The following is a 57,671-nucleotide window of genomic DNA, read 5'->3' as shown; positions in this document are numbered from 1 at the left end:
CCGCGGCAAGATCCACATCATCAACCTCGAGAAGACCGTTCCGCTCTTCAACGACGCGATGAACTTCCTCTCGGGCGTCGCGCAGCGTCGCGGCATGATCCTGTTCCTCGGCACCAAGCGCTCGGCGCGCGAGGCGATCAAGGAAGCGGCCGAGCTGTGCGGCATGCCGTACATGAACCAGCGTTGGCTGGGCGGCACGCTGACCAACTTCCGCACGGTCAAGCAGTCGGTGCAGCGCCTGAAGGAGCTCGAGGCCGCCGAGACCGACGGCACGTTCCAGAAGCTGGTCAAGCACGAAGTGCTGGGCCTGCGCCGCGAGCGCGACAAGCTGGAAGCCTCGCTGGGCGGCATCAAGGAGATGAACCGCCTGCCCGACGCGATCTTCGTGATCGACATCGGCCATGAGGACATCGCGATCAAGGAAGCCAAGAAGCTCGGCATCCCGGTCGTCGCCGTCGTCGACACCAACTACGACCCGGAGCTGGTCGACTACGCGATCCCGGGCAACGACGACGCCATCCGCGCCGTGCAGCTGTACGCCCGTGCCGCCGCCGAAGCCGTGCTGGAGGGCAAGGCTGCCGCGCCGCAGGCCGCGTCGGTCCGCGAAGAAGACTTCGCGAACGCCGAGGGCGGCGAAGGCGCCGAGGACCGCAAGGGTCCGCGCCGCGCGCCGGCCAAGAAGGGCGCCCCGCGCAAGGCCGACGCTCCGGCCCCGGCCGCCGAGTAAGCGGTTCCACCCGGCGGCCACGGAATCCGTGGCCGCCGCGGTCAAGAGTTTCGCGTGACAGCCGCCGTCGGCGCCTGCACGTCGTCCCGCCCAGCGGGACATCCTCCCCATACGAATGAGGCTACGCCCATGGCAGAGATCACTGCTTCCCAGGTGAAGGAACTGCGCGAGCGCACCGGCGCCGGCATGATGGAGTGCAAGAAGGCACTCACCGAGAACAACGGCGACATCGAGGCGGCGGCCGACTGGCTGCGCAAGACCGGTCTCGCCAAGGCCGACAAGAAGGCCAGCCGCATCGCCGCCGAGGGCCGCATCGTCGCCGCCCAGGGCGAAGGCTCCGCGGTGCTGGTCGAGGTGAACTCGGAGACCGACTTCGTCGCCAAGGACACCAACTTCCTGAACTTCGTCGAGACCGTCGGCCAGGCCGCGCTCGCCGCGCAGGACGTCGAGGCGCTCAAGGCGACCAAGCTCGCGTCCGGCGAGACCGTCGAGGAAGCCCGCGCCGCCGTCATCGCCAAGGTCGGCGAGAACGTGCAGGTCCGTCGCCTCGCCCGCATCGACAGCGCGAACACCCTCGCCGCCTACGTCCACGGCGGTCGCATCGGCGTGATCGTCGAGCTCAAGGGCGGCAACGCCGAGCTGGCCCGCGGCCTCGCGATGCACGTCGCCGCAATGAACCCGCCGTACATCTCGCCGGCGCACGTCCCGGCCGATTTCGTGGCGAAGGAAAAGGAAATCGCGCTGGCCCAGGTGAAGGACACCGGCAAGCCGCAGGAAATCCTCGAGAAGATGATCTCGGGCAAGGTCAACAAGACCGTCAACGAGATGTGCCTCACCGGCCAGGCCTACGTGCTCGACACCAACAGCACCGTCGAGCAGGCGCTGAAGTCCGCAGGCGCCGAAGTGGTCAACTTCGTCCGCCTCGCCGTCGGCGAAGGCATCGAGAAGCAGACCGACGACTTCGCGGCGGAAGTGATGAAGCAGGCCGGTCTGGCCTGATCCATCCGAAAGCGAAACGGAAAGGCCGCGAGAGATCGCGGCCTTTTTCGCTTCGGGGTCGCGCCTGCCGCGTCAGGACATGCGCAGCGCGTCGATCAACGGCTGCAGCTGCGCCGCGTACGGCGCCCATTTGGGCACGTCGCGTTTCTGGATCCCCTGCCTCACCTGCACCGCGCTCGCGGTCGCCACGCCACGTCGCGCCGCCCGCGTATCGAGCATCGCGGGATCGAAGTCGATGCCGCAGAACGCGGCGACCTCGCGAAGCACCGGTTCCGGATCGCCGGTGAGGCGTGCGTAGTCGACATCGAGGATCCGGCCCGGCAGCGTGGCATGCCAGTGCGTCATCAGCCGGCGGTACTGGCGGTGGTAATGCGCGAGCTCGCCGAGGTCGTAGGAGTAGGCGTTCGCGTCGGAGAACAGCTCGCGCAGATTGGAGAAGCAGGTCTCCACGGGGTCGCGCACCATGTGCAGGATCTTCGCCTGCGGCAGCGCGCGCGCGATGTAGCCGACGTTGAGGAAGTTCGAGGGCAGCTTGTCCGTGAAGAAGCGCTCGCTGCCAAGGCGCCAGCGCATGCGGTCGAGATAACGGCGGCCCACCTCGCCGAATTCGACGCCCGATGCGCGGTCGACGATGCCCGCGTCGATCACCCCACGGCAGTGGTGATCCGTCGCGTGGCGCATCGCGCTGGTGAAGTCGTAGAGCTCGCCGACGCCGTGAACCTCCGGATGCGCCGCCAGCAGTTGTTCCAGCAACGTCGTGCCCGAACGATGCATGCCGACGATGAAGACCGGTATCGGATCGACGTTCGCGTTGTCCGGTGCGTCGTACGCCGGCAGCAACCGGATCAGCCGGTCGACGACCACGTCGGTCTGCCGAGCGGCGTAATCGAGTGTCGACCGCTTGGCGCGGCAGCCGAGTTCCAGCGCCTGCCAGGCCTGCTCATGGCGCCCGAGCCGATCGAGCTCGGCATGCAGGGCGAACGCGAGCATCGCGACGTCGTCGGGCTTGAGGTTCGGACGCTGCAGCGACGCGATCATCGTGCGCGCGAAACGGTCGTCCACCGATTTGCGGCCGAGATTGGATCGCAGCCAGCAGAGCTTCGGAAGGCCCGGCGTACGCTTCTCGCAGCGGTCGAGGTCGGCATGCGCCTCGTCGAAGCGGCCGAGATACGTCAGTACCTGCGCGCGCGACAGCAGCGTCGGCGGAAAATCCGGATCGGCACGGCGGGCCTCGTCGAGGAAGACGACGGCTCGCTCGGGCAGGTTGAGGTAGCTCAGCTGCGCGGCGAAGGCCAACAGCAGCGGGATTTCGACATCGCGCAGCGGCGGCAGGCGCTCGACGCATTCCAGCAGCGCCTCGCCCTCGTTGAACGTGCGCAACCTGGCGATCAGCTCCTTGACCACCGCCGGCTGGCGCGGCTTCGTCGCATGCGCCTGCAACGCGAAGTCGCGCGCACGACGGTAATTGCCGGCCAGCGAATGCATGTAGGACAACTGCAGCAGCACGTCCGCGTCGCCGGGCGCGGACTCGCGCAAGCGCTCGAACGCCGCGATCGCACCGGGGAAGTCGCGCGCTTCAGCGCAGGCTTCGGCCTGTCGGCGGATTGCCGTGCGATCGATCGGCGCCGGCGCGCTCATGGGACCACCCCCAGCTCGACGAAGCGCTGCTGCAGCGGCTCGAGGAACGGCGCGTACGCTTCCCAGGCGCCGACGCCCCGGGTATGCACCGCCTCGCGGACCTGCGATGCGCTCGCGGTCGAAACCGGAGCGGCATTGCGCTCGATGCGCTCGCAGCCCTCCTCGTAACCGAGCCCGCAGAAGCCGAGCACGCGCTCGGCCATCGCACGCGGATCCGCCACGAGGCTCTCGTACTGCACCGTCATGAAACGGCCCGGCAGCGCCACCTCGAACGCCGAACGCATGTGGTCGAACCAGTCGTAGTGCTCGGCCAGCGTGTCGAGCGAATAACTGTAGGGATATGCGTCTCCTTCGAACAGCTCGCGCAGGTTCGAGAAGCACGCATCCATCGGGCCGCGACGCAGGCACAGGATGCGCGCCTCCGGCAATGCACGCGCGATCAGGCCGGCATAGAGGAAATTCGCGGGGTTCTTGTCGACGACGATGCGGCCGTCGACGGCGTGGCGTTGCGCGGCGCGGCGATACATCGTCGCGAGCTGCTCCAATGCGCGGGGCTCCGGCGGCGTTCGCGTGGTCGAAGGTAACGGCAGGAACGCATCCATCTGCTGGCAGAGCGCGGTATGGAACGAGTTCAACTCGCCTGCGGCGTACACGCGGCTGTGGTTCCCGACGATGCGTTCCAGTACCGTCGTGCCGCTGCGCGGCAGGCCCACGATGAACACGAGGCCCGCTTCGCGTTCCGTCGGAGGCTCGACCCGATCGACATGGAACGTCCCGGCACGGCCGCGTGGGCCCACACCACTGGCATGCATGCGTGAACGCGCCGCAGCGGCACCGCGCGCCAGCCACGTCCAGGCGATGCCGAAGCGGCCCGCATGTTCGTTCTCGCGGTACAGCGCGTAACAGAGATCGGCCATTGCCGAGGCATCGGTCCGCCGGTGACCGACCGCCGCCTCGATCCGCGGCACCCGGCCGAGGCCCGCGGGGCGGTGATACGCGAGCGACCAGTGCGCCGGCGAGAAATCAGGATCGATGCCGATGGCGCGCTCGAACGCGGCTTCCGCCGCATCGGCCTCGCCGAGGTTGCGCGACGCGAGCCCGGCGATGTAGGCCAGCCGCGGATCCGGCTGCAGGTGCGGCTGCGCGGCTTGGCACAGGCGCCGCGCCGCCGCATCGTCGCCCGCGAGCATCAGGTGCTGGGCGAGGACCGGCGACTGCCGCAACACATCCTTCGACGTCCAGTCCGCCGCGGTGATGAGTTCGCGCACGGCGAGCCACTCGTCGAAGTCGAGCAGTCTCATGGTGACGTGCGAGAGCCGGGCCAGTGCCCCGGTCCGCATGACCGCGGTCGCCGCCTGCGTGACCGCGAAGTGCGATGCGCGGTAATGGCCGAGCTGCGTCTCGATCTGCGCGAGGTACTCCCAGGCCGGGGCGTGGTCCGGCGCGGACTGGACGAGCGACAGACAGGCGATTCGCGCCGCTTCGGAATTTCCGGCGGCGTCGTACTCGCGTACGCGCCTCCATTGACGCTCGACGTGCATGTCGCCCTCCCCCGGCCATCCTAGCGCGAAAAAAAAGACGGCCACCTTTCGGTGGCCGCCAAGACTCACGTTTGGAGATATCAGAAGTCGTACTGGACCATGAAGCGGACCGAACGCGGCGCCTGGAACGAGGCCGGCATCAGGTAGGTCTCGAGGTCCGCACCGGTCGAGCCATCTTCAGCAATCTCGCTGACGCTCGTGACCTTCTGGCTGTTGAGCAGGTTGAACACGTCGACCTTGAATTGCAGGCCCTTCGCGAACGCGGGACGGTAAGCGATATTAAGATCGACGTTCGTCGTCCACGGCAGGCGGCCGGCGGTACCACGCGGCACCGGCTTGTTGTCGCAGCGCATGAAAGCCGCACCATACGGATGCAGAGCGCCACTGGGGAGCGTCAGCGTACCGAGGCAGTTCAGCGGACGGCCCGACTGCACCAGCAGGTTGGCACCCATCGACCACTCGTCCGAGAACTCGTAGTTGCCGAACACCTTGAGGCTGTGGCGACGGTCGTTCGGCAGGAAGCCGTACGTGTCGACGGTCAGCTCGTAGTAGTCGAAGTCCTGCGTGACGCTGGTATCGCGCTGGCCGATGTCCGACTTCACGCCGCCTTCGGTGTTGCCCTTGCTCTGCGCCCACGTGTACGAGGCCTGCAGGAAGAACTTGTCGTAGGTGACGTCGGTGAACAGCTCGAGCGCCTTGTAGGTGCGCTTGGCCTTCGGCGCAAGACGGCTACCCGGCACCGTCGTGCTCTCGAGCACGCCGTCGTCGAAGAAGTCGGTCAGGAAGATCGCGTCGGCACCCGGGTTGAACATGCGGCAGTACGGGAAGCCGCCACCCGGCAGCACGGCCGCGCGACCGTCACGTTCGAAGTTCTCGTCGAAGCCGGCGGCCTCGAGGATCGCCGCGTAATCACAGTTGTCGTCGATCGCCGTCTTCAGGTTGCGGTAGATACCGCGCGCACCGACGTTGAAGTGCTCGTTGAGCGCCTTCTGGAAGCCCAGGATGAACTCGTCCTGGTACATGGGCTCAAGGTTGCTGCTCGCGATCGTCGCCGGGTTCTTCGGTTCGCCGAATTCGCCGTTGACGTACTGGAGGCGGCCCGTCGAGCCCGTCCGGGGGACGATGCCCAGCGGGGCGCCCGTAACCGGGTCAACACCTGTGAACGTGAACTGCTGGCGCGTGAACAGCGAGGCGCTTGCGCCTCGGACCGCGACGCTCGGCGTCAGCGGCAGCGCGTAGCGACCCGCGTTGCCGTAAACCTTGAAAGTCGAGTCGCCGTTGACGTCCCACGAGAAGCCCAAGCGCGGGCCGAACTGGTTCTTGACCTTGACGTAGGTCTCGTCGAAACCGTTGAGGTTCTCGAACGTATCCCAGCGTAGGCCGATCTGGGCGATGAAATTGTCGGTGATCTTCCAGCTGTCCTGCACGTAGTAGGCGTGCTGCTTGACCTTGACGGTCGTGCCCTGGTTGACGATCTGCTCGCGAACGATATCGAACTCGTCGCCGCTGTTCGGGGTGCCGTTGGGATCGACTACCGCGTAGCGCCACACGCGACCACCTTCGTTAGAGGTGCCTGCGACAGACTCGTAGTTGTCGACGTCAAGACCGAAACGGATCTGATGGTCGCCCAGCTGCCAGTCGGCATCGACGCGGAACTGGTCACGCGTATCCTCCGCATCGCCGCGCTCGATCGCGCCGCCCGTGATGTTGCAGGTACTCACGTACTTGCCCGTCAGATCCTGGCGGTACTTGGGGCGCGCATCCGTGATGATCGGGCAGCCGGTCGCCGGTACTGCCAGATTGCCGCCGTAGCTAACGTCAGCGCCGGTCGCGGTACGCAGGTGCTGCGCACGTGAGAACGTGCCATGACCGTACAGAGCCGAGAGGGTGAAGTTGTCGGTGAAATAGCCGGTGTAACGAAGGATGTGGTTCTGACCGCCCTCCTCCAGGAAGTTCGTGCCGATATACGTGCCGGCTTCCGTGTAGGAGTCGATCTCGCGTTCACGCTTGTCGTTGAACGACGTGAACTCGAGCAGGTTGGAATCGTTGATGTTCCAGTCGAGCTTGACGAGGTAGGTCGGCCACTTCGCGGATTCGCTGGTGCCGCCGCCCACGATCTCGTTGTTGGAAACGTCTTCGGAGGTCTTGTTGTACTGAATCAGGCCGTAGGCGAAGAGCTTGTCCTGCACCAGCGCGCCGCTCGCCCAGACCGATGCGGTCGCCGAGGACTCTTCTTCCGTCGAGTTGTCCGAGCGCAGAACGCCGTTGGTCTGGTAGATGTCGCGCGGATGCGCGCTGAGGCTCGACGGCGTATAGAAAACGTTGCCGCCGGCGTGGAACTCGTTGGTACCGCGCTTGGTGACCTGGTTGATCACGCCACCCAGCGAACGGCCGAACTCGGCGCCGTAGCCACCGGTCTTGACCTGCTGCTCGGCGATCGCCTCGAACGGCACTTGCGAGAAGTTCAGGCCGCGGAACGAGTTGGTGATGTTGAAGCCGTTGACGTAGTACTGGTTCTCGGCGACGGACGAACCACCGAACGACGCCAGGTTGCCGAAGGCCGCGTCGCCGCGGACGGTACCCGGCGCCAGCAGGGCGACGGCGGTGGTGTCGCGCGGCACCGGGATGCGCGCGATCTGCTCGGAGGTGAGGATCGTGGTCGATTCGACGGACGAGACGTCGATCGGGTTGACGGCGCGGACGCCGCGGACGCGAACGGTATCGAGCGAGTTCGAATCGGCGGTGACGTCGCCGCCGCCCGCGGGCGCGGCGAAGTCGATCGACGTACCGACGCCGGCATTGACGACCACGTCGCGGACGCGCGTGCCGCCACTGGCGTCACGGACCGTCACACGATAGTTGCCGGGCTGCAGGGCGGGGATGCGGAACGCGCCGTCGGCCGGGACGGCAACCTCGCGGCGGAAGCCGGTGGCCGGGTTCTCGACGACCACGGTCGAGCCAGCGGCTGCCTGTCCGAAGACATTACCGGACGCGCTCTGCGCGAGGACCGGACCGGTGAAGCACATGCCGAGCGCGACGGTGAGTGCGCTGCGACGGAACACCTGCTGCATCTGCTGTCTCTTTGCCACGAATCGTCCCCTTTCCTTTGGATAACGCCGGACGGCGATCACACGGAACATGACTTTTGTCATCACGCAACGTCAACGATTAACGAACGATTTATGTATTTTTGTGATGCATATCACTATTTAACGACCCCTTACACTTGCGCTTTCAGAACCATTTTGCGCACCGCACAAAAGTCGCGGTCGGGGCGGGTCGCCGTTTTACAATCGTCCGAATCCCCCCTTGGAGCCGCCCATGTCCGACCTCGCCTACCGCCGTGTCCTGCTCAAGCTCTCCGGCGAGGCACTGATGGGTGACGAGGACTACGGCATTGATCCAAAGGTCATCAGCCGGCTGGCCGAGGAGGTCATCGAGGCGCAGCAGGCCGGTGCGCAGATCGCGCTGGTCATCGGCGGGGGCAACATCTTCCGCGGCGCGGGCCTCGCGGCCTCGGGCATGGACCGGGTGACGGGCGACCACATGGGCATGCTGGCCACAATCATCAACGCGCTGGCCATGCAGGACGCGCTTGAGAAACTGGGTGCGCGCTGCCGGGTGATGAGCGCGATCCGCATCAATCAGGTGTCCGAGGACTTCATCCGCCGCCGTGCGATCCGGCATCTCGAGAAGGGCCGCATCGTGATCTGCGCCGCCGGCACCGGTAATCCGTTCTTCACCACCGATTCCGGCGCCGCCCTGCGCGCGATCGAGATCGGCGCCGACCTGCTGCTCAAGGCGACCAAGGTCGATGGCGTCTACGACAAGGACCCGAAGAAGTATCCGGACGCCGTGCGCTTCGACAGCCTGAGCTATGACGACGTGCTGAGCCGCGACCTGCAGGTCATGGACACCGCCGCCTTCGCGCTATGCCGCGACGCCTCGCTGCCGATCCGCGTGTTCGACATGAGCCAGCCGGGCCAGCTGCTGCGCATCCTGCACGGCGAGCCTATCGGCACGCTGGTGCGCAGCGCCGCCTGACCGCCGTGGGCGCCGGCCACGACCATTCCGAGGTGCACGCGCACCCGACACGCGCTTTCGCCGTCGCCACGCTGGTCAACCTCGCGTACACGGCCGTCGAAGCCTGGTACGGCTTCGCGACGGACTCGCTGGCGCTTCTTTCCGACGCCCTGCACAACCTGGGCGACGTCGCCGGTCTCGCGCTGGCCTGGGGCGCGGCGGTTCTCGCGCGGCGCGCGCCGACGTCGACCCATACCTACGGCTGGCGACGCGCGACGCTGCTGTCGCCGCTGGCGAATGCCCTGCTGCTGGTCGGATTCGCGGGTGCCCTGGTATGGGAGGCGGTGCAGCGCTTCGGGGCGCCGCCGCAAGTCCCGGCGGTCCCGGTGATGGCCGTGGCCGCCGTAGGCATCGTGGTGAACCTGCTGGCCGCCAAGCTGATGCACGCGGGCCACGAGCACGATCTCAACCGGCGCGCGGCGTTCCTGCACCTGATGGCCGACGCGGCCGTGTCGCTGGCGGCCGTGCTGGCCGGCCTCGGCATGTGGGCGCTGGGCTGGCGCTGGCTCGACCCCGCCACCGCACTGCTGATCAGCGCCGTTGTCGCCGTCAGCGCCTTCGGCCTGCTTCGCGAGAGCTTCAATGCCGCGATGGATGCCGTGCCGGCCCGGATCGAGCGCACCGACGTTGCCGACTTCCTGGGTAGCCAGCCGGGCGTTCAGGCCGTGCACCATCTGCACATCTGGTCGCTGGGTGCGGGCGAGATCGCGATGACCGCACACCTGGTGCGCCCCGCCGTGGACGACCACGACGCCTTCCTCGACCGCATCTGCCACGAGCTGGACGAGCGCTTCGGCATCAACCACCCGACGCTGCAGGTCGAGCACGGCGCGGCCTGCGAGCACGATGCGCACGATCGCGCGCCGCACCACTGAGGCCGGCGGCGCGCCCTGCCCTATAATCCGCGGCCGACCGAAATCCGCTCACGGAGCCCCGCGATGCTCAACGACATCAAGAACGACGCCAAGGCACGCATGGCCAAGAGCGTCGAGGCGTTCCGCCACGACCTCGTCAAGATCCGCACCGGTCGCGCCACGACCAGCATCGTCGACCACATCAAGGTCAACTACTACGGCTCGGACGTGCCGCTATCGCAGGTGGCGAGCGTCGCCGTCAGCGATGCGCGCTCGCTCACGATCACGCCGTGGGAGAAGCCGATGGTGGGCGCGGTCGAGAAGGCGATCCTCGCGTCCGACCTCGGGCTGACGCCGAACACCGCCGGCATGGTGATCCGCCTCAACCTGCCGCCGCTCACCGAGGAGCGCCGCCGGGACCTTGCGAAGGTGGTGCATTCGGGTGGCGAGGACGCGAAGGTCGCGATCCGCAACATCCGCCGCGACGCGAACCACCAGGTGAAGGAGCTTCTCAAGGAGAAGCAGATCACCGAGGACGATGCCGCGCGCGCCGAGCAGGACATCCAGAAGCTCACCGACGAAGCGATCAAGAACGTCGACGAGGTCGTCAAGGCCAAGGAACAGGAGCTGATGGCCGTCTGACGGCCACGCTTCCGCAGGGGACCGGTCCGCGGTCCCGTCGCCCCTCGACGACCCGACCGTGACCGCCGCCGACCGCCCTGCCGCGCGCATCCCGCGCCACATCGCCATCATCATGGACGGTAACGGCCGCTGGGCGCAGAAGCGCCGGCGGCCGCGGCTGATCGGCCATCGGGCGGGCGCGCGTGCGGTCAACGTCTGCATCGATTTCTGCCTCGAGAAGGGCGTCGAAGCGCTGACGCTGTTCGCGTTCTCGAGCGAGAACTGGGACCGCCCGCAGGACGAGGTCGGCGGGCTTATGAAACTCTTCACCGGCGCGCTGGAGCGCGAGGTGGACGAGCTCGACCGCCGCGGCGTGCGCGTGCGCTTCATCGGCGACCGCGCCCGTTTTTCCGATGCGATCCGTCGCCGCATGACCGAAGCGGAAGCACGCACCGCGCGCAACGAACGCCTGCACCTGAGCATCGCGGTGAGTTACGGCGGGCGCTGGGATATCGCGCAGGCCGCGCGTTCGCTGGCGGAGGATGTGGCTGCGGGACGCATCGAGCCTGCACAGGTTGACGAAGCGCTGCTGTCTTCGCGCCTCGCACTCGCCGAGCTGCCCGCGCCCGACCTGTTCATCCGTACCGGCGGCGAGCTGCGCATCAGCAATTTCCTGCTCTGGCAGCTCGCCTACACCGAGCTCTGGTTCACCGATTTGTTGTGGCCGGACGTGGATGCGGCGACACTTCAGGCTGCGCTGGACGACTACGCGCGCCGTGAACGCCGATTCGGCCTGACCGGGGCACAGGTCGCCGGCAACCCCGAGACGTCCGAATGACCCGTACCCGCATTGCCGCCGCCCTGGTGATGGCTCCCGTCGCGATCGCGGCGATCTGGTTCCTCCCGACGCCCTGGATGATGGTCGCCGCCGCCGCGGTGTTCCTCGCCGGCCTATGGGAATGGTTCGACCTCGCCGAAGTCGACGACTCGCTCGCGAAGTGGGTACTGCTGATCGCCAACCTCGGTCTGATGGTCGCCATCGTCTGGGCATCGCGTTCGCGCGAGGGCGGCACGCTGGTGCTCTACCAGGTGGGCTCTCTGATCGGCGTCATCTGGTGGCTCGTCGCGCTGTTCTGGTTGGGGCGCTACAACTTCGGCAGCAACCACCAGTCGTGGGCGCGCGCGGTCAAGCTCGCCGCCGGTACGCTGGCGGTGGTGCCGGCCTGGTGCGCGCTCACCTGGCTGCATGCCGATGGCGATAACGGCCATCGCTGGCTGCTGACCTCGCTGGCCGCGGTGTGGGCTGCCGATACGGGCGCCTATTTCGCCGGTCGCCATCTCGGCCGCCACAAGCTCGCGCCGCGCGTGAGCCCGAACAAGACGCTGGAGGGACTGGCCGGGGGCGTGATCGTCGGCACCATCGTCGCGCTGCTGTTCTCGCTGCTCGCGGGCGCGACGACCGGCGACCTGCCGAAGGTCGCGCTGGTCGCCGCGGCGTCGATCCTCGTGTCGGTGATCGGCGACCTGTTCGAGAGCCTGCTCAAGCGACATGCCGGCAAGAAGGACTCGGGCACGCTGATCCCCGGCCATGGCGGCGTGCTCGATCGCATCGACGCCGTGCTCGCCGCCCTGCCCGTGTTCGCACTCGGCAAGGCGCTGCTGGGACTGTGATGCGCCGCGTCGCCGTCCTCGGCGCGACCGGCTCGATCGGCGCGTCCGCGCTCGATGTCATCGCGCGCCACCCCGACCGCCTGCAGGCCAGCGTGCTGGCCGCGGGCCGCAACGTCGACGCACTGCTGGAGCTGTGCGCACGGCATGCGCCCGCGCATGCGGTGATCGCCGACGAGGCGCGATTCGACGCGCTGAAGTCCGGCCTCGCCGCCGCGGGCCTGTCCACGCAGCCGCATGCCGGCATGGCCGCGATCGACGCGCTCGTCGCCGGCGATACCTGCGACACCGTGGTCGCCGCGATTGTCGGCGCCGCCGGTCTCGATTCCACGCTGGCCGCCGCGCGCGCCGGAAGGCGCATCGCGCTCGCCAACAAGGAGTCGCTCGTTCTCGCCGGCTCGCTGGTGATGGCCGCGGCACGCGAGTCCGGCGCGGCGATCGTGCCCGTCGACAGCGAACACAACGCGATCTTCCAGTGCCTGCCGCCGCAGGACGGCCGCGCCGCGCGCGACATCCGCGGGCTGCGCCGGCTCGTGCTCACGGCATCCGGCGGCCCGTTCCGCGGCCGCACGCGCGAATCGCTGCGTGACGTCACCCCGGCGCAGGCGGTCGCGCATCCCCGCTGGTCCATGGGTCCGAAGATCTCGGTCGACTCCGCCACGCTGATGAACAAGGGCCTCGAGGTCATCGAGGCGCACCACCTGTTCGGCGTCGCGCCGGGTGCGATCGACGTGGTGGTCCATCCGCAGAGCCTGGTGCATTCGCTGGTCGAGTTCGTCGACGGCTCCACGCTCGCGCAGCTCGGCCTGCCGGATATGCGAACCGCGCTCGCCGTGGGACTGGGCTGGCCGGAACGGCTGGAATCGGGTGTCGCCGGGCTGGACCTGGTGCGCCAGGGTGGCCGGCTCGATTTCGAGGCGCCGGACCTCGACGCCTTCCCCTGCCTGCGCCTCGCCTTCGACGCGCTGCGCGCCGGCGGCACCGCACCCGCCGTGCTGAACGCCGCCAACGAAGTCGCCGTGGATGCGTTCCTGTCGGGTCGGATCGGCTTTCTCGACATTCCGGCGCTGGTCGAGGACGCGCTCGCGGCGCTTCCCGCCGCCGAGGCCGGCCTGGACGCGCTGCGCGAGGCCGACGGCCGCGCCCGCGCGCATGTCACGTTCGCGATCGGGCGCCGGGCATGAGCGAGCGTCGCCTGCCGTTCACCGAAGCCGGACGCCGATCAGCGACGATCGCCGCGGAACTGAACCTTTGGCCTCTGCCGGGGTCAGCATCAGCGGCCCTATCGCCGCCCCGGAGTCCCCTTTGAACGAGTTGCTCGGATCGATCTGGTGGCTGATCGTCAGCCTCGGCATCCTCGTGACCTTCCACGAGTTCGGGCATTACTGGGTGGCGCGGCGCTGCGGCGTGCGGGTGCTCCGTTTCTCGATCGGTTTCGGCAAGCCGCTATGGAAGCGCACCGCGGCCGACGGCACCGAATACGTGGTCGCGGCGCTTCCGCTCGGCGGCTACGTGAAGATGCTTGATGAGCGCGAGGGCGACGTCGCCCCCGCCGAGCTGCATCTCGCCTTCAACCGCAAGCCGATCTGGCAGCGCATGGCGATCGTCGCCGCGGGCCCGGTGGCGAACCTGATTCTGTGCGTGGCGCTGCTCTGGGGCATGTTCGTGATCGGCCGCCCCGACTTCGTTCCGACCATCGGCCGCGCCGAAGGCCTCGCCGCCGCAGCGGGGCTGCATCCGGGCGACGTGATCCTCGCCATCGGCGATCGCGAAACCCCGACCTGGACCGAGGCCGAGCTCGCGCTCGTGCCCGCCGCGCTCGACCGCCGCGACGTCGACGTTAGAATTCGGACCGCGCAGGGCGCCGAGGCGACGCGCACGGTGCGCCTGTCGCGGCTGCCCGCCACGATCGACGAGCGCCGCGCCGCGCTCGCGGCCGGCATCCTGCCCGATCACCTGTTGCTGCCCGCGCGGGTCGGTGAGGTGAGCCCGGGTTCGCCCGCCGCCCAGGCGCTGCGCGCGGGCGACGTGATTACCGCCCTCGACGGCCGCCCCGTGCGCGCCTGGAGCGACCTGTCGCCGCTGGTGCAGGCCCTGGGCAAGACGGGCGAGGCCGCGATGATCGAGGTGCAGCGCGACGGCGAGCGCCTCGCGTTCCCGCTCAAGCCGGCCTGGGTCGACCCCAGGGACGGCGGCGGCGCGCGTTGGACCCTCGGTACCGCGCCGGCGGCGGTCCAGGAACCGGTCCCCGATGCCGTGCTGCGCTACGGCCCGATCGACGCCATCCCCGCCGCCGCCAGCGAGGCCGCGCACCAGACCCGCGAGCTCGTGGCGATGCTGGGTCGCGCTTTCACCGGCCGGGTCGACGTGCGCAACACCGTGGCGGGTCCGATCACCATCGCGCGCGCGGCCAATGCCTTCGCTGCGCATGGCCCGGCCTGGTTCCTGTCGATGCTCGCCATGCTCTCGTTGAGCCTGGCCATCCTGAACCTGCTGCCGGTGCCGATATTGGATGGCGGTCACCTGCTGTATTACCTTATCGAGCTGATCAAAGGCAGCCCGGTCAGCGAACGCGCCATGGCCGCCGGCCAGTTCGTCGGGCTGGCGGTCATCGTCGGGCTGATGGGTCTGGCGTTCTACAACGACATCGTGAACAACCTGGTGCGCTGACGATTCCCGTCCGCACCGCGCCCGCCTGCGGCGCTCCCCCTCTTCGGATCCAACCGGACGTGATGATGACGCGACCCCTGCCCCGCCGCCTGCTCGCCCTCGCCCTCGCGTCCGCGATGGCGGCAGCCCCGGTGACCTCCGCACTGGCCGAGGCCTTCGCGCCGTTCACCGTCAGCGACATCCGTGTCGACGGCCTGCAGCGCATCTCGGCCGGCACGGTGTTCACCTACCTCCCGGTCGAGCGCGGCGACACCGTCGACTCGGCCAAGGTCGCCGACGCGATCCGCGCGCTCTACAAGACCGGTTTCTTCGAAGACGTGCGCGTCGAGCGCCAGGGCGACATCCTCGTCGTGGCGGTCACCGAGCGCCCGGCGATCAACAAGCTCACGCTGACCGGCAACAAGGACATCAAGACCGACGACCTTACCAAGGGTCTGAACGACATCGGCCTCTCCGAGGGCGGCACCTTCGACCGCCTCGCGCTCGACCGCGTGACGCAGGAGCTGACGCGCCAGTACAACAACCGCGGCAAGTACAACGTCGAGATCACGCCGACGGTCGCGCGCCTCGACCGCAACCGCGTCGACGTCACCATCGCGATCAAGGAAGGCGCCGCCGCGCGCATCCGCCACATCAACCTAGTCGGCAACGAGAAGTTCGAGGAAGACGACCTGCGCGACAGCTGGGAGTCGCGCGAGACGAACTGGAAGAGCTGGTACAAGCGCGACGACCAGTACTCGCGCGAGAAGCTCTCCGGCGACCTCGAGAAGCTCAACTCGTTCTACCTCGACCGCGGCTACGTCGACTTCAGCGTCGACAGCACGCAGGTCGAGATCAGCCCGAACCGGCAGGACATGTTCATCACCGCGGGTCTGACCGAGGGTGAGCAGTACAAGGTCTCGAAGGTCGACGTCAGCGGCGATACCGTGCTGCCGAAGGAAGAGATCCAGCGCCGCGTATTCGTGCGCGAGGGCCAGATCTTCTCGCGCCGCCTGCTCGAGGCGACGTCAGACTCGATCACCGCGACGCTCGGCAACATCGGCTACGCGTTCGCGCAGGTCAACGCCATTCCGGACGTCGATCGCGAGAACAAGACCGTCGGCATCAACTTCCAGGTGGTGCCGGGCCCGCGCGTCAACGTGCGCCGCATCGTGTTCAAGGGCAACGCGCGCACCTCCGACGAGGTGCTGCGCCGCGAGATGCGCCAGTTCGAAAGCAGCTGGTACTCGCAGGCCGCGCTCGACCGCTCGAAGATCCGCCTGCAGGGCCTGGGCTTCTTCGAGAGCGTCGACGTCGACACGCAGCCGGTGCCGGGCACGTCCGACCAGGTCGACGTGGTCGTCAACGTCAAGGAGACGACGTCGGGCAGCTTCGTCTTCGGCCTGGGCTATTCGCAGCTCAGCGGCGTGACCACGCAGATCCAGCTGTCGCAGAACAACTTCCTCGGCACGGGTAACCGCGTGTCGGTGCAGGCGAACCGCAACTCCTACCTGCAGCGCTACGATTTCTCGTTCGTCAATCCGTATTTCACCGACAGCGGCATCTCGCTCGGCTACAACCTGTGGTGGCGCGAGTACGACTACTCCGACTTCGGCACCGCGCAGTACAGCTCGACCAGCGGCGCCGGCCAGGTCGTGGTCGGCATCCCGATCACCGAGACGGATACCGTCACCGCGCTGCTGGGCGTCGACTCGAACGAGATCTTCGCCACGCGCGGCAGCACGCCGGATCCGCTGGTCGACTACATCGACGCCGTCGGCAACCGCACGTTCCACACGCTGCGCGGCCAGATCGGTTGGGCGCGCAACACGCTCGACAACCTGCTGACGCCGAACACCGGCATGCTGCAGCGCTTCACCGCGGAGGTCGCGCTGCCGGGCTCGACGGTCGAGTACTACAAGCTCAACTACGAGATCTCCAAGTTCTGGCGCCTGAACCGCCACCTCGTGCTGAACACGCGTGGCGAGCTGGGCTATGGCGACAGCTACGGCGACGATTTCGTGCGCAACGTCTGCTTCACCCCGGGCACGATCTCCGACGCGAATGGCGACGGCGTGCCGGATACCTACACGCCGGGCCCGGATCCGACCGAGCCCTGCCTCACCACGTCGCCGGACTACCGCAAGACGCTCACGGCCCGCGGCCTGCCGTTCTTCGAGAACTTCTACGCCGGTGGCGTGCGCTCGGTGCGCGGCTTCGCCGACAACACGCTGGGCCCGCGCGCCGCGGCTACCGGCTCGAGCTACCTGCAGCCGATCGGCGGCTCGGTGAAGACGGTGGGCTCGGTGGAGATGTTCTTCCCGACGCTGATCAACAGCCCGGCCGCGCGCGTCTCGGCGTTCGTCGACGTGGGCAACGTGTTCGGCAGCCGCGACGATTTCGACGCCAACGAGCTGCGCGCGTCCACTGGCCTCGCCGTCATGTGGCGTTCGCCGATGGGCCCGATCTCGATCAGCTACTCGTACCCGCTCCGCAAGAAGGAGGGCGACGAGCTCGAGCGCCTGCAGTTCACCTTCGGCGGCGTGTTCTGACGCGGCGATGAGCGCTGCGGAATGCAGGACCTACACGGCCGGCGACCTCGCCGGCCGTTTCGGCTTGGAACTCCGCGGCGACGCGGGCACGAGCGTGCGCGGCGTGGCGACGATCGCCGAGGCGACGCCCGACCGGCTGACGTTCCTCTCCAATTCCAAGTACCGTGGCCAGCTCGCGACCACGCGTGCGGGCATCGTGGTGCTGGGTGCCGCCGACGCGGACGCCGCGCCCGGCACGGCGCTGGTTGCGCGCGATCCCTACTCGGCCTATGCGCGCATCGCCGCATTGTTCGAGTCGCAGCCGGAGGCGCCGGCGGGTGCCCATCCCAGCGCGGTCGTGGATGCAAGCGCGACGGTCGACCCGAGCGCACACATCGGCCCGCACGTCAGCATCGGTACGCGCTCGGTGATCGGCGCGGGCGCCTACGTCGGCCCCGGCTGCGTGATCGGCGAGGACTGCCTCGTGGGCGCCGGCGCTCGGCTCGTCGCGCGTGTCACCCTGGTGACGCGCGTGCGCCTCGGCGAGCGCGTGCTCGTCCATCCCGGCGCGGTGCTGGGCGCCGACGGCTTCGGCATCGCGATGGAGCACGGCGCCTGGCTCAAGGTGCCGCAGCTGGGCGGCGTGGTGGTCGGTGACGACTGCGAGATCGGCGCCAACACCACCATCGACCGCGGCGCGATCGACGACACCGTGCTCGAGGAGGACGTACGCCTCGACAACCAGATCCAGATCGGCCACAACGTCCGCATCGGCGCGCATACGGCGATCGCCGGCTGCGTGGCGGTAGCGGGCAGCGCGCGGATCGGGCGCTACTGCCTGATCGGTGGCGCGGCGGGCATCGTCGGCCACATCGAAATCTGCGACAAGGTGGTGATCACGGCGATGAGCCTGGTGACCCATTCGATCCGCGAGCCGGGCGAATACTCCTCGGGCACCCCGCTGATGGACAATCGCAGCTGGCGCCGGAATGCCGCCCGCTTCCGCCAGCTGGATCGGCTGTTCCGCGCGCGCCGGGACTGATCGCGCGGTGCGCCGTATCATTGCCGGCTTCCGCAACGGCCCTTCCGGCCGCTACGCAGGTCCCGAATGAACCAGACCGTGCAGCTCCCCGTCGACGTCCGCGGCATCGAGAAGCTCCTGCCGCATCGCTATCCGTTCCTGCTGGTCGACCGCGTCGTCGAGTTCGAGCCGCGCAAGCGCATCCTCGCGTTCAAGAACATCACCGCCAACGAGCCGTGCTTCACCGGGCATTTCCCGGGCAATCCGGTGATGCCGGGCGTGCTGATCGTGGAAGCGATGGCGCAGGCCGGCGGCCTGCTGACCACGCTCACGGCGCAGTCGGAAGGGAACGAGCGCGCGGGCGAGAAGCTGTTCTACCTGGTCAAGGTGGACGGCGCGAAGTTCATGAAGCAGGTGGTGCCGGGCGATCGCCTCGAGCTCGAGGTCGAGCTCAAGCGCGTGATCCGCAACATGGCGATGTACGGCGCGGTCGCGCGCGTGGATGGCGAAGTCGTCGCTTGCGCTGAGATCCTCTGCGCCGAGGCGCAGGGCTGACATGACGACGCGCGTGCACCCCAGCGCGGTCGTCGAGGCCGGCGCGCGGCTGGGCGACGACGTCGTCGTCGGGCCGTTCTGCTACATCGGCGACGACGTCGAGGTCGGCGACGGCACCACGTTCGGCGCGCACTGCAGCGTCACCGGGCCGACGCGCATCGGCCGCCGCAACCGCTTCGTCGGGCATTGCGCGGTGGGCGGCGAGCCGCAGGACAAGAAGTTCGCCGGCGAGCGTGTCGAGCTGGTGATCGGCGACGACAACACGTTCCGCGAATTCGTGACGCTCAACCGCGGCACCGGCAGCGGTGGCGGCGTGACCCGCCTCGGCGATCGCAACTGGCTGCTCGCCTACGTGCACGTCGCGCACGACTGCGTCGTCGGCAACGACTGCGTGTTCTCGAACAACGCCACGCTCGCCGGGCACGTGACCGTGGGCGACCACGTCATCCTCAGCGGGTTCGCGGGCGTCCACCAGTTCTGCCGCATCGGCGCGCACGCGTTCGTGGGAATGGGCGCGTTCGTCAACGGCGACGTACCGCCTTTCGTGATGGTCGCGCAGGAAGACTACGGCCGGCCGCGCGGCATCAATGCGGAGGGCCTCAAGCGCCGCGGCTTCGACGCGACGCGCATCGCCGCGATCAAGCGTGCCTACCGCGCGCTCTACGTCGCCGGCGGCTCGCTGGAGGACGCACGCAGCAAGCTCGCCGAAATTGCAGGCGACAGCGAGGACGTGCGCCTGCTGCTCGATTTCGTCGACAGCGGCGAGCGGCCGCTGCTGCGCTGAGCGGCGCACGTCGTGGGTGAGGACACGCCGGTTACGAACACTCGCGGCGAACGCGCCGTGTCCGGGCTGCCGCTGACGGGAATCGCCGAGGGTGCGTCCGCGATGGCCGCCCATCGCCCCGTCCGTATCGCGATCGTTGCCGGCGAAGCTTCCGGCGATCTCTTGGGCGCAGGCTTGGTGGACGCGCTGCGTGCGCGTTTCCCCGACGCGCAGTTCGCCGGCATCGGCGGCGACCGCATGCGCGCCGCCGGCCTCGATGCGTGGTGGGATGCGGGCGAACTCGCGGTGATGGGCCTCGCCGAGGTGCTACGCCACCTCCCGCGCCTGCTACGTCTGCGCCGCGAACTGCGCAGGCGCCTGCTCGACTGGCGGCCGGACGTGTTCGTCGGCATCGACGCACCCGATTTCAACCTTCCGGTCGAGCGCTGGCTCAAGCGACGCGGCATCCCGACGGTGCACTACGTCAGCCCGTCGGTCTGGGCCTGGCGCGAGGGGCGCGCGGCGAAGATCGGGCGCTCGGCCGACCGCGTGCTCTGCCTGTTCCCGATGGAGCCGGCGATCTACGCCAAGCACGGCGTGGATGCGCGCTTCGTCGGGCATCCGCTGGCCGACGAAATGCCCCTGGAGCCCGATCGCGCCGCGGCCCGCACCGCGCTGGGCCTGCCTGACGACACGCCGGTGCTCGCACTGCTACCGGGCTCGCGAACCGGCGAGATCGAACGTCTCGGCGCCGATTTCCTCGAAGCCGCCGCCCGCGTACGCCAGGCGATGCCCGACCTCCGCGTTGTCGCGCCGATGGCGGACCGTCGCGCCCGCGAAACCTTCGAGCGCGTGCTCGCGGCATCGCCGGCACGCGACGCGCTAGCCGATGCGCTGACCGTCATCGACGGCCGCGCACGCACCCTGATGATCGCGAGCGACGTCGTACTGCTGGCCTCCGGCACCGCCACTCTCGAAGGCATGCTCGCCAAGCGGCCGATGGTGGTGGCCTACAAGGTCGCGGCGTCGACCTATCGACTGGTGAAGGGCCTCGGCATGCTCAAGGTCAGCCGCTACGCGTTGCCGAACATCCTCGCGGGCGACGAGGTGGTGCCGGAGCTCATGCAGGCCGACTGTACGCCCGCGAAGCTTGCCGATGCGGTCCTGCACTGGTTCCGCGATCCCTTGGCCGCGGCCGAGCTCGCGCCCCGGTTCATGAACCTGCATCGCGAACTGCGTCGCGATGCGTCAGCGCGCGCGGCCGAGGCCATCGCCGAGGTCGTATCCTCGCGGCATGGCTGATTCCGCGCCGCAGCTCGTCCTCGACATCGCCGTGCCCCCCGCGCCGCAGCGCATTGCCGGCGTGGACGAGGCCGGCCGCGGCCCGCTCGCCGGGCCCGTGGTGGTCGCGGCCGTCGTGTTCGCGCCCGGCCGCACGCCGATCAACGGCCTCAACGATTCCAAGCAGCTCGACGCGGACCGCCGCGACGTGCTCGCGATCCGCATCCGCGAGCGCGCGCTGGCCTGGCACGTGGCGGTGATCGACGTCGACACGATCGACCGCCTGAACATCTTCCACGCCACCATGCTCGGCATGCGCCAGTGCGTGGAGGCGGTGCGCCACGCCGCGGACCTCGCCCGCATCGACGGCAACGTGGTGCCCAAGGGCCTGTGCTGCCCGGGCGAGGCCTGGGTGGGCGGCGACGCGCGCTGTCGGTCGATCATGGCCGCGTCCATCCTCGCCAAGACCCATCGCGACGCGCTGATGGTCGAGATGCACGCGCGCTTCCCGCAGTACGGCTTCGACCAGCACAAGGGCTACTCGACGCCGCAGCACCTGGCCGCGCTGGCCGAACACGGCCCCTGCCCGGAGCACCGCCGCAGCTTCGCGCCGGTGCGCGGCGCGATGCGCGAACCCGTCCTGAACCTGCTGGACGCGATCGCGACCGATCCCATGTCAAGTCCTGACCCTGAGACGGCCGGCTGCTAGGCTGCCAAGCCGCAACACTGCCGCCTCGCGACCGGCCCGTCAGGACCGCATGGCTTCCCGCTTCGTTCATCTCCACCTGCACAGCGAGTACTCGCTCGCCGACTCGACGATCCGCATCGGCGAGCTGGTGAAGCGTTCGGTCGACCTCGGCCAGCCGGCCGTCGCGCTGACCGACATCAACAACCTCTTTGCCGCGGTGAAGTTCTACAAGAAGGCCGAGGGCGCGGGCATCAAGCCGATCCTCGGCGCGGACGTGACGCTGGCCGACGGCAACGAGGCGGCGACGCGCATGACGCTGCTCTGCCGTGATCGCCAGGGCTACCTGACGCTCTCGCGCCTGCTCACGCGCATGTGGATGGAAGGCCATCGCAACGACGGCGTCGCACTGCGCCCGGAATGGCTGCGCGAGGACAACCGCGGCCTGTTCGCACTCGCCGGTTGTGGCAGCCTGGCTGCGCAGCTCGCGGGCGGCGGTCGGCACGACCTCGCCGAGGCCTGGCTGGTCGACTGGAAGGACGTCTTCGGCGAGCGCCTGCATCTCGAACTGACGCGCACCGGGCGCAAGGGCGAGGAAGCATTCAACTCGTTCGCGCTCCATGCGTCTTCGCTGCGCGAAATCCCGGTGGTCGCGACGAACGACGTGCGCTTCCTCGACGAGTCCGGCTTCGAAGCGCACGAGGCGCGCGTCTGCATCGCGACCGGCCGCGTGCTGGACGACCCCAAGCGCCCGCGCGAGTACAGCCCGCAGCAGTTCCTCAAGTCCTGCGACGACATGGACGAGCTGTTTTGCGACGTGCCCGACGCGATCGAGAACGCGCATTCGCTCGCCATGCGCTGCAACGTCGAGATGAAGCTCGGCGAGTACGCACTGCCGGCGTTCCCGGTGCCGAGCGAGCACACCATCGAATCGTGGCTGCGCAACAGCGCGCGCGAGGGCCTCGCCAAGCGTCTCGAGAAGGCGCCGCCGTCCGACGGCCGCACGCGCGAGGACTACGACGCGCGCCTGGAGCGCGAGCTCGACGTCATCATCAAGATGGGGTTCCCGGGCTACTTCCTGATCGTCGCGGACTTCATCAACTGGGGTAAGCAGCAGGGCATCCCGGTCGGGCCCGGTCGTGGTTCCGGTGCGGGTTCGCTGGTGGCATGGGCGCTCGGCATCACCGACCTCGATCCCCTGCCCTACGACCTGCTGTTCGAGCGCTTCCTCAACCCCGAACGCGTGTCGATGCCCGACTTCGACATCGACTTCTGCATGGATCGCCGCGACGAGGTGATCGACTACGTCGCGCGCAAGTACGGGCGCGACCGCGTCAGCCAGATCATCACCTACGGCACGATGTCGGCGAAGGCGGTGGTGCGCGACTGCGGCCGCGTGCTGGGCCATGGCTATGGCTTCGTCGATTCGATCTCCAAGCTCATCCCGCTGATCCCGGCCGACCCGCTCTCGCTGGAAGACGTGCTGGGCCGCAGCGAGCGCGCGAAGAAGGACCCCGAGCGCTCCATCGGCGAGTTCATCACGCGCTACAACGCCGAGGACGACGTGCGCGACCTCGTCGACCTCGCGCTGCAGCTCGAAGACCTGACCCGCAACGCGGGCAAGCACGCGGGCGGCGTCGTGATCGCGCCGTCGCCCCTGAGCGACTTCTGCCCGCTGTTCGCCGAACACGACGAGGGCGGCCGCGGCCGCAACCCGGTCACGCAGTTCGACAAGGACGACGTCGAGGCCGTGGGCCTCGTGAAGTTCGACTTCCTCGGCCTGCGCACGCTCACGATCATCGACTGGGCGGTGAAGGCGATCAACGCGCGCCGCGCGAAGGAAGGCGCCGCGCCGCTCGACATCACCACGCTGCCGCTGGACGATGCGAAGGCCTACGAGGTGTTCGCGCGCGGCGACACCGTCGCCGTCTTCCAGTTCGAATCGCGCGGCATGCGCGAACTGCTCAAGCGCGCGCAGCCCGACCGCTTCGACGACCTCATCGCGCTCGTGTCGCTGTATCGCCCGGGCCCGATGGACCTGATCCCGGACTTCATCGAGCGAAAGCACGGCCGCCAGGAGGTGCAGTACCCGCATCCGTTGCTGGAGCCCGTGCTGGCGCCGACCTACGGCGTGGTGGTCTACCAGGAGCAGGTCATGCAGACCGCGCAGATCCTGGGCGGCTACTCGCTCGGCGGCGCCGACCTGCTGCGCCGCGCGATGGGCAAGAAGAAGCCCGAGGAGATGGCCAAGGAGCGCGTGAAGTTCGAGGCCGGTGCGATGGAGCACCACGGCATCGAGCCAAGGGTTTCAGGCCCGATCTTCGACCTGCTGGAGAAGTTCGCGGGCTACGGCTTCAACAAGTCGCACGCGGCCGCGTATGCGCTGGTCTCGTACCAGACCGCGTGGCTGAAGGCGCATTACCCCGCCGAGTTCATGGCGGCCGTGCTGTCGTCGGACATGGACAACACCGACAAGGTGACGGGCTTCCTCGACGAAGCGCGCGCGATGGGCCTCACGGTGCTGCCGCCGGACGCGAACGAGTCGGCCTACATGTTCTGCGCGACGACGCCGGACACGATCCGCTACGGCCTCGGCGCGGTGAAGGGCGTCGGCCGCGGCGTCTGCGAGTCGATCGTCGAGGCGCGCCGCGCGGGCCCGTTCAAGGATCTGCTCGACCTCTGCCAGCGCGTGGACGACGGCAAGCTCAACCGCCGCGCGCTGGAAGCGCTGGTGCAGGCCGGTGCGCTCGACGCGCTCGGTCGCAACCGCGCCAGCCTTTTCCTGCAGGTGCCCGAGGTGCTGCGCGCGACCGACCAGCTGTCGAAGGAGATCGCGGCCGGCCAGGCCTCGCTGTTCGGCGGTGTGGACACCGCTGCGCCGGCGCTGCACCTGGATCTGCCGGAAAGCGACGAATGGCCGATCGGAAAGCTGCTGGAGCACGAGCGCGACACGCTCGGCCATTACCTCAGCGGCCATCCGTTCGACCCCTACCGCGAGGACGTGCACGGCCTGATCGGCTTCCACCTCGGCGACCTCGAGCGCATCTGGGCCTCACGCCCGGACACCGGCGGCCGTGGCGGATGGCGCCCGGAAATGGAAACGACCGTCGCCGGCTTGGTGGTCGGCTTCCGCAAGAAGGGCGACTCGCAGGTCTTCGTGCAGATCGAGGACGGCCGGGGGCGGCTGGAATGCGCCTTCTTCGCCGAGACCTACGCCGAGCACGCATCGCTGATCGGCCGCGACAGGCTGCTGATCGTGCAGGGCGGCCTGCGCGAGGACGCCTTCTCCGGCGGTTTCGCCCTCAAGGCGCAGCGCTGCTGGGAGTACTCGCAGGTCTGCGGGCGCAATGCCCAGCGCCTGTCGGTGCGGCTGGACCTGCGCGAGGCCGGCGTGCTGGCGCGCGTGGAGGCCCTACTGCAGGCACGCCGTCCGGGCCCGACGCCGACCCGCCTGCACCTGCTGGTGGACGGCGCCTCCGGCATGGTCGACCTCGACGGCCAGAACGGCGTGCGCATCGACAACGAGCTGGTCGAAACCCTGCGGGCCACCCCGGGCGTGCTAACCGTGAAACTGGCCCTTTCCAAGCCCTGGGCGCACTGAGCCGGCCCATACGCTGCGGACGGATGCGTATGCGGACCCGGCGCGGCTACACTGCCCGCCTTTCACCCGTCCGGTAGCGCATGAACCCGAACTACCTCGATTTCGAGCAGCCCATCGCCGATCTTGAAGCGAAGATCGCCGAACTGCGGCAGGCCAGCGACGGCAGTTCGCTCGGGGCCGACCCCGAGATCCGCGCCCTGCAGGACAAGGTCCGCCGGCGCACCGCGCAGATCTTCCGCGACCTCACCCCGTGGCAGGTCTCGCAGCTGGCGCGCCATCCGCAGCGCCCGTACACGCTCGACTACATCGAGACCATGTGCGAGGAGTTCCACGAACTGCACGGCGACCGCGCCTATTCCGACGACGCCGCCATCGTCGGCGGCATCGGCCGCATCGACGGCCGCAGCGTGATGATCATCGGCCACCAGAAGGGCCGCGACACCAAGACCAAGGTGCGCCGCAACTTCGGCATGCCGCGCCCGGAGGGTTACCGCAAGGCGCTGCGCCTGATGAAGATGGCCGAGCGCTTCGGCATCCCGCTGCTGACCTTCATCGACACGCCCGGCGCCTACCCCGGCATCGGCGCGGAGGAGCGCGGCCAGTCCGAGGCCATCGCGCGCAACCTGATGGAGATGGCGGAGCTGAAGATCCCGGTGGTCTGCACCGTGGTCGGCGAAGGCGGCTCCGGCGGCGCGCTGGCGATCGGCGTCGGCGACCGCACGCTGATGCTCGAATACAGCACCTACTCGGTGATCTCGCCGGAAGGCTGCGCGTCCATCCTCTGGAAGTCGGCCGACAAGGCCAAGGACGCCGCCGAGCAGCTCGGCCTCACCGCCCGCCGCCTGCACTCGCTGGGCCTGGTCGACAAGGTGGTGCGCGAGCCCACCGGCGGCGCGCACCGCAATCCGCGCCAGATGGCCCGCCGCCTGAAGACGGTGCTGCTGAACGAGCTGGACGCGCTGTCCGGCATGCAGCCGGCGGACCTTGTGAAGCGCCGCTACGAGCGCCTGCGCGGTTACGGGGCCTACGAAGCGGCCTGATTCCGTGTAACCGGCCGCTCGCTGAACGATTCCGCCGCGAGCGCCGTCAAACGTTAAAGATGTGTGAGCCCGGGTCGTTAATGGGACGCCGGACGCCGCCATGCGGGCGCCGTCCGTTCATTCGATTCCGGAGAACGCAGTGAAGAAGGTGCTTTACGTCGCGCTGGTCGCGGCGCTGGGCGCGGCCACGTCCGCGCAGGCCGAAGTCCGCTTCAGCGGGTTCGGCCAGTTCGTGGTCGGCCAGACCAACCACGAGGGCGAGCGCTTCGCGCAGGTCGCCGCCGACGACAACAACTACGACCACGACCTCAACGTCGAGCGCGACTCGCTGGTGGCCGTGCAGATGGACGCCGACCTGGGCGAGCGCGTGAGCGCCACCGCGCAGGTGCTGGCCTCGGGCAGGAAGGATTTCCACCCCGAGCTGGCCTGGGCCTACCTCAACGCCAAGCTGGGCAACGGCTTCTCGGCGAAGGTCGGCCGGCAGCGCATTCCGTTCTACCGCTATTCCGACTACCTCGACGTCGGCCAGGCGTATCCGTGGGTGCGCCCGCCGGTGGCGATGTACAACCAGCCCTGGTCGAACGCCGACATGGTCAACCTGTCGCACAACGCCTACTTGGGCAAGTGGTACTCGCAGGCGCAGGCCTTCGTGGGCCGCTTCGATGGCGAGATCTACGGCCACGACAGCGGCGTCGACGCCAAGCTGCAGAAGGTGCGCGGCGCGAGCTGGGAGATGGAGTACGACGAGTGGCTGTCGCTGCGCGCGGCCTACGTCGTGGGCAACGTCACCGTGACGGGCACCGCGCTCGACCAGGTCACCACGGCGCTCAACGCCTACGGCCAGGGCGCGCGCGCCGAGCGCCTCGACTATTCCGCCGACAAGGGCAGCTTCAAGAGCCTCGGCTTCCGCATCGACCGCGCCGACTGGCTGGTGATCGGCGAGTACGCCGAGTTCGGCGTCGACGACAGCGTGCTCGACGGCGTCGACCGCCACGACTGGTACGCGACCGTCGGCCACCGCTTCGGCGCGGTGATGCCGCACGTGAGCTACGGCCGTCGCGATGCCCGCATCGCCGGCGAAGCGCTCGCCGGCCTGCCGGCAACCAGCCCGCTCTTCGGGCCGGTGTACGCCTCGCTCGCCAACCAGCAGCTCGACGAGTCGTTCAAGAGCGTCGGCGTGCGCTGGGACGTCACCGACAAGGTGGCGCTGAAGGCCGACTGGACGCGCTATCGCAGCGACATCGTGGGCACTGCTGACGGCGACCTGCTGTCGGCCGGCGTGTCGTTCACGTTCTGAGGGAGACCGACATGAAGATTCGTTTCCTGATCGGCGCGCTGGTCCTCGGCTGCGCGTTCCAGGCCTCGGCCGGCGTGGTCGTGGTGTCGGCGCAGAGCCGCGCGACGGCAATGAACGCCGAAGCCGTCAAGCGCGCCTTCCTCGGCCGCGACGACACCATCGGCGGCGCCGTCGCCGTGGTCGTCTACCAGAAGGGCGGCGCCACCCGCGCCGAGTTCGAGCGCGAAGTGCTCGGCAAGTCCGGCGCCGAGCTGGCCTCGTACTGGTCGCGCCTGGTGTTCACCGGCAAGGCCAAGGCGCCGAAGGAGCTCGACGGCGACGCGGCGGTGAAGGCGAAGGTCGCCTCCAACCCCGGCGCCATCGGCTACATCTCCGACGGTGCCGTCGACAGCTCGGTGAAGGTCGTCTACAAGTTCTGACGCCCTGCCCTGCAGTGCAGAACGCCGGAGCCCGCGGAAACGCGGGCTTCGTCGTTTTCGCCGCGCGTGTCAGCATCCACGCATGCCGACCGCCCCACCGTTCTCGCCGATCGCCGCCGCGCCCGTCTGCGTCGCGCTGAGCGGCGGCATGGATTCGATGGCGCTGTTGCATGCGCTCGCGAGGGACGACAGGGTTCGCACGCACGGCCTGCGTGCGCTGCACGTGCACCATGGCCTGCATCCGGCCGCGGACGACTGGGCGGCGCACTGCCTGCAGGCCTGCGATGCGCTAGGCGTCGGCTGCAGTGTCGAACCTGTGCACGTCGTTGGCGACGGCCTCGGCCGCGAGGGCGCGGCCCGTGCCGCGCGCCACGCGGCATTCGCGCGCCATCTGCGCCACGGGGAGTACCTCGCCCTCGCCCATCACCGCGACGACCAGGCCGAGACGTTCCTGTTGCGCGCATTGCGTGCCTCCGGCGTCGACGGACTCGGCGCGATGTCGCCGCTGCGTGCTTTCGCTGCAGGCTGGCTGTGGCGTCCGTGGCTGGACGCGTCGCGCTCGGGCATCGAGCGCTATGCACGCGCCCGCGGGCTGCGCTGGATCGACGATCCATCGAACGAGGACGCGTCGCTCGACCGCAACTTCCTGCGTCACCACGTGCTGCCGCTGCTGCGCGAGCGCTGGCCGCATGCCGATGCCGCATTCGCCGCCTCGGCGATGCACGCGCGCGATGCGGCGCGACTTCTTTCCGCCGACGATGAAACGGCGCTGTCCGCATGCACGCCCGATCGCGCCGACACCTTGTCGATCGAGGCGTTACTCGCCCTGCGGCCGGCTCGCCGCGCACGCGTGCTTCGAGCGTGGATGCACGCGCTCCGCCTGCCACCGCTGCCGGCCGAAGGCCTGCGCCGCATCGAGTCCGACCTGCTCGCGCCCCGCGACGATGCGACCGCCCGCTTCCAATGGCATGGCGCCGTCGTACGCAGCTGGCGCGGGTGGCTGCATGCCGCCTCCGCGAGCGCGCCGCTCGACCCGGCGCTTGATCTGGAATGGGACGGCGGCGCGCCGATCGGGCTGCCCGATGGCGGCGTGCTGACGCTGGAGCCCTCGCACCTGCTCCCGGCCCCGGTTCGCATCCGGGCCCGCCGGGGCGGCGAGCGCATCCGCCTTGCAGGTCGCTCGCATGGCCACGCACTGAAGCACGTGCTGCAGGACCTCCGCGTGCCGCCGTGGACCCGCGAGCACCTGCCGCTGCTGGTGCGCGGCGACGACGTACTCGCGGCCGGCGATATCGTCGTCGCCGGCAGCTTCGGCGAGGAACTCGCTGCCGCAGGCAGCCGTCTCGCATGGATACGCCCGCCCGGCGCCTGAGCATCACCGTGGCGCGACCGTCCGCCCGCCACACTCCCGTCGCATTGACCCCCCCGGCGCCCGCCGCCACACTTCGCCCATGCCGCGAAAAGACACGCCCGAACCCTCGCCCGTCGCCGATTTCGAACGCTCGCTCGATGCGCTCGAGCAGCTGGTCGAGCGCATGGAACAGGGCGACATGTCGCTCGACGAATCGCTCGCCGCCTACGAGCAGGGCGTCGGTCTCTACCGCCGCTGCCAGACCGCGCTCGAGGAAGCCGAGATGCGCGTGCGCCTGCTGACCGATCCGCAGGATCCCGCTGGCGCCCAGCCGTACCCGCACGCCGCCGTACCCGATGCCTGACACGCGCCTGGAGGCCTGGCGCGGCCTCATCGACGCCGAGCTGGAACGGGCGCTCGACCTCGACGACAGCCCGCCGCGCCTGCGCGCCGCGATGCGCCATGCGGTGCTGCTGGGCGGCAAGCGCATGCGCCCGCTGCTGGTGCTCGCCAGCGGCGCGCTTTTCGATGCCGACGACGAGGCGTTGCTGTCGGCCGCCGTCGCGGTCGAACTGATCCACGCCTACTCGCTGGTGCACGACGACCTGCCGTCGATGGACGACGACGCGCTGCGCCGCGGCCAGCCGACCGTGCATGTCGCCTTCGACGAGGCCACCGCCGTACTCGCCGGCGACGCGCTGCAGTCGCTCGCCTTCGACGTGCTTACGCGGGCGGCGGTCGATCCGGCGAGCGCCGTCGAGCTCGTGCGCACGCTCGCGCGCGCCTCGGGCGCCGCCGGTATGTGCGGCGGCCAGGCACTCGACGTCGATGCGACGGGCAGTCGCGAGTCGGTCGACCTGCGCGCGCTGGAGCGCCTGCATGCGATGAAGACCGGCGCGCTGATCCGCGCGTCGGTCCGCATGGGCGCACTGTGCGGTCGTGCGGATGCGGACGCGCTCGCACGGCTCGATCGCTTCGCCGACGCCCTCGGCCTCGCCTTCCAGGTGCGCGACGACATCCTCGACATAGAGGCCGATACCGCGCAGCTTGGCAAGACCGCCGGCAAGGATGCGGAGCAGGACAAGGCGACGTTCCCGTCGCTGATCGGCCTCGATGCCTCGAAGGCGCGGCTTTCGGCGCTCGTCGGGGAAATGGACGACGCGCTGGCCGGTTTCGGCGAACGCGCGGCGGCGCTGTCCGCGCTCGGAAGGCTGGCGGTGGAACGCAACCACTGACCCAACGAAAAAGCCCGGCGGGAGCCGGGCTTTTTCTTCGAGGTCGCCGCGCTTACTTCACGAGGCGCAGCGCGAACGGATAACGATAGGCGACGCCTTCGTTGGCCTTGATCGCCGCGATGATCGTGACCACCAGCCAGGCCAGGCCGACGATCAGCATCAGCGGGCCGGTCAGCAGGATGCCGATGCCGAGGGTCATGAACGTCAGCACCCAGAGCACCAGGAACACGATGCCGACGGTGATGTTGAAGTTCAGCGCTTCCTTGCCCTGGTCGTCGACGAAGGGCATGGTTTCCTTCTTCATCATCCAGATGACCAGCGGGCCGATGATGCAGCCGAGGCTCGCCGCCCAGCCCGCGGTCACCAGGCCGCCGACCAGTGCGGAGAGGTGCGCGAACATCGCCCACTGGCGCTCCTCGGCGGAGCGGCCGCTCGCATGGTTGTTAGGCGCCGTGTAGGGCGGCGGGGGCGTGGCGTCGCCGGGGGTTTCGGGGATGTCGCTCATGACGCTGCTCCTGCGGATGAAGTCGATTCAGCGTTCACTCTCGCTTCACCCGCATGCGCAGGTCAACCGCCATCCGTCACCTCGCCCGCCACCGTCATGCGGCCCACGAGGATCGAGCCGGTGCGGATGTGCGAGCGCCGGTCGACGTCGGCGCCGACCGCCTCGATGCGGCGGAACATCTCCCCGAGATGGCCGGCGACGGTCACGCCGTCGACCGGGTACTGGATGCGGCCGTCCTCGACCCAGAAACCGCCCGCGCCGCGCGAGTAGTCGCCGGTCGTCGTGTTGGCGCCGTGGCCCATCAGCTCGGTGACCAGCAGGCCGCTGCCCATCGCGGCGAGCACGGCATCGACGCCGTCGGCGTTGGGCGACACCTCGAGGTTATGCACGCCGCCCGCGTTCGCGGTCGTCTCCAGGCCGAGCTTGCGCGCCGAATAGCTGCCCAGCACGTAGCGCTGCAGCACGCCGTTCTCGACCAGCGCCGATTCGCGCGTCGCCACGCCCTCCGCGTCGAAGGACGACGAGCGCAGGCCGCGCGGCATGAAGGGCCGCTCGTGGATCGACAGCCACGACGGGAACAGCTGCGTGCCCATCGTGCCGACGAGGAAGCTCGCGCCGCGATACAGCGCGCCGCCCGACACCGCGCCCAGCAGATGCCCGACCAGCGAGCGCGCGACTTCCGCCGCGAACACCACCGGGTACTCGCCCGTGCGCAGCTGGCGCGGCGAGAGGCGACCCACGGCGCGCTCGGCGGCGCGGCGGCCGATCGCGGCCGGCGATTCGAGGTCGTTCGACGACAACCCGAAGCTGTACCAGCCGTCGCGCTGCATCGCGTCCCCGCGGCCGGCGATGAGCGCGCATCCAAGCGAATGCTGCGTGCCACGCTCGCGGCCGACGAAGCCGTGCGAGTTGGCGTAGACCGACAGGCTGCGGCCGCTGCTGAGCGACGCGCCGTCGGAATTCTCCACGCGCGCGTCCGCATCGCGCCCGGCCTGCTCGCAGGCGAGCGCGAGGTCGATCGCGCGATCCGCGTCGATGGACCACGGATGCCAGGCATCGAATTCGCGCACCTCGCGCGCCATCAGCTCGGCGTCGGCGAGGCCCGCGGCGGGGTCGTCCTCGGTGTATTTCGCGATCGCGCAGGCCTGCTCGACCGTCGCCACCAGGCTCTCCTCGCGCAGGTCCGCCGTACTCGCGCTGCCCTTGCGCTGGCCGAAATACACGGTGACGGCGATGCCGCGGTCACGGGTGGATTCGACCGTCTCCACCTCGCCCATACGCACCGAGACGCTTAGACCGGCCTCCTCCGAGCAGCTCACCTCCGCCTGCGTGGCACCGCGGTCGCGCGCGAGGTCGAGCAGGCGCTCCGAGAGTCCAGCGAGCGCGCCGAGGCGCTCGATGCTGTCGTCGTGGAGGACGGGCGAAGTGGTGGTGGCGTTCAATGACTTATCCTTCGTGCTCGTGTCCGCGATCGTGCGCGGGCGGTGCAAGGCGTCGCGACGCAGGTCGCGCGCGGGATTATGACGATGCGTGGTCGCGACGAAGAGAGCGGTGAATTCCTTGGCCCCAGCCGCAGCCAGAGGCGGCGGGACGCGCTCGACGTGCTGGAGCTGGCGAAGGCGCTGGTGGAACTGACGCCCGCGCAGATGTCGCGCGTGCCGGTGCCCGAGTCGACGATCCCGCACATCGAGGACACCCGTCGCATCACCTCCAACATCGCGCGCAAGCGCCAGCTGGCGTTCCTCGCCAAGCAGATGCGCAAGCTGGACGAGGCCGAGCTGCAGGCCATGCGCGACGCGCTGGACGAGAAGAGCGATGCCTCGCGCGCTGAAGCGGCGGCACTGCATCGCGTCGAGGCCTGGCGCACGAAGCTGCTGGAGGACGGCGACGCGGCGCTTGCCGAGCTGCTGGACCTGCATCCCGATGCCGACCGCCAGCGCCTGCGCCAGCTCGTGCGCAACGCACTCGACGAGCGCAAGCGCAACAAGCCGCCCCGCGCGTTCCGCGAGCTGTTCCGCGAGCTGCGCGCGGTGATGCTCGGCACGCCCGCGGACGAGGACTCGGACGGGTCCGACATCGAGTTCGACGACAGCGACGAGTGACGCACCACGCCGCGGCTCAGGCCTTCGTGCCGCCCACGGTGATCCCCTCGATCAGCAGCGACGGCTGCCCGACGCCGACGGGCACGCTCTGCCCGTCCTTGCCGCAGACGCCGACGCCCTCGTCGAGTGCGAGGTCGTTTCCGATCATCCGGACCTTCTGCATCGTTTCCGGGCCATTGCCGATCAGCATCGCGCCCTTGACCGGCGTGGTCACGCGTCCGTCCTCGATCATGTAGGCCTCAGTCGCGGAGAACACGTACTTGCCCGACGTGATGTCGACCTGCCCGCCGCCGAAGTTCACCGCGTACAGGCCGCGCTTGACCGAGCGGATCATTTCCTCGGGATCGTGCGGGCCGGCGAGCATGTAGGTATTGGTCATGCGCGGCATGACCAGGTGCGCGAACGATTCGCGGCGCCCGTTGCCCGTCGGCGCCATGCCCATCAGACGCGCGTTGAGCGAATCCTGCATGTAGCCCACCAGCACGCCGTCCTCGATCAGCGTCGTGCAGTTCGTCGGCGTGCCCTCGTCGTCGATGTTGAGCGAGCCGCGGCGCCCTTCCAGCGTGCCGTCGTCGACGATGGTGACGCCCGGCGAGGCCACGCGCTGGCCGATGCGGCCCGCGTACGTCGATGTGCCCTTGCGGTTGAAGTCGCCTTCGAGACCGTGGCCCACCGCCTCGTGCAGCAGCACCCCGGGCCAGCCGCTGCCGAGCACCACGGGCATTACGCCCGCGGGCGCATCGACGGCCTCGAGATTCACCAGCGCCTGGCGCAGCGCCTCGCGCGCAAGGTGCTCGGGGCGCTCGCCGCCGAGCAGCTCGGCATAGCCGTAACGCCCGCCGCCGCCCGCGTAACCCTGCTCGCGACGGCCGTTCTGCTCGACGATCACCTGCACGTTAAGGCGCACCAGCGGGCGCACGTCGGCCGACACGAGGCCGTCGCTGCGCGCGACCAGCACGGTGTCGACGCCGCCGGACAGGCTCACCGTCACCTGCCTCACGCGCGGATCCGCGGCGCGCAGCAGGCGGTCGATGCGGCGCAGCGCCTCCACCTTCTCCTCGTTGGCGAGCGCGTCGATGGGATCGAACGCGGCGTACAGCGCACGGCCCGAGCCGCGCACCAGCGGACGGTCCTTCGCCAGCTCGCCGCCGACGACGGTGCCCTTGGAAATCGCGCGTGCCGATGTCGAGGCCTCGAGCAGCGCACGCGAATCGATCTCGTCCGAATACGCGAAACCGGTCTTCTCGCCGCTGATCGCACGCACGCCGACGCCCTGCTCGATCGAGTGCGCACCGTCCTTGACGATGCCGTCTTCCACCGTCCAGCTCTCGCGCCGCGCATGCTGGAAATACAGGTCGCCGTAATCGACGCCGGGGCCGACGAGCGCGCCGAGCGCGCGGTCGAGCGAGGCCATGTCGAGCCCGGCAGGCACGAGCAGACGGGATTCGGCGGTCTGGAGCAAAGTCGTCATCGTGGTTCCATCTGGAAAGCGGCGGACGCGTGCATCCATCCGACTATATGCGGGCCGTCGTGAGCGGCCTCAACCGGCGCTGGGCGGCGCGGCGGCGACTCTGCGCGTCTGGTCGCGGCTCATCACCTCGACCTTCGGGTCGGCCCACGGGCCGGTCACGCGGTAGGTCTTGGCGCCGATCTGGCCGAGCGGCTTCGACATCACCGCGCTGGCCGCAGCACCGATCGCCGCGCCGACGGGCCCGGCGGTGAGTGCACCGACCGCGGTCAGCAGGTTGCCCGACTTCGGGCGTACCTCGATCGTCTGGTCGAAGGTCTGCTGTCGCAGGTTGGCTGCGCCATGGATGCGGATGTCGGCGGCGGGGCCCTTGATCGCGAAATCGTCGCTGCGCGCGAGGCCGGCGCCGAACTGCACGTGGCCGCCGAGCTGGTTGAAGCTGAAACCCTTGGCGAAGAAGTCACGGAAATCGAGCGTGAGGCGGCGCGGCAATTCGGCAAGGCTCAGCAGGCCGAGCACGCGGCCCGCACCGGGCTCGACCTCCAGCAGCCGCCCGTCGCGCGCATCGAGCACCAGCGAACCCTGCAGCCCGCCGAGGCTGAATTCCGACGGCGCGCCCGGCCACGCGGCGTCGAAGCGCACGTCGCCCTTGCCGCCGCCCACGCGGCCGCCGAAGCCGAAGCCGTCGAGCAGCAGCCCCAGGTTGTCGCTGGCCACGACCGCGGCCAGGCGCGTGCGCGACGCGCTACCGCGCCCGGTCCAGTCGCCATCGAGGTCGATGCGATGCGCGCGACCGCGTGCGCTGAACTGTTCGAGCCGCATGCCCGCCGTCGTGGGCCGCGTACGCAGGCGCGCGTTGCCGAGCTGCGCCGAGCCGATGCGCAGGTCGTCGATGTCGATCGACAGCGCGGGGATCTTGGACGGATCGACGCTCGCTGCCGTCGCGGCCGACGCGCGCGTCGCGGTCCCGCGTCGCGTGGCGGCCGGCGTTGCACGGGCCGACGTCGCTGAAGCCGCCACGAAACCTTCGGGCGCGCCCTTCCAGAACACGCGACCGAAACGCCCGGTGATCGCGCCGTTATCCGGAACGGTCACGCCGCCGGCGAGGGACGCACCTTCGGCCCGCACGGTCAGCGCACCGCCCGCGGACGGCGCGACCTGCAACCGCGTTTCGCCGAACTGCCCGCCCAGCATCGACAGCCGCGCAGCGGTCACGTCGACCTTCTGCAATGAAAGCCCCGCGCCGCCGCCACGCTCGCCGCCGCGCGCGAACGCGATCCAGTCGAGCGCATCGAACTGGGCGGCGCGGCCGGTCGCCACCAGGCCCGACGCGGGCGCGGGCTCGGCCACCTCGCCCTCGCCCAGCACCACGCGCACGCCGGTGCGTCCGCGATCGGTGCGCGCACGCACGCCGACGAGATCGCCCAGCGACACGCGCACCTCGCCGCTCCCCAGCGGTAATGGCGTATCGACCTGGGCGGCGAGTGCCTGCGGAGCCGGCTTACGCAGCGGCGCCGGCAGGTCGAGCGACGTGCCGACGAGATTGCTGCGCAACTGCAGACGCGCGGCGACGCTGCCCTTGCCCTGCGGCACGACGATGCCGACGGTCCAGCCCGAACGCCCCGCCACGTACGGCTCAAGCCAGTTCATTTCCGGTGCGCGCGCGAGCAGTTCGTCGATGTCGAAGCTCGCGCCCACGTCGCCTTCGAATGCATTGCCTGCGCTGCGCACATGGCCCTGCCCGGCACGCAGCGCGAGTTCGCCCGGCTGGCCGCCGTGGCGTACGGCGAGCTTCGCCGCGGTGAAGCCGTGCTGGTCGTAGCGTGCGCGGCCGCGCACGTCATCGAAGCGCAGGTTCCAGCGACGATCCGACAGCATCGCGCCGCGCAGGTCGACGCCGCCGCGGATCGCCGTAGGCGCATGCCGGCCCAGCGGCATCTCCAAGCCGAAATCCACGCGCGCGGGTCCGCTGGCCGCGAGGGCGTCGACGGTTTCCGGTTGCATCGCGCGCAGGCCGCTGGCGCGCACCACGTCGAGCAGCTTCGCCGCATCGGTATCGCCCTGCGCGCCCACCTTCAGCGCGCCGTGCCCGTAGTCGTCGATCGATGCGGTCAGCACCGGCAGGCGCACCTGGCCTACCCGACCGCTGCCGGCGACGTCGAAGCCGGTGCCGTCGAACATCACGTCGAGGTTCACGTCCTGCGCCGCGGGCCAGTCGGGCAGGAATTTGACGGTCGCATCGACCACGCGGCCGCGTGCCTCGAAACTGCCCTCGTGCTTGCGAAACGGCCAGTCGTCGAGATCGCCGACGACGACCGCGCGGCCGTTCTCCACGCGGCCGGCCACGAGCCCGTCGTCGAGCCACTTCACGACCGTCGGCGCCATCACGTGGCGCACCCAGAAACGCTTGGCGACCGGCACCCGGGTGCTGCCGATGTCGGCGGCGATGTCGATGAACGGACGCGTACCGTCGCCCTGCCACAGCAGGCCGCCGCGAACGTCGGCCGAATAGCCCACGCCGCCGATGTGCAGCGCGCGCGTGCCCACGCGCCAGCCCGCGCCTTCCCGCCAGACACCGGTGCGGCCGGTGAGATGCACGACATGGTCCGGCCCGAAGGCCTGCGGCCAACTGAAACGGATGGCGCTCTTCGGGTCGAAGTCGAGTTGCAGGCCGTCGACGTCGCCGCTGAGCTGGCCGGCGATGCCGGACAGCCCGGGCGCAGTGCCCAGGCGCTCGAAGCCGACCGACGCCAGCCGCGCATCGACGTCGACGCGGCCGCGGCGGCTGGCCACGCGCAGGTCGTCGACCAGGCCCGCCGGGCGGGCGCCGCGGATCCAGCGCCGCGTGCCCGCCGGCAACCGCTCGGTGAGCGCGGCGGCCTGCAGCAGCGGCGCGATGTCGACGTGCCGCGCGGCGAGTTCGAAGCCGCCGTCCCCCGCGAGTGACAGGCCGTCGAGCACGCGCTTGGACTCGCCCTGCTCCACGCGCAGCGTCGGCAGCGCGACCGTCCAACGCGTGCCACGCTTGCGCCAGTCGCCGAGCACGTCGACGCGGTCGAACACGACACGCGGCACGGCGCCGTCGAGATCCGCACCGTCGAGCGTGACGCCACCGATCGTGCCCTTCGCGGTGATGCGCGCGACGCGCTCACCCTTGAGCTCCGCCCAGACGCGCGCATTGCCGCGGCCGCCCACGGCGCGCACGCCGCCGGCATGCAACACCGATGTCCAGTCGCGGAGGTCGATGTCGGCGGCGCCGACATAGGCGCGGCCGTCGCCGCTGTCACGATTGAAGTCGAGCGCACCGTCGACGGGTGCCGCGCCCTTGCGCGGCCAGGCGCGCACGCCGGCGCGCACGCGCGGGCCGTCGACGCGCAGGCGCAGATCGACGCGGGGAATCTCGGTATCGATGCCGTAGGCCGGCGCGACCACGGCGAGGCGGCCGTCGATCACGTGCAGCTCGCCGAGGCTCTCCAGCGCGCCGAATGGGTCGGCGTCCGGATCCAGGTCGGTCTGGCCGGGCAGGCCACGCACGTCCCAGGTGCCGTCGTCGCTGCGCTCCAGCGTCAGGTCGAGGCCGCGCAGGCGCACCTCGGTGAACGCATGGCCGGGAAGCAGGCCCATGTAGACCGACGCCAGCAGCTCGGCGTCGCCGATCGCGATGCCCGCGTCGCCTTCGCCGATGCGCAGGTCCTTCAGCTCGATCAGCGGCCCGACGCGCGTCCAGTGCGTGGTCAGCCCGGAGAACGACACCGGCTGCTTCGTGCGGTGCTCGAGCCAGCCCTTGACCTGCGCGGGGTGCTGCGCCACCAGCGGCAGCGCGAGGCTCACCAGCCCGAGCAGCAGCGCGAAACCCAGCACGGCCGCGGCGATGACGTAGCCGAGGCCGACATGCGCGCGCCTGGCGTGGCGCAGGATCACGACGTCGGGCGGCCCGCGTCAGAGCAGCACGACATCGAACTGCTCCTGCGAGTACTGCTCGTCGGACTGGAAGCGGATCGACTTGCCGAGGAACTCCTCCAGCTCCGCCACCGCCGCCGACTCCTCGTCGGTGATGCGCGCCACCACCTTCGGCGACGCGATGACCAGCAGCCGCTGCGCCTCGAATTGCCTCACCTGCCGCACGACGTCGCGGAAGATCTCGTAGGTCACCGTTTCCGGCGTCTTCAGCGAGCCGCGACCGCTGCATTCGTGGCAGGGCTCGGACAGCTGTCGCTGCAGGCTCTCGGTGGTGCGCTTGCGGGTCATCTCGACGAGACCCAGCGGGGAGAAGTCGTACACGGTCGTCTTGGCGTGGTCGCGGGCAAGCGCCTTCTCGAGCTGACGGAGCACCTGCCGCTTGTGCTCGGCATCCGTCATGTCGATGAAGTCGATGATGATGATGCCGCCGAGGTTACGTAGCCTGAGCTGACGCGCGACCGACTGGGCCGCCTCCAGATTCGTGCGGTAGACCGTTTCCTCGAGATTGCGCTGACCGAGGAATGAACCGGTGTTGACGTCGATCGTCGTCATGGCCTCGGTCTGGTCGATCACGAGGTAGCCGCCGCTCTTGAGCGGCACCTGCTTCTCCAGCGCGCGCTGGATCTCGTCCTCGACGCCGTACAGGTCGAAGATCGGGCGCGCGCCGGCGTAATGCTCGATCTTCTCGTTGAGGCCCGGCATGTACTGCGCGGCGAAGGCCTTGAGTCGGTCGCAGGTCTCGCGCGAGTCGACCTTCACCTTCTCGACGTCGCGGCGCAGCAGGTCGCGCACGGCGCGCATCGGCAGGCTGAGGTCTTCATAGACGCGCTCGCCCACCTTCGCCGTCTTCGAGTTCTCCTCGATCAGCGTCCACACGCGGGACAGGTACGCGATGTCCTCCTCGATCGCCTCGTCGGGCTGGCCCTCGGCATTCGTGCGCACGATGTAGCCGTGCTGCGCGCCGGCCGGCGACAGCGACGACACGATGTGCTTGAGCCGCGCACGCTCGGCCTCGTCCTCGATGCGCGCCGACACGCCGACCACGCGCGTGCGCGGCAGCAGCACGAGGTAGCGCGAGGGAATCGACAGCTGCGTGGTCAGCCGCGCGCCCTTGCCGCCGATCGGGTCCTTCACCACCTGCACGATGATGTCCTGCCCATCCCGCAGCAGTTCGGTGATCGGGCGCGTGGGCTGGGGCGGCAGCGGCGCGTCCTCGCCGCTGGCGGCGTCGACCACTGTAGCGGGCTTCACGATGTCGCCCGCGTGCAGGAAGGCCGCGCGCTCCAGGCCGATGTCGATGAAGGCCGCCTGCATGCCGGGCATGACGCGCTGCACGCGGCCCTTGTAGATGTTGCCCACCACGCCGCGCCGCCAGCCGCGCTCGATGTGCAGCTCCTGCAGCATGCCGTTCTCGACCACCGCGACGCGCGTTTCGCGCGGGGTGACGTTGACCAGGATCTCCTCGGTCATGCGGCGGCGCCCGCGAACACGTCGAAGCCGAATTCGCCGAGCAGTTTCGCCGTCTCGTGCACCGGCAGCCCCATCACGCCGGAATAGCTGCCATCGAGCCGCGTCACGAGCGCTTCCGCGCGCCCCTGGATGGCATAGGCGCCGGCCTTGCCGGCCCATTCGCCGGTTGCGATGTAGCCGTCGAGCTGCGCCGGCGTTAGCGCGGCGAAGGTGACGTCGGACACGCTGATCGCCTGCGCTTCGCGGTCGGCCGTCATCGCCCAGACCACGCTGATGACCTGGTGGGTGCGGCCGGACAGGCGCATCAGCATGCGCGCGGCATCGTCCGCATCGACGGGCTTGCCGAACACCTCGTCGTCGAGCACCACTTCGGTGTCGGCTGCGAGCACCACCGCGCCCGGCACGCCGACCACGTCGAGCAGGCCGGCGCCGGCCTTCTCGCGCGAGACGCGGCGCACGTAGTCGAGCGCCGGCTCGCCGGGCTGGCGGAATTCGGGAATGTCGAGGTCGAGCAGGCGCGGCTCGAGGCCGAGGCGACCGAGCAGCTCGCGACGGCGCGGGGATTTGGAGGCTAGATAGAGCATCGTCCGAAGAATAACCCGCGCCCCGTCGCCGCGAGCCTGAACCATCGGCATATCGGCGCGACCCCGTAACGTCTCACCGACCGTTCACTGCTGCGTACCGACCCTTCCACGATCCGGAGCCTCCATGACCGCCATGCGCCCCCTTGCCCAGCTCGCACTCGCAACCGCCCTCGCCCTTGGAACCCTGTCGATGACCGCCGATGCCCAGCCCGTCGCGACGCCGATGACCGTGCCTTCGGACGGCACGCTGCTGTCCGTGGCCGCACAGGCCGAAGCGCGCCGCACGCCGGACATCGCGAACGTGTCCGCCGGCGTGGTCACGCAGGCCGCCGACGCCAATGCCGCGATGCGCGAGAACGCCGCGCAGATGGCCAAAGTGGTGGCCGCGATCCGCGCCGCCGGCGTCGCCGAGCGCGATGTGCAGACCGCGGGCGTCAACCTCAATCCGCAGTACCGCTACGCCGAGAACCAGCCGCCGGTGATCACGGGCTATCAGGCGTCGAACACGGTCAACGTCGTCGTGCGTGATATCGCCAAGCTCGGCCGCATCCTCGATGCCCTCGTGGCCACCGGCGCCAACCAGGTCAACGGGCCGACCTTCGACATCGACAAGAAGGACCCGGTCTACGACGAGGCGCGCCGCGCGGCGCTCGACAAGGCCCGCCAGCGCGCCGACATGTATGCGCAGGCGCTGGGCTTGCGCGTGCGGCGCATCGTCAGCATCGACGAGACCGGCGGCATGGGCATCCCGCGTCCGGTTCCGATGATGGCGATGGCCAAGATGGAGCGCGACGTCGCCACGCCGATTTCGCCCGGCGAGAACGTCCTGTCGGTCAACCTCGACGTGGTCTTCGAACTCGGGAAGTGACCCATGAACACTGCTAATACGCCGAAAGGCACCACACCGCAGCTCGATCCGCGCCCGGGGAAGAACCCGGGCTACGACGACGCCAACCCACGCTCTCGCGAGGACGTACCGCGCCGGCAGGAAGACGCGCGCGGCGAGAACTTCGGCCGCGTCGAGAACCCCGAAGCCGGCGGGCTTGACCGCGACCCGGGCGCGGGGCCGGACCCCGCGTCCGAGGAAAGCTGATCGGCGAGTACATCGACGAATCGATCCGAAGGCCCGCGAATGCGGGCCTTCCTTCGTCGGAAGCAGGCGTTCTCGTGACATCCGTCGCGGAACGACATCGATGCACGATCGGCTAACCCCAACGCATCGCCCGGCCCGTTGGTAGCAGCACAGTCCAACGAGGAGCCGGTCATGCACACGCTCTCCGCACCCCGCATTGCTTCGCCCGACCCGAACCGCATCGTCGCCATCAGCGGCGCGATCCTCTTCAACGGGCTGATCCTCGCCCTGATCGCCACGCCGATGGCACCGCTGGTGATGCCGGCGTCCTCCGACCAGGAGGTCGTCTTCATGCCGATGCGACACGACCCGCCGCCGCTGCCCCCGCAGCCGCCTATCAACACCGAGATCCGCAACACGCCCACACCTCCGGCCCCGCATCCCGCGGTCCCTCGGCAGCCTGAGAGTCCGCCGCAGCCGATCACCGACAGCGCCGGCCCGCAGGACTATGCGGTTGTGGAGGTCGCCGACAGCAACGCCGACGCAGGCAATACCGTCGTCGAGCCCGCGGAACCGGGCCCGCCGCTGACGGGCGCGCACCTCGCGTACGAGTCCAATCCCGCGCCGCCGTATCCGCCGGAGTCGCTGCGCAACCAGGAGAGCGGCACCGTCCTGCTTGAAGTGCTCGTGGACGTCGACGGACGCCCGCTCGACGTCAAGGTCTCGCGCAGCAGCGGGCATCGCGCGCTGGATGCAGCGGCCAAGCGACAGGTGCTGGCGAAGTGGCGCTTCCGGCCGGCGATGCAGAACGGTCGCGCGGTGCAGGCGATCGGCCTGGTGCCGGTGGATTTCAGCCTGAACTGACGCAAGGCGGGCGCCGCGAGGCGCCCACCTTCAGGCGCGGTGGTACGGGTGGTTGGCCAGCAGCGCGGCGGCGCGGTAGAGCTGCTCGGCCACCACCAGCCGCACCAGCATGTGCGGCAGCGTCAGCGGGCCCAGCGCCCAGCTCTCGTCCGCGCGCTGCAGGACTTCGGGCGGATGCCCTTCCGGCCCGCCGACCAGGAAGGCGAGATCGCGCCCCTGCCCGCGCCAGTGTTCCAGGCGCTGCGCGAGCTGCTCGGACGTGTAGCCGCGGCCGCGGCCATCGAGCGTCACCACCCAGGCATTGCGCGGGATCGCGGCGATCACGCGTGCGCCTTCGTCCGACTGCGCGCGCGCCGCGTCGCGCCCCTTGCCGCGCAGGCCCGGCTCGACTTCGACCAGCTCGAACGGCAGCCAGTGCGAAAGCCGCTTGCGGTATTCGGCGAAACCTTCGGCCACCCAGCCCGGCGCGCGCTCGCCGACGGCGACCAGGCGCGCCTTCATCGCGACGTACTCAGAGCGAGGGGCGCGGGCGACGCTCGACGTCGAACTCGTCCGCGTCGTCCTCGAAGCTCAGCGGTTCCTCGTCGCCCTCCTCGCCGAACGCATCGTCGTCGGTGCCCAGATGCCCCGAGGCGAGTTCGTCGACGCGCTCCGGCGGCTCGTCGCCCACCGTCCACAGGCGTTCGAGCGCGTAGAACTCGCGCACGCGCGGCAGCATGACGTGCACGATCACGTCGGCGAGGTCGACCAGCACCCATTCGGCCTCGCGCTCGCCTTCCACGCCCAGCGGCATGACGTCGAGCTTCTTGGCGAACTTCACCACCTCGTCGGCGATCGACTTGACGTGGCGCGTTGACGTGCCCGACGCGATCACCATGTAGTCGGTGACGCTGCTCTTGCCGCGCACGTCGATCTCGACCACGTCGCGCGCCTTCAGCTCCTCGACCGCCTCGCGCACGGTTCGCAGCAGTTCGTCCACCGACGGCGGCGGGCTCGGCAGGCGGGTCTTGATGACGTGGGCTTCGGTACTCAAGGGGCGTTGGCTCCGGTCGGTGAGCGTGAAGTATAGGGACTAGGCTGGATCCGTCCGTGCATACAGCCGGTGACGGTTGATGTAGGCGGCCACCGGCGGCGGCACCTGCGGGGCCCACGCGCCGCCGTCGGCGATCGCCGCGCGGATCTCGGTGGACGACTCGCTGCGCGGCGGGTCCATCGGAAGCAGCGCGAGGCCGCCGGCGGGCGTTTCCAGCAAGCGGTCCGGCGGCAGCAGCCGTGGCGCGACTTCGGCGGCGAGGCCTGCATCGATCGCGGCAAGGCCGTCGGGATCGAGCGGAAACCCCGGCCGCCCGACGGCCAGCAGGTGCGCCACGTCGAACAGCTCGCGCCAGCGGTGCCAACGATGCAGCTGCGCGAGCGAATCGGCGCCGATCACCCAAACCAGCGGTGTGCGCGGGCCGACTTCGCCGCGGACCTCGCGCAGCGTGTCGATGCTGTACGACGGCGTGCCGCGCGCGAGTTCGCGCCGATCGACCTTCAGTCGCCGTTCGCCCGCGACGGCCAGTTCGACCATGCGCAGGCGATGGCGTGCGTCCGCATGCGTCGCCGACTTGTGCGGCGGATCGGACGCGGGCACGAGGTGCACGTCGACATCCAGACGGTCGCGCACCGCGAGCGCGACGGCGAGGTGGCCGTTGTGGATCGGATCGAACGTCCCGCCGTAGCCGACCCAGGCACGCATCTTCAGCCGGCGGCAAGCAGCCGCGTGGCGCCGCGCTCGGCGAGCGCCACCATCAGGCGTTCCAGCGCCACCCAGGCATCACCCGGCGCACGACCCTTGGCGATGCGGTCAACGAGGCCGGCCTGCACCAGCATCGCCTCCCAGGCGGCCGGCGCGTGGCGCTGCAGCGCACGGCGGTACATGGGCTGCTTGGCGTCCCAGACGCGCTGCGCCTTGAACGCGGCGACGAGGTTGCCGCCCTTGGCCTGCACCTGCGCGAGTGCGCCGCCGCGGTGCAGCTCCATCACGATCATGCCCAGCAGCGCCGGCACGGCATCGCCCTCCGCGCGCAGGCCGGCGAGGATGCGCACCACCTGCGCCGGCTGGCCGTTCATGGCCGCGTCGATCAGGCGGAAGACGTCGTAGCGCGAGGCATCGGCCACCAGCGACTGCAGCGTGTCCAGCGTGAGCGGACGCCCGCCGCGCGGCGCATCCGGCGCGTCGCGGAACAGCAGCGCGAGCTTCTCGACTTCCTGCGCTGCGGCCAGAAGATTGCCCTCGACGCGTTCGGCGAGGTGCATCACCGCGTCGCGGTCCGGCGAGAAGCCGCGGCTGCGCAGGCGACGGTCGATCCAGCCCGGCAGTTCGTGCGGCTTGACCGGCCAGGCAACCGCGACGCGGCCGATGCGCCCGATCGCCTGGCTCCAGTCACCGCCATGGCTGCGGCTCCAGTCTTCGCAGGTAACCAGCAGCACCACGTCGGGCGACGGGTTCGCGCAGAACTCGGCGATGAGCTTGGCGCCCTCCTTGCCCGGCTTGCCGCTGGGCAGGCGCAGCTCGACGAGGCGACGCGTGGCGAACAGGCTGGGCGCATTGAACGAGGCCGACATCGCGTCCCAATCGGGCTCGCGCTGGCCGGCGCCGGCTTCGAACACCTCGCGCTCGCCGATACCGTCGCGGCGCGCGGCGGCGCGGACCGCGTCTGCGGCCTCCAGCACCAGCAGCGGCTCGGCGCCGGCGATCAGATAGGCCGGCTGCAGCGGCCCCGATTCGAGCTGGGCGACCAGCTGCTCGGGCGTGACGTCCACGTTCGCTCGATCAGCCGCCGGGATTGCCCGCGGCCTCGTCCGCCGGGTTCGGCGTGATGGCGGGCTGCGGGATCGGCGGGTTCTGCTGCTGCACGTCGCCCGACTTGAACACCGCGTCGACGCGACGCAGCACCGAGAACGCCATCTCGCGACGCAGCTCGCGCGACAGCGTCTCGCGCTCGCCCTCGGTGCCGATCGCGTTGGTCGGATTCTGCACGTAATCGCGCGCGAGCTCGATGGTCTGGCGCGGCACCAGCACCGTACCGGCCGCATCGCGCAGTTCGAAGATCACCGCGTAGCGCAGGCTGAATTCCTGCGAGCGGCCCAGGGCATCGACGCTGATCGGCGTATCGCCCCACTGCTCGGCCACGATGTCGAGCACCGCGCCCTCGCCGCCTTCGCGGATCACGGTGACGCCGCCGCGTTCCAGCGCCTGCGCGATGGTTTCGGCCAGCGGGCTGTAGCGGTCGGCCGACACCACGTGGAGCGGGCTCACCTGCATCGGCACGGTGATCTGGTCGCGCAGATGGAAGCCGCACCCGGTCAGGGCCACGGCGAGGACGGCGGGAAGCAGGCGTCGGATCATGCGCGGAGTCTGGACGAGGCGGGGGTGGGCGGCAATACCGACAGGCGGAGCGTCCACGCGATGTGCATGGACGCTCCTGATCAGCCGGCGACGATGTTGACGATCTTGCCGGGCACCACGATCACCTTGCGCACGGTCTGCCCCTCGAGGAACTTCGCGACGCCGGGCTCGGCGAGCGCGGCGGCCTCGACAGCCTCGCGCGGCGCATTGACCGGCGCCTCGATCGTGCCGCGCAGCTTGCCGTTGACCTGCACCGCGAGCGTCACCGCGTCGCGCACCAGCGCAGCGGGATCGGCCTGGGGGAACGGCACGTCCTCCAGCAGCGTCTCCGGATGTCCCAGCGCCTGCCAGAGCTGGTGGCAGACGTGCGGCGTCACCGGATTGAGCAGCAGCACCATCGTCTGCAGCGCCTCGTGTCGCACCGCGCGGCCCTGGTCGCTCATGTCGTCGAACTTCGACACCGCGTTGAGCAGCTCCATCAAGGATGCGATCGCCGTGTTGAAGCTGTGGCGACGACCGTAGTCGTCGCCGACCTTCTGGATCGTCTCGTGCAGCTGGCGGCGCAGCGTCTTCTGCACGGGCGTGAGCTGCGACGCGTCGACCTTCGGGTGATCCGGCTGCGACACGTGCGTGATCACCTCGCGCCAGAAGCGGCGCAGGAAGCGCGCCATGCCCTCGACGCCGGCCTCGTTCCACTCCAGCGACTGCTCCGGCGGCGCGGCGAACATCGAGAACAGGCGCACCGTGTCGGCGCCGAACTTGGCGACCATGATCTGCGGGTCGACGCCGTTGTTCTTCGACTTCGACATCTTCTCGGTGCCGCCGATCTGCACGCGGCCGCCGTCGACCTTGCTGTGCGCGCCGATGATCTTGCCGCGCTCGTCGCGGTCGATCTCGACGTCCGCCGGGTTGATCCAGTCCTTCGCGCCGTTGTCGAGCTCGCGGTAGAACGTGTCGGCGATGACCATGCCCTGCGTGAGCAGGTTGGTGGCGGGCTCGTCGCCGTTGACCAGGCCGGCATCGCGCAGCAGGCGGTGATAGAAGCGGAAATACAGCAGGTGCAGGATCGCGTGCTCGATGCCGCCGATGTACTGGTCGACCGGCAACCAGTACTTCGCGCGCGCGTCGACCTGCTCGGACGAGCCCGGCGAGGTGTAGCGCGCGTAGTACCAGCTCGACTCCATGAAGGTGTCGAAGGTGTCCGTCTCGCGCTCGGCGGCGGCGCCGCACGACGGGCACGTGGTCTTGCGCCACTCCGGATCGGACTTGATCGGCGACGACACGCCGCTGAACTCGACGTCCTCGGGCAGCACGACGGGCAGTTGGTCTTCCGGCACCGGGACCGCGCCGCAGGCGTCGCAGTAGATCACCGGGATCGGGCAACCCCAGTAGCGCTGGCGACTCACGCCCCAGTCGCGCAGGCGGTAGTTCACGCGACGGCGGCCGCGCCCCTCGGCCTCGAGCTTCCTCGCGAGGTACTCGAATGCCTCGGCGTAGTCCATGCCGTCGAGCTCGTCGGAATTGACGATCCAGCCCTTCTCGGTCCACGCACCGCTATCGAGGACATTGCGCTCGAACTCGTCGACCACTTCCACGGCCGCGCGCGTCTCGTACGGATCGACCGGCGCGTGCTCGCCGAGGGCCGTGCTCATGGGGTCGTCGAGATGGCCGAGGTGCTGCGCGGCCTCGACGATCGCATCGCGGATGTGCGGCGGCACCACCACCATGCGTATCGGCAGGTCGTACTTCCTGGCGAAGGCCCAGTCACGCTCGTCATGGCCCGGCACGCCCATCACCGCGCCGGTGCCGTAGTTCATCAGCACGAAATTGGCGACGAACACCGGCACTTCTTCGCCGCTGAGCGGATGGATGGCGCGCAGGCCGGTGTCCATGCCGCGCTTTTCCTGCGTCTCGAGTTCGGCCTCCGACACGCCACCCTGGCGCAACTCGGCGATGAACTCGGCGAGGCCGGGATTCGACTCGGCCGCCGCCAGCGCGAGCGGGTGCTCCGCCGCGATGGACACGAAGCTGACGCCCATCAGCGTGTCGGGGCGCGTGGTGAACACCGTGAGCGGCTCGAGCGCGCCGCCCGCGGGCGAGCGCACGTCGAACCGGATCTCGAGCCCTTCCGAGCGGCCGATCCAGTTGCGCTGCATGGTCTTGACCGCGTCGGGCCAGCCGGGGAGCGTGTCGAGGCCGTCGAGCAGCTCCTGCGCGTAGTCGGTGATCTTGAGGAACCACTGCGGGATCTCGCGCTTTTCCACCAGCGCGCCGGTGCGCCAGCCGCGGCCGTCGATCACTTGCTCGTTCGCGAGCACGGTCTGGTCGACCGGGTCCCAGTTCACGACCGAATTGCGGCGGTACGCGAGACCCTTCTTCATCAGCCGCACGAACATGCGCTGCTCGTGGACGTAGTAGTCCGGGCGGCAGGTGGCGAACTCGCGCGACCAGTCGATCGCATAGCCCATCTGCTGCAGCTGGGCGCGCATGTGGTCGATGTTGGCGTAGGTCCACTTCGCCGGCGCGGTGCGGTTCTTGATCGCGGCGTTCTCGGCCGGCAGGCCGAAGGCGTCCCAGCCCATCGGCTGCAGCACGTTGTGGCCGGTCATGCGCTTGTAGCGGCTGATGACGTCGCCGATCGTGTAATTGCGCACGTGGCCCATGTGCAGCGCGCCCGACGGGTACGGCAGCATCGACAGGCAGTAGTACTTGGGCTTGGCCGAAGACTCGTCGACCTCGAACGCCTGCGTACGGCTCCAGAAGGCCTGGGCGGCCGCCTCCACCGCGGACGGTTCGTAGGCGCGCGGCTCGGCACCGGAATCGGTGACGTCAGTCACATTCATGGAGGTCACGACGGCGGTCCAGAGACAAAGGCGGTCGGAAAGCCTATCGCAGCGCCCGAATCGGCGTCACGCTTGTGAACGGTTCATTGCCGTTCCGCCGTCGTTTCCCCGATCCCAGAGGCCGATGCCGTTGTTTTTTCCGCATTTCGACCGCCGCCGCCTGCCCCTGCTGCTGGCCCTGATCGCACTCCTGGTGGGCGTGACCGCCGCCATGCTCGCCGGCATCCGGTCGTTCGACGCCAGCACCCGCTGGGTCACCCACAGCTATGAGGTCCAAGGCCAGATCGAGGCCGTGCGCTCGGCGCTGGGTCATGCCGAGGCGACCGCTCGCGGCTTCCGCCTCAGCGACGACCCCGGCCTCGAAGCGCAGTACCGCGAAGTGCGCCAGTTGCCGCTGCAGCGCGCCGAAGCGCTCCTGCAGACCGTCCGCGACAACCCGGAGCAGCACGGTCGCGCCGAGGCCCTGCGCGACCGGGTGCGCGAGCGTGTGCAGCAGATCGACCATTCGGTAAGCCTGCAGACGGCCGGCCGCGGCGCCGAGGCCAATCGCGACATGCTGCTGCGGGGCGTTCCGCTGGACGCGGCGCTCGAGCGGGTCGCCACGGAGATGGAACGCCACGAGCAGCGTCTCCTCGATTCGCGGCGCACCGACAACGACCGCAGTTCCACCCGGCTGCGTGCCGTGGTGGTCGGCGGCATGGCCGTGTCGCTGGCGATGCTCGGCATGCTGCTGTCGATGGTCGGCCGCGAGGCCCGCCGCGCGCGCCGGCACGAGCAGCAAGCGCGCGACGCCGTCGAAACGCTCGAGGCCGCCGCCGTCCAGCGCGAGCGCCTGGGCGAGCAGCGCCGCACGCTCGCGGCCTTCGCCGGGCTCCTGCACAGCTGCCAGAGCGTCGACGAGGTGCTGGACGTAGCCGGCAACGCGCTCGCGCAGCTGGTGCCGCACGGCGCGGGCGCCTGCTACACGATGCGCGCTTCGCAGAACCTGCTTGAGCGCCACGTGCTGTTCGGCACGCGTGGCGAGGAATACGCCGAGTTCATCCGACCCGACCAGTGCTGGGCGCTGCGTCGCGGCGACGCGCATGCCTGGGACCCGCGGCGTCCGACGGCCTTCTGCGAGCACCTGCGCGGCATGACCGAGGAGCAGGCCTGCGGCATCTGCGTGCCGCTCACCTCGCAGGGCGTCGTGCTGGGCGTGCTGCACGTGAGCAGCCGGCTGGGCGAGCCGCTGAGCGAGTACGAGCGCGCCGCGGTGGAATCCGTCGGCGAGCACCTGGGCGTGGTGCTGCACAGCCTCGACCTGCGCGAAAGCCTGCGCATGCAGTCGCTACGCGACCCGCTCACCGGCCTGTACAACCGTCGCTACCTCGAGGAAAGCCTGCCGCGCGAGGCCGAGCGCTGCGAACGCCGCGGCCGGCCGCTATCGGTGCTGATGCTCGACGTCGACCACTTCAAGCGCTTCAACGACGAACACGGCCACGCCGCCGGCGACGCGCTGCTGGCGCGCATCGGCCAGGTGCTCGCCGCCACGACGCGCGGCGAGGACATCGCCTGCCGGTTCGGCGGCGAGGAGTTCACCGTCGTCATGCCGGAGGCCGACGTCGAACAGGCGACGGCGCGCGCCGAGCAGATCCGGGCCGCAATCGCGGAGGCGTCGATCCTCTACCTCGGCCGCGAGCTCGGACCGGTCACGGCGTCGATCGGCGTCGATGAACTGCGCGCAGGCATGGATACGCCGCAGACGATGATGGCCCGTGCCGACCGCGCCCTTTATGCCGCGAAGGCACAGGGGCGCAATCGCGTCCTGCGCGTGGGCGCTGCAACGACGGGCTGATTTCAGGTAGACGGCCTCGGCCGCTGGTGTTTCGAAGGGTCGCGCCTCAGCGGCCGCCATTCGCCCGCGCCGGCGCCATCAGCAGCACCGCCAGCAGCCAGGCCGCGAACGCGATGCGCTGCGACAGCCCGATCGGCACGAGCCCGGGCAGCAGCAAGGCGAACGCCAGCGCCACCAGCGCGCATGCGGCCACGGCGCGCGAGCGCGGCGCATGCGGCGTGCCGCGCATGCCGACGCCCAGCAGCAGCCCGCCGGCGACGAACGCGATCCACCAGACGGTCCATGCCGCCGCGTGCGCGCGGCTGGCGGCCGACAGCAGGTCGCGCGAGTCCAACGGAAGGAGCCCGAGCGCCGCGAAGGCCATCGCGGCCAGCGTGAGCATCTGCACGCCGAGACGCGCGGCCATCGGCGCGGACGACATGCGCGCGCGCAGCGACTGCGCGACGAGGATCGCCAGCACCCCGGGCGTCACGAACGCCACCAGGTTGAACGCCATCGCCCGCGGCACGCCGCTGGCGCCCAGTGCGGCCACCGGATGCACCAGCTGCAGGAAGCGCGGGAACGCGGCGCCGAAGCCGGCGACGGCGCCGGCGAAGAGGACGGCCGCCGACACGGCGGCGATGCGGGGAAGGCTGACGGAGCGTTGCATCCGCGCATGCTAGCGTGCCGGCCTTGCGCAGCCTGGGCGCCGTCCCCATCTGCCGACGACATCAAGGAGCCGCCATGACCGCCGACGCGAACCCGCACGTCTTCGACGCCACCGCCGAACGCTTCCAGGACGAGGTCCTCCAGCGTTCGCTCGAAGTCCCCGTGCTGGTCGACTTCTGGGCCGAGTGGTGCGGACCCTGCAAGCAGCTCGGGCCGATCCTCGAGAAGCTCGCGGCCGAGTACAACGGCGCCTTCCTGCTGGCCAAGGTCGACGTCGACAAGGAGCAGCAGCTCGCCGCGGCCTTCCAGGTGCGTTCCATCCCTACCGTGTTTCTGGTCAAGGACGGCCAGCTGGCCGACGGGTTTCCCGGCGTGGTGCCGGAGGGCGCGCTGCGCGAACTGCTGCGCTCGCACGGCATCGAGCCGCGCGCAGCGGCGGAAGAGGCCGCCCCGGAGGCGCCGGCGGCGGTCGATCCGCACGTCGACGTGATGCGCCTGCGCGCCGAGTCCGCCGCCAAGCCCGAGGACGACACCATCAAGCTCGACCTCGCGCTCGCCCTGCTGCGCACCGGCGCCACCGCCGAGGCGGAGCAGCTGCTCGACGCACTGCCCGCGAACCTCGCCACCGACGACCGCACCGAGCGCGCGCGTGCGCACCTGCGCCTGCTCGCCGTGGGCCGCGACGCACCGCCCGCCGAGGTGCTGGAGGCCGCGCTCGCGGCGGACGAAGGCGACCTGCGCGCGCGCCACCTGCTGGCCGTGCAGCACTTGGTCGCCGGTCGCGAGGAATCGGGCCTGGAACACCTGATCGAGATGCTGCGCCGCGACCGCCAGTTCGAGGACGGCCTCGCGCGCCGCACGCTGATCGACGCCTTCCGCGTGGTGCAGGACGAGGACCTCGTCGGGCGTTACCGCCGCCGCATGTCCTCGCTGCTGTTCTGATCGTCGTCCAACGGCCCATTCGCGGGACGACCCGTTCGTCCCGCACGCCCGCATGAAAGCCTCCACGTTCCGACACGGTCTCAACCTGTGGCCGCCGTTCCTCGCGGCCGGCATCCACGTCACCCATCTCGCGGAGGACTGGCGCCACGCACGTGTCGAGCTGCGCATGCGCCCCTGGAACCGCAACGCGGTCGGCACGCATTTCGGCGGCAGCCTGTTCGCGATGACCGACCCGTTCTGGATGCTGCTGGTGATGCGAAGCATCGGCCGCGACTACTTCGTCTGGGACCGCGCGGGCGCGATCGACTTCCTGCGGCCGGGTCGCGGCGTCGTTCATGCCGACTTCCGCCTCGACGACGCCACCCTCGAGGACATCCGAGCGCAGACCGCCGACGGCGCCAAGCACCTGCGCTGGTTCGAAACTCCGGTGATAGACGCGAACGGCGAGACCGTCGCGAAGGTGCGCAAGCAGCTCTACGTGAAGCGCAAGCCGGGGCGCTGATCACGCTTCGCCACGCGCCTGTACCCGGCCGCGCGCGTGCGTCCTATATGCTCGCGCCGAATGGACGACACCTCGCCCGCGACCGCTCCGCTTCCCGAGATCAATGGCTACCGCGTATTGCGGCAGCTCGGTCGCGGCGGCATGTCCACCGTCTACCTCGCCGACCAGGTCGCGCTGGGCCGCGAGGTCGCCATCAAGGTGATGTCGCCGCAGGCGCTGGGCGACGAGATCAGCCGGCGTCGCTTCGAGAACGAGGTCCGCACCATCGCGCGGCTCGAGCATCCGCACATCGTGCGCATCCACGAGCTGGGGCGCACGAAGGATGGCCTGCCCTACTACTCCATGCCGCACCTGCCGCGCGGCCACCTCGGCGATCGCGACTACACGCGTGACGAAGCCGGCGCGGTCGACATCGCAGTGGCGCTGCTGGCGGCGCTCGAATACGCGCACTCGCGCGGCGTGGTGCATCGCGACGTCAAGCCGGAGAACGTGCTGTTCGACGACGCAGGCCGCCCGCTACTGGCCGACTTCGGCATCGCCCTGCGTCGCGGCTTCGGCCCGCGCGTCACCACCGCGGGCCTGGCCGTCGGCAGCACCGCCTACATGGCGCCCGAGCAGGCGCGCGGCGAGGACGTCGACGGACGCGCGGACCTCTACGCGCTCGGCGTCGTGCTGTGGGAAATGCTGGCGGGGCGCCTGCCCTACGAGGCCGCCGACGCGCTGTCGATGGCGATCGCGCACGCGCAGCAGCCGATTCCGAAGTTGCCCGCGCACCTGCGCCACTGGCAGCGCTTCATGTACCGCGCGCTGGCCAAGGCCGCCGACTCGCGCTTCCAGACCGCCGCCGAGATGCGCGAAGCCATGCTGGCGGTGCGTCCGCCGCGATGGCTGCCGGCGTGGGACGGCGTGCGACGCACGCTGGGCTCGCCGGTGCTGCGCTGGGGCGCCGGGCTCGCGGTACTGGCCGGCGTGGCCTGGGGCGCGGCAGCCCTTTGGCCGCGCGCGGATCGCGACTTCTTCCGCGCAGAGCCCGCGACGCGGAGTGCAGCGCCTGCGGCGACCGTCATCGACGATCCGACCGACCGCATGCTCGAGCCGCTGCCCGGCGCCGACATCGAAGTAGCCGTCGCCCGCGCACGCGCCCAGATCGCGCGCAACGCGCTCACCACGCCGCCCGGCGACAACGCGCTGGCGACGATCGCCGAGGCCTGGCAGCAGAATTCCGAAGACCCGCGCATCCGCGCGGTCGCGGGCGAACTCGCCGACGCACTGCGCACGCGCGTGGCGTCCGGCATCCGCAAGCAGGACGACGCGAAGGTGCGCGACCTGCTCGCGCGCCATGCCGACCTGATCCGCGCCACCGACGCGTCCATCCCGCAGAAGTCCGCGGTGCAGGCCGACGTGGAGAAGGCGCTGCGCACGCGGCTCGACGACGCCGTGGCGCGCAACGACCGCAAGCGCGCGAGGGCGGTCGTCGCACTCGCAGGCGATGCCGGCGTCGGCAAGGCCGACCTCGCGCGCTGGACCCGGCAGGCCGATGCCATCGCCGGCACGCCGCGCGCGCTGGTAGGGGACGAGGTGGCGGACCTCGCGCGTGGCGGCGTTTCGCGCGAGCCGGTCACTCGCGCCGAGTTCCAGCGCTTCGTCGACGCCACCAATCGTGCGCCAGCGCTATGCCGCGAGCGCGCGTCGGTGCTGCGCGTGCTGAAGCCGCGCACCTGGCGCGATCCGGGCTTCCCCCAGGGGCCGTCCGATCCGGTGGTCTGCGTCTCGCTGCAGGACGCCGAGGCCTACGCGCTCTGGCTGGGCACGCAAGCGGGCGGGCGATTCCGCCTGCCCACGGCGGTCGAGTCCTCGCGCACGCTGCCGCAGACCGGCAGCCGCGCGATCAGCCTGTGGCTGCGCGACTGCGGCAAGAACTGCCTCGAGCGCATGGTCACCGCCGGCTCGTGGCGCGGCCGGAAGGCGCAGGAAGCGCTCACCGCCAACCGCGGCTACGACGACGTCGGCTTCCGCCTGCTGCGCGAGCGCTGAGCCCGGCGCCACTTACAATCGCCGCATGGGCAAATCCAACCTGCAGCGGCTCTTCCTCACCGGCCTGCTCACGCTCCTGCCGATCTGGCTGACGTGGGTCGTGGTCAAGTTCGTGTTCGTGCTGCTGTCGGACATCAGCCGTCCGCTGATCGGCCCCGGCCTGCAGCGGCTCGCGACCGACAATCCGGGCCTGTCCTGGGTGGCCACGATCTGGGTGCAGAACGGCCTCGCGCTGCTGGCGACCATCGCGGTGATCCTGCTGTCGGGCATCATGGCGCGCCGCGTGGTCGGCCAGCGCCTGCTGCGTTGGTTCGAGGCGCTGATCAAGCGCATCCCGTTCGCCAACATCATCTACGGCAGCGCGCGTCAGCTGCTCGACATCCTGCAGACCAAGCCCGATGGCACCCAGCGCGTAGTGCTGGTCGACTTCCCGCATACCGAGATGAAGTCGATCGGCTTCGTCACCCGCGTGCTGCGCGAACAGGGCACCGGCCGCGAGCTCGCCGCCGTCTACGTGCCGACCACGCCGAACCCGACGTCGGGCTACCTGGAAATCGTGCCTGTCGAGAAGATCACGCCGACCGACTGGAGCGTCGACCAGGCGATGAGCTTCATCATTTCGGGCGGCGCGGTGTCGCCCGAATCCATTCCTTTTTCCGTCGACCCGCAGGCCGCGAAGTGAGTGCCACGCCGGCGCCGGCCGAGGCCGTCGCGTCGCCGGCGCACGTGCTCGACGATCGCGCGGTGCGGCTCTTCATCGGGTTGGCCGCGCTGTTCTGCGTCAACACGGTGCTCGCCGAGTTCATCGGGGTGAAGATATTCGCGCTCGAGGACACGCTCGGGTTGCGGCCGTTCGAATGGCGGCTGTTCGGCCAGAACGGCTCGTTGAGCTTCACCGCCGGCACGCTTCTATGGCCGATCGTGTTCCTGATGACCGACGTCATCAACGAGTTCTACGGGCGGCGCGGCGTGCGCATCGTGTCCACGCTCGCGGCGATGCTGATCGTCTACGGCTTCGCGTTCGCGTTCGCGGCCATCTCCCTCGCGCCGGCCGGCTGGTGGGTCGGCGCCGCCAGTGCGCAGGGCGTGGCGGACTACCAGGCCGCGTTCGCGGCGGTGTTCGGACAGGGCCTGTGGACCATCGCGGGCTCGCTGGTGGCCTTCGTCGTGGGGCAGGTGATCGACATGGCGGTGTTCCACCGCATCCGCCGCGCGACCGGCGAGAAGGCGATCTGGCTGCGGTCGACGGGCTCCACCGCGGTCTCGCAGCTGGTCGACAGCTTCGTGGTGCTCTACATCGCGTTCGTACTGGGCCCCCAGCACTGGCCGACCGGGCTGTTCCTCGCGGTCAGCACGGTGAACTACGCCTACAAGATGCTCGCCGCGGTCGCGATGATCCCGCTGATCTACGTCACGCGGTCGATGATGCTGCGCTACCTCGGCCGCGACCGGGCGGCGGCCATGCAGGCCCGCGCCGCGGCCTGAGGCCATGACTTCCGACCGGCGAAGCCGCGCCGGTCCGGCCTCATGCTCCGCCTGATTCCCTGGATGGAGCTCTCCGATGAACCTGCGTCCGCTCACCCTCGCCGTCGCGCTCGCGTTCGGTGCCGCCGCCCTGCCCGCCCTTGCTGCCCCGGCCACGACGCCTGCGACCGCAGTCGCCAAGTCGGCCAAGGCGCAGAAGCTCGATGCGCTCTACGAGCAGTACTGGGAGGAGCTGCTGCAGCTCAACCCACTACAGGCCACGTTCCAGGGCGACCCGCGCTACAACGACCGCATGCCGAACTTCCTGTCGGCCGATTTCCGCAAGAAGTCGCACGACTTCACGGTGAAGTGGCTCGACACCATCCAGAAGGTCGGCAGCGACGGCCTCACCGGGCAGGACCTGCTGAGCTACGAGATCTTCGTCGACGGCGCCAAGCGTTCGCTCGAGGGCGAGAAGTTTCCCGACTGGATGATGCCGGTCAACCAGATGGGCTCGATCGCCAGCTACGGCGCGATGTTCGGTTCGGGCACCGGCCCGCAGCCGTTCAAGACGGTCAAGGACTACGACAACTGGCTCAAGCGCAGCGCGGTGTTGCCGGCGATGTTCGACACCGCCATCGGCAACATGCGCGAAGGCATGAAGGCCGGCGTCGTGCAGCCGCGCGCGCTGATGGAGAAGGTGATTCCGCAGCTGGATGCGCTGATCAAGGACGACCCGACGCAGACGCTGTTCTGGGGCCCGATCCAGAACATGCCGAAGGATTTTCCGGCGGCCGACCGCGAGCGCCTGACCACCGCGTACCGCGCGATGATCGCCGACCAGGTGATGCCGGCGTACAAGCGCCTTCGCACCTTCATCAACGACGAATACCTGCCCGCCACCCGCAGCTCCGTCGGCCTCGACGCGCTGCCCGACGGCAAGGCTTGGTACGCCTACGCCGCGCGCAACAGCACCACGACGAATCGCACGCCGGAGCAGATCCATCAGATCGGCCTCGACGAGGTCGCACGCATCCACGGCGAGATCCGCAAGGTGATGCAGCAGGTCGGCTTCAAGGGCTCGCTGCAGGACTTCTTCCAGTACATGCGCACCGAGCCGAAGTTCTCGTTCAAGACCGAGGACGAACTGCTCGCGTATTACCGCGGCCTCGAGCAGAAGGTGAATGCCGGCATCCCGAAGCAGTTCTCGCTGGTGCCGAAGTCGCCGTTCGAGATCCGCGCGGTCGAGCCCTTCCGCGCCAAGTCGGCGGCGGGGGGCGAGTACATGAGTCCGAGCGAGGATGGCACGCGGCCGGGCATCTTCTACGTCAACACCTACGACCTGCCGTCGCGCAAGAGCTGGGACGCGGAGGATCTCTACCTGCACGAGGCGATTCCCGGCCACCACTTCCAGATCGCGCTGCAGCAG

General features: G+C 69.7%; 48 protein-coding genes and 1 pseudogene (2 of these 49 only partly in view). 33 read left to right on the top strand and 16 right to left on the bottom strand.

The genetic code is table 11. The features are described 5' to 3' along the window. Positions 1-727, top strand: partial view of a 30S ribosomal protein S2 gene (rpsB, locus tag IE066_RS02915; RefSeq protein WP_189446850.1) — the 3' portion only. 101 nt of this gene lie to the left of the window's left edge; the window shows 727 of its 828 coding nt (coding positions 102-828); the start codon falls outside the window, past its left edge; the stop codon is at positions 725-727. 129 nt (positions 728-856) lie between these two features. After that, the gene (gene tsf / locus IE066_RS02910) at positions 857-1,726 is read left to right on the top strand and encodes a translation elongation factor Ts (RefSeq protein ID WP_189446848.1); all 870 of its coding nucleotides are present in this window, start codon (positions 857-859) and stop codon (positions 1,724-1,726) included. 72 nt (positions 1,727-1,798) lie between these two features. Here the strand turns inward: tsf and IE066_RS02905 are convergent, their stop codons facing one another. The 3 genes from IE066_RS02905 to IE066_RS02895 form a co-directional block, all read right to left on the bottom strand. Then, positions 1,799-3,364, bottom strand: a complete 1,566-nt coding sequence (locus IE066_RS02905; protein WP_189446846.1) for a tetratricopeptide repeat-containing sulfotransferase family protein — start codon at positions 3,362-3,364, stop codon at positions 1,799-1,801. After that, complete coding sequence (locus IE066_RS02900) at positions 3,361-4,905, bottom strand: sulfotransferase family protein (protein WP_189446844.1); 1,545 nt, start codon at positions 4,903-4,905, stop codon at positions 3,361-3,363. The genes IE066_RS02905 and IE066_RS02900 overlap by 4 nt, the downstream gene beginning before the upstream one ends. Positions 4,906-4,985: 80 nt before the next feature. Continuing rightward, positions 4,986-7,994, bottom strand: coding sequence for a TonB-dependent receptor (locus IE066_RS02895; protein ID WP_189446842.1), 3,009 nt, complete (start codon positions 7,992-7,994; stop codon positions 4,986-4,988). A 232-nt stretch (positions 7,995-8,226) separates the two neighbouring features. Here IE066_RS02895 and pyrH point away from each other — a divergent pair, with 232 nt between their 5' ends. The 20 genes from pyrH (at position 8,227) to IE066_RS02795 (ending at position 30,559) form a co-directional block, all read left to right on the top strand. After that, positions 8,227-8,949, top strand: coding sequence for a UMP kinase (pyrH, locus tag IE066_RS02890; RefSeq protein ID WP_189446840.1), 723 nt, complete (start codon positions 8,227-8,229; stop codon positions 8,947-8,949). Positions 8,950-8,981: 32 nt separating this feature from the next. Next, positions 8,982-9,863, top strand: coding sequence for a cation diffusion facilitator family transporter (locus IE066_RS02885; protein WP_229790636.1), 882 nt, complete (start codon positions 8,982-8,984; stop codon positions 9,861-9,863). Positions 9,864-9,926: 63 nt separating this feature from the next. Next, a complete protein-coding gene (gene frr / locus IE066_RS02880) occupies positions 9,927-10,484 on the top strand; it encodes a ribosome recycling factor (RefSeq protein WP_189446836.1) in 558 nt (185 codons plus the stop codon). Positions 10,485-10,542: 58 nt separating this feature from the next. Continuing rightward, a complete protein-coding gene (gene uppS / locus IE066_RS02875; protein ID WP_268244846.1) occupies positions 10,543-11,301 on the top strand; it encodes a polyprenyl diphosphate synthase in 759 nt (252 codons plus the stop codon). After that, positions 11,298-12,134: a phosphatidate cytidylyltransferase gene (locus tag IE066_RS02870; protein ID WP_189446834.1), complete on the top strand. Its 837-nt coding sequence runs from the start codon at positions 11,298-11,300 to the stop codon at positions 12,132-12,134. The genes uppS and IE066_RS02870 overlap by 4 nt, the downstream gene beginning before the upstream one ends. After that, the gene (dxr, locus tag IE066_RS02865) at positions 12,134-13,315 is read left to right on the top strand and encodes a 1-deoxy-D-xylulose-5-phosphate reductoisomerase (RefSeq protein WP_189446831.1); all 1,182 of its coding nucleotides are present in this window, start codon (positions 12,134-12,136) and stop codon (positions 13,313-13,315) included. The genes IE066_RS02870 and dxr overlap by 1 nt, the downstream gene beginning before the upstream one ends. Positions 13,316-13,436: 121 nt before the next feature. Further along, positions 13,437-14,801 (top strand): RIP metalloprotease RseP, encoded by a 1,365-nt coding sequence (rseP, locus tag IE066_RS02860; protein ID WP_189446829.1) that lies wholly within the window; start codon positions 13,437-13,439, stop codon positions 14,799-14,801. A 65-nt stretch (positions 14,802-14,866) separates the two neighbouring features. Further along, the gene (gene bamA, locus IE066_RS02855) at positions 14,867-17,332 is read left to right on the top strand and encodes an outer membrane protein assembly factor BamA (protein WP_189446827.1); all 2,466 of its coding nucleotides are present in this window, start codon (positions 14,867-14,869) and stop codon (positions 17,330-17,332) included. 7 nt (positions 17,333-17,339) lie between these two features. Then, positions 17,340-18,353, top strand: coding sequence for a UDP-3-O-(3-hydroxymyristoyl)glucosamine N-acyltransferase (gene lpxD / locus IE066_RS02850; protein ID WP_189446825.1), 1,014 nt, complete (start codon positions 17,340-17,342; stop codon positions 18,351-18,353). Positions 18,354-18,419: 66 nt separating this feature from the next. Further along, positions 18,420-18,887 (top strand): 3-hydroxyacyl-ACP dehydratase FabZ, encoded by a 468-nt coding sequence (gene fabZ, locus IE066_RS02845; protein WP_189446823.1) that lies wholly within the window; start codon positions 18,420-18,422, stop codon positions 18,885-18,887. A gap of 1 nt (position 18,888) precedes the next feature. Then, positions 18,889-19,671 (top strand): acyl-ACP--UDP-N-acetylglucosamine O-acyltransferase, encoded by a 783-nt coding sequence (gene lpxA / locus IE066_RS02840; protein WP_189446821.1) that lies wholly within the window; start codon positions 18,889-18,891, stop codon positions 19,669-19,671. Positions 19,672-19,773: 102 nt separating this feature from the next. Then, positions 19,774-20,952: a lipid-A-disaccharide synthase gene (lpxB, locus tag IE066_RS02835; protein WP_189448759.1), complete on the top strand. Its 1,179-nt coding sequence runs from the start codon at positions 19,774-19,776 to the stop codon at positions 20,950-20,952. Continuing rightward, positions 20,945-21,640, top strand: coding sequence for a ribonuclease HII (locus IE066_RS02830; protein WP_189446819.1), 696 nt, complete (start codon positions 20,945-20,947; stop codon positions 21,638-21,640). The genes lpxB and IE066_RS02830 overlap by 8 nt, the downstream gene beginning before the upstream one ends. A 49-nt stretch (positions 21,641-21,689) precedes the next feature. Continuing rightward, a complete protein-coding gene (gene dnaE / locus IE066_RS02825; protein ID WP_189446817.1) occupies positions 21,690-25,217 on the top strand; it encodes a DNA polymerase III subunit alpha in 3,528 nt (1,175 codons plus the stop codon). A gap of 80 nt (positions 25,218-25,297) precedes the next feature. Then, positions 25,298-26,257: an acetyl-CoA carboxylase carboxyltransferase subunit alpha gene (locus IE066_RS02820; protein WP_189446815.1), complete on the top strand. Its 960-nt coding sequence runs from the start codon at positions 25,298-25,300 to the stop codon at positions 26,255-26,257. Positions 26,258-26,396: 139 nt separating this feature from the next. Beyond that, on the top strand, positions 26,397-27,554 hold the full coding sequence (locus tag IE066_RS02815; protein ID WP_189446813.1) for a hypothetical protein: 1,158 nt from the start codon (positions 26,397-26,399) through the stop codon (positions 27,552-27,554). Positions 27,555-27,565: 11 nt separating this feature from the next. Continuing rightward, positions 27,566-27,973, top strand: a complete 408-nt coding sequence (locus tag IE066_RS02810; RefSeq protein WP_189446811.1) for a type 2 periplasmic-binding domain-containing protein — start codon at positions 27,566-27,568, stop codon at positions 27,971-27,973. Positions 27,974-28,055: 82 nt separating this feature from the next. Beyond that, the gene (gene tilS, locus IE066_RS02805) at positions 28,056-29,345 is read left to right on the top strand and encodes a tRNA lysidine(34) synthetase TilS (RefSeq protein WP_189446809.1); all 1,290 of its coding nucleotides are present in this window, start codon (positions 28,056-28,058) and stop codon (positions 29,343-29,345) included. Between the two features lie 79 nt (positions 29,346-29,424). Continuing rightward, a complete protein-coding gene (locus tag IE066_RS02800; RefSeq protein WP_189446807.1) occupies positions 29,425-29,688 on the top strand; it encodes an exodeoxyribonuclease VII small subunit in 264 nt (87 codons plus the stop codon). Next, positions 29,681-30,559, top strand: a complete 879-nt coding sequence (locus IE066_RS02795) for a polyprenyl synthetase family protein (protein WP_189446805.1) — start codon at positions 29,681-29,683, stop codon at positions 30,557-30,559. The genes IE066_RS02800 and IE066_RS02795 overlap by 8 nt, the downstream gene beginning before the upstream one ends. Before the next feature lie 52 nt (positions 30,560-30,611). Here the strand turns inward: IE066_RS02795 and IE066_RS02790 are convergent, their stop codons facing one another. Then, positions 30,612-31,064: a DUF4870 domain-containing protein gene (locus tag IE066_RS02790; RefSeq protein WP_268244845.1), complete on the bottom strand. Its 453-nt coding sequence runs from the start codon at positions 31,062-31,064 to the stop codon at positions 30,612-30,614. 62 nt (positions 31,065-31,126) lie between these two features. Then, positions 31,127-32,506, bottom strand: a complete 1,380-nt coding sequence (pmbA, locus tag IE066_RS02785; protein ID WP_189446803.1) for a metalloprotease PmbA — start codon at positions 32,504-32,506, stop codon at positions 31,127-31,129. 84 nt (positions 32,507-32,590) lie between these two features. Between pmbA and yjgA the strand changes: the two genes are divergently transcribed. Further along, positions 32,591-33,166 (top strand): ribosome biogenesis factor YjgA, encoded by a 576-nt coding sequence (gene yjgA / locus IE066_RS02780; RefSeq protein WP_189446801.1) that lies wholly within the window; start codon positions 32,591-32,593, stop codon positions 33,164-33,166. A 16-nt stretch (positions 33,167-33,182) separates the two neighbouring features. Here yjgA and tldD read toward each other — a convergent pair whose 3' ends face one another. From tldD to IE066_RS02760, 4 genes are all read right to left on the bottom strand, one after another. Further along, complete coding sequence (gene tldD, locus IE066_RS02775) at positions 33,183-34,637, bottom strand: metalloprotease TldD (protein ID WP_189446800.1); 1,455 nt, start codon at positions 34,635-34,637, stop codon at positions 33,183-33,185. A gap of 69 nt (positions 34,638-34,706) precedes the next feature. Beyond that, positions 34,707-38,555, bottom strand: coding sequence for a YhdP family protein (locus IE066_RS02770; RefSeq protein WP_189446799.1), 3,849 nt, complete (start codon positions 38,553-38,555; stop codon positions 34,707-34,709). An 18-nt stretch (positions 38,556-38,573) separates the two neighbouring features. Beyond that, a complete protein-coding gene (gene rng / locus IE066_RS02765; RefSeq protein ID WP_189446798.1) occupies positions 38,574-40,064 on the bottom strand; it encodes a ribonuclease G in 1,491 nt (496 codons plus the stop codon). Further along, positions 40,061-40,648: a Maf family protein gene (locus IE066_RS02760; protein WP_189446797.1), complete on the bottom strand. Its 588-nt coding sequence runs from the start codon at positions 40,646-40,648 to the stop codon at positions 40,061-40,063. The genes rng and IE066_RS02760 overlap by 4 nt, the downstream gene beginning before the upstream one ends. A gap of 133 nt (positions 40,649-40,781) precedes the next feature. Between IE066_RS02760 and IE066_RS02755 the strand changes: the two genes are divergently transcribed. From IE066_RS02755 to IE066_RS02745, 3 genes are all read left to right on the top strand, one after another. Beyond that, the gene (locus IE066_RS02755; protein WP_189448755.1) at positions 40,782-41,516 is read left to right on the top strand and encodes an SIMPL domain-containing protein; all 735 of its coding nucleotides are present in this window, start codon (positions 40,782-40,784) and stop codon (positions 41,514-41,516) included. A gap of 3 nt (positions 41,517-41,519) precedes the next feature. After that, complete coding sequence (locus IE066_RS02750; protein WP_189446796.1) at positions 41,520-41,741, top strand: hypothetical protein; 222 nt, start codon at positions 41,520-41,522, stop codon at positions 41,739-41,741. Between the two features lie 171 nt (positions 41,742-41,912). Continuing rightward, positions 41,913-42,584 (top strand): energy transducer TonB, encoded by a 672-nt coding sequence (locus IE066_RS02745; RefSeq protein WP_189446794.1) that lies wholly within the window; start codon positions 41,913-41,915, stop codon positions 42,582-42,584. A gap of 30 nt (positions 42,585-42,614) precedes the next feature. On the opposite strand, the gene rlmH is transcribed toward IE066_RS02745, so the two are convergent. The 6 genes and pseudogenes from rlmH to leuS form a co-directional block, all read right to left on the bottom strand. After that, on the bottom strand, positions 42,615-43,085 hold the full coding sequence (gene rlmH / locus IE066_RS02740) for a 23S rRNA (pseudouridine(1915)-N(3))-methyltransferase RlmH (RefSeq protein ID WP_189446792.1): 471 nt from the start codon (positions 43,083-43,085) through the stop codon (positions 42,615-42,617). A gap of 136 nt (positions 43,086-43,221) precedes the next feature. Continuing rightward, positions 43,222-43,617, bottom strand: a pseudogene (rsfS, locus tag IE066_RS02735) (ribosome silencing factor); the annotation flags it as partial. 39 nt (positions 43,618-43,656) lie between these two features. Then, positions 43,657-44,322 carry a nicotinate-nucleotide adenylyltransferase gene (gene nadD / locus IE066_RS02730; protein WP_189446788.1) on the bottom strand — a complete coding sequence of 222 codons (666 nt, stop codon included), beginning with the start codon at positions 44,320-44,322 and terminating at the stop codon, positions 43,657-43,659. A 2-nt stretch (positions 44,323-44,324) separates the two neighbouring features. After that, on the bottom strand, positions 44,325-45,389 hold the full coding sequence (gene holA / locus IE066_RS02725) for a DNA polymerase III subunit delta (protein WP_189446786.1): 1,065 nt from the start codon (positions 45,387-45,389) through the stop codon (positions 44,325-44,327). Positions 45,390-45,399: 10 nt separating this feature from the next. Further along, positions 45,400-45,975 (bottom strand): LPS-assembly lipoprotein LptE, encoded by a 576-nt coding sequence (locus IE066_RS02720; RefSeq protein WP_189446784.1) that lies wholly within the window; start codon positions 45,973-45,975, stop codon positions 45,400-45,402. 80 nt (positions 45,976-46,055) lie between these two features. Continuing rightward, complete coding sequence (gene leuS, locus IE066_RS02715) at positions 46,056-48,818, bottom strand: leucine--tRNA ligase (protein WP_189448753.1); 2,763 nt, start codon at positions 48,816-48,818, stop codon at positions 46,056-46,058. Between the two features lie 124 nt (positions 48,819-48,942). Between leuS and IE066_RS02710 the strand changes: the two genes are divergently transcribed. Further along, positions 48,943-50,652 (top strand): sensor domain-containing diguanylate cyclase, encoded by a 1,710-nt coding sequence (locus IE066_RS02710; RefSeq protein ID WP_189446782.1) that lies wholly within the window; start codon positions 48,943-48,945, stop codon positions 50,650-50,652. A 46-nt stretch (positions 50,653-50,698) separates the two neighbouring features. Here IE066_RS02710 and IE066_RS02705 read toward each other — a convergent pair whose 3' ends face one another. Then, positions 50,699-51,301 carry a DUF998 domain-containing protein gene (locus tag IE066_RS02705; RefSeq protein ID WP_189446780.1) on the bottom strand — a complete coding sequence of 201 codons (603 nt, stop codon included), beginning with the start codon at positions 51,299-51,301 and terminating at the stop codon, positions 50,699-50,701. A gap of 74 nt (positions 51,302-51,375) precedes the next feature. Here IE066_RS02705 and trxA point away from each other — a divergent pair, with 74 nt between their 5' ends. The 6 genes from trxA to IE066_RS02675 all read left to right on the top strand — a co-directional run. After that, the gene (gene trxA, locus IE066_RS02700; protein WP_189446779.1) at positions 51,376-52,242 is read left to right on the top strand and encodes a thioredoxin; all 867 of its coding nucleotides are present in this window, start codon (positions 51,376-51,378) and stop codon (positions 52,240-52,242) included. A gap of 52 nt (positions 52,243-52,294) precedes the next feature. Then, positions 52,295-52,744: a DUF4442 domain-containing protein gene (locus IE066_RS02695; protein ID WP_189446778.1), complete on the top strand. Its 450-nt coding sequence runs from the start codon at positions 52,295-52,297 to the stop codon at positions 52,742-52,744. A 60-nt stretch (positions 52,745-52,804) separates the two neighbouring features. Further along, complete coding sequence (locus IE066_RS02690) at positions 52,805-54,778, top strand: bifunctional serine/threonine-protein kinase/formylglycine-generating enzyme family protein (RefSeq protein ID WP_189446777.1); 1,974 nt, start codon at positions 52,805-52,807, stop codon at positions 54,776-54,778. A gap of 25 nt (positions 54,779-54,803) precedes the next feature. Beyond that, the gene (locus IE066_RS02685) at positions 54,804-55,460 is read left to right on the top strand and encodes a DUF502 domain-containing protein (RefSeq protein WP_189446776.1); all 657 of its coding nucleotides are present in this window, start codon (positions 54,804-54,806) and stop codon (positions 55,458-55,460) included. Further along, positions 55,457-56,263, top strand: a complete 807-nt coding sequence (locus IE066_RS02680; protein WP_229790635.1) for a queuosine precursor transporter — start codon at positions 55,457-55,459, stop codon at positions 56,261-56,263. The genes IE066_RS02685 and IE066_RS02680 overlap by 4 nt, the downstream gene beginning before the upstream one ends. Positions 56,264-56,339: 76 nt before the next feature. Next, a protein-coding gene (locus tag IE066_RS02675; RefSeq protein WP_189446775.1) for a DUF885 domain-containing protein crosses the window boundary here: on the top strand, positions 56,340-57,671 show its 5' portion. The gene runs 480 nt beyond the window's last position; 1,332 of the gene's 1,812 nt are visible here — the first part of the coding sequence; the start codon lies at positions 56,340-56,342; its stop codon lies beyond the right edge, outside the window.

This window comes from Cognatilysobacter xinjiangensis, assembly GCF_014651995.1.
In the GTDB taxonomy this organism is placed as follows: domain Bacteria; phylum Pseudomonadota; class Gammaproteobacteria; order Xanthomonadales; family Xanthomonadaceae; genus Cognatilysobacter; species Cognatilysobacter xinjiangensis.
This window is presented reverse-complemented; position numbering and strand designations above follow the sequence as displayed.

Coding starts and splice junctions, on each gene's coding strand:
- IE066_RS02870 (WP_189446834.1), top strand. CDS start 11,298: ATGACCCGTACCCGCATTGCCGCCGCCCTGGTGATGGCTCCCGTCGCG.
- IE066_RS02760 (WP_189446797.1), bottom strand. CDS start 40,648: ATGCTCTATCTAGCCTCCAAATCCCCGCGCCGTCGCGAGCTGCTCGGT.
- lpxA (WP_189446821.1), top strand. CDS start 18,889: ATGACGACGCGCGTGCACCCCAGCGCGGTCGTCGAGGCCGGCGCGCGG.
- fabZ (WP_189446823.1), top strand. CDS start 18,420: ATGAACCAGACCGTGCAGCTCCCCGTCGACGTCCGCGGCATCGAGAAG.
- rng (WP_189446798.1), bottom strand. CDS start 40,064: ATGACCGAGGAGATCCTGGTCAACGTCACCCCGCGCGAAACGCGCGTC.
- IE066_RS02790 (WP_268244845.1), bottom strand. CDS start 31,064: ATGAGCGACATCCCCGAAACCCCCGGCGACGCCACGCCCCCGCCGCCC.
- IE066_RS02820 (WP_189446815.1), top strand. CDS start 25,298: ATGAACCCGAACTACCTCGATTTCGAGCAGCCCATCGCCGATCTTGAA.
- IE066_RS02705 (WP_189446780.1), bottom strand. CDS start 51,301: ATGCAACGCTCCGTCAGCCTTCCCCGCATCGCCGCCGTGTCGGCGGCC.
- IE066_RS02750 (WP_189446796.1), top strand. CDS start 41,520: ATGAACACTGCTAATACGCCGAAAGGCACCACACCGCAGCTCGATCCG.
- yjgA (WP_189446801.1), top strand. CDS start 32,591: ATGCGTGGTCGCGACGAAGAGAGCGGTGAATTCCTTGGCCCCAGCCGC.
- IE066_RS02830 (WP_189446819.1), top strand. CDS start 20,945: ATGGCTGATTCCGCGCCGCAGCTCGTCCTCGACATCGCCGTGCCCCCC.
- IE066_RS02720 (WP_189446784.1), bottom strand. CDS start 45,975: ATGATCCGACGCCTGCTTCCCGCCGTCCTCGCCGTGGCCCTGACCGGG.
- IE066_RS02795 (WP_189446805.1), top strand. CDS start 29,681: ATGCCTGACACGCGCCTGGAGGCCTGGCGCGGCCTCATCGACGCCGAG.
- nadD (WP_189446788.1), bottom strand. CDS start 44,322: ATGCGTGCCTGGGTCGGCTACGGCGGGACGTTCGATCCGATCCACAAC.
- dxr (WP_189446831.1), top strand. CDS start 12,134: ATGCGCCGCGTCGCCGTCCTCGGCGCGACCGGCTCGATCGGCGCGTCC.
- IE066_RS02810 (WP_189446811.1), top strand. CDS start 27,566: ATGAAGATTCGTTTCCTGATCGGCGCGCTGGTCCTCGGCTGCGCGTTC.
- IE066_RS02685 (WP_189446776.1), top strand. CDS start 54,804: ATGGGCAAATCCAACCTGCAGCGGCTCTTCCTCACCGGCCTGCTCACG.
- IE066_RS02755 (WP_189448755.1), top strand. CDS start 40,782: ATGCGCCCCCTTGCCCAGCTCGCACTCGCAACCGCCCTCGCCCTTGGA.
- IE066_RS02745 (WP_189446794.1), top strand. CDS start 41,913: ATGCACACGCTCTCCGCACCCCGCATTGCTTCGCCCGACCCGAACCGC.
- IE066_RS02905 (WP_189446846.1), bottom strand. CDS start 3,364: ATGAGCGCGCCGGCGCCGATCGATCGCACGGCAATCCGCCGACAGGCC.
- IE066_RS02690 (WP_189446777.1), top strand. CDS start 52,805: ATGGACGACACCTCGCCCGCGACCGCTCCGCTTCCCGAGATCAATGGC.
- IE066_RS02695 (WP_189446778.1), top strand. CDS start 52,295: ATGAAAGCCTCCACGTTCCGACACGGTCTCAACCTGTGGCCGCCGTTC.
- tsf (WP_189446848.1), top strand. CDS start 857: ATGGCAGAGATCACTGCTTCCCAGGTGAAGGAACTGCGCGAGCGCACC.
- tldD (WP_189446800.1), bottom strand. CDS start 34,637: ATGACGACTTTGCTCCAGACCGCCGAATCCCGTCTGCTCGTGCCTGCC.
- lpxD (WP_189446825.1), top strand. CDS start 17,340: ATGAGCGCTGCGGAATGCAGGACCTACACGGCCGGCGACCTCGCCGGC.
- tilS (WP_189446809.1), top strand. CDS start 28,056: ATGCCGACCGCCCCACCGTTCTCGCCGATCGCCGCCGCGCCCGTCTGC.
- IE066_RS02710 (WP_189446782.1), top strand. CDS start 48,943: ATGCCGTTGTTTTTTCCGCATTTCGACCGCCGCCGCCTGCCCCTGCTG.
- IE066_RS02900 (WP_189446844.1), bottom strand. CDS start 4,905: ATGCACGTCGAGCGTCAATGGAGGCGCGTACGCGAGTACGACGCCGCC.
- rlmH (WP_189446792.1), bottom strand. CDS start 43,085: ATGAAGGCGCGCCTGGTCGCCGTCGGCGAGCGCGCGCCGGGCTGGGTG.
- leuS (WP_189448753.1), bottom strand. CDS start 48,818: ATGAATGTGACTGACGTCACCGATTCCGGTGCCGAGCCGCGCGCCTAC.
- lpxB (WP_189448759.1), top strand. CDS start 19,774: ATGGCCGCCCATCGCCCCGTCCGTATCGCGATCGTTGCCGGCGAAGCT.
- pyrH (WP_189446840.1), top strand. CDS start 8,227: ATGTCCGACCTCGCCTACCGCCGTGTCCTGCTCAAGCTCTCCGGCGAG.
- trxA (WP_189446779.1), top strand. CDS start 51,376: ATGACCGCCGACGCGAACCCGCACGTCTTCGACGCCACCGCCGAACGC.
- IE066_RS02800 (WP_189446807.1), top strand. CDS start 29,425: ATGCCGCGAAAAGACACGCCCGAACCCTCGCCCGTCGCCGATTTCGAA.
- frr (WP_189446836.1), top strand. CDS start 9,927: ATGCTCAACGACATCAAGAACGACGCCAAGGCACGCATGGCCAAGAGC.
- bamA (WP_189446827.1), top strand. CDS start 14,867: ATGACGCGACCCCTGCCCCGCCGCCTGCTCGCCCTCGCCCTCGCGTCC.
- dnaE (WP_189446817.1), top strand. CDS start 21,690: ATGGCTTCCCGCTTCGTTCATCTCCACCTGCACAGCGAGTACTCGCTC.